At 64.4% G+C, this 55049-nt stretch carries 64 protein-coding genes and 1 pseudogene (1 of these 65 running past the window's edge); 35 read left to right on the top strand and 30 right to left on the bottom strand.

Annotated features, from left to right (window positions below):
* A protein-coding gene (locus ACW2Q0_RS27275; protein WP_457193770.1) for a maleylpyruvate isomerase family mycothiol-dependent enzyme crosses the window boundary here: on the top strand, window positions 1–271 show its 3' portion. 386 nt of this gene lie to the left of the window's left edge; 271 of the gene's 657 nt are visible here — the last part of the coding sequence; the start codon falls outside the window, past its left edge; its stop codon occupies window positions 269–271.
* A 63-nt stretch (window positions 272–334) separates the two neighbouring features.
* Window positions 335–499: a hypothetical protein gene (locus tag ACW2Q0_RS27270; protein WP_457193769.1), complete on the top strand. Its 165-nt coding sequence runs from the start codon at window positions 335–337 to the stop codon at window positions 497–499.
* Window positions 500–630: 131 nt separating this feature from the next.
* On the opposite strand, the gene ACW2Q0_RS27265 is transcribed toward ACW2Q0_RS27270, so the two are convergent.
* From ACW2Q0_RS27265 to ACW2Q0_RS27240, 6 genes are all read right to left on the bottom strand, one after another.
* On the bottom strand, window positions 631–1245 hold the full coding sequence (locus tag ACW2Q0_RS27265) for a maleylpyruvate isomerase family mycothiol-dependent enzyme (RefSeq protein WP_457193768.1): 615 nt from the start codon (window positions 1243–1245) through the stop codon (window positions 631–633).
* Window positions 1246–1931: 686 nt separating this feature from the next.
* Window positions 1932–2540, bottom strand: a complete 609-nt coding sequence (locus ACW2Q0_RS27260; RefSeq protein WP_457193767.1) for a GTP-binding protein — start codon at window positions 2538–2540, stop codon at window positions 1932–1934.
* Window positions 2521–2895, bottom strand: a complete 375-nt coding sequence (locus tag ACW2Q0_RS27255) for a DUF742 domain-containing protein (protein ID WP_457193766.1) — start codon at window positions 2893–2895, stop codon at window positions 2521–2523. Before ACW2Q0_RS27255 ends, ACW2Q0_RS27260 begins: the two co-directional genes overlap by 20 nt.
* Window positions 2892–3287 carry a roadblock/LC7 domain-containing protein gene (locus tag ACW2Q0_RS27250; protein ID WP_457193765.1) on the bottom strand — a complete coding sequence of 132 codons (396 nt, stop codon included), beginning with the start codon at window positions 3285–3287 and terminating at the stop codon, window positions 2892–2894. The genes ACW2Q0_RS27255 and ACW2Q0_RS27250 overlap by 4 nt, the downstream gene beginning before the upstream one ends.
* A complete protein-coding gene (locus tag ACW2Q0_RS27245) occupies window positions 3265–5739 on the bottom strand; it encodes a nitrate- and nitrite sensing domain-containing protein (RefSeq protein ID WP_457193764.1) in 2475 nt (824 codons plus the stop codon). The genes ACW2Q0_RS27250 and ACW2Q0_RS27245 overlap by 23 nt, the downstream gene beginning before the upstream one ends.
* Window positions 5740–5966: 227 nt before the next feature.
* On the bottom strand, window positions 5967–6335 hold the full coding sequence (locus tag ACW2Q0_RS27240; RefSeq protein WP_457193763.1) for a DoxX family protein: 369 nt from the start codon (window positions 6333–6335) through the stop codon (window positions 5967–5969).
* Between the two features lie 176 nt (window positions 6336–6511).
* Here ACW2Q0_RS27240 and ACW2Q0_RS27235 point away from each other — a divergent pair, with 176 nt between their 5' ends.
* The gene (locus tag ACW2Q0_RS27235) at window positions 6512–8065 is read left to right on the top strand and encodes a succinic semialdehyde dehydrogenase (protein WP_457193762.1); all 1554 of its coding nucleotides are present in this window, start codon (window positions 6512–6514) and stop codon (window positions 8063–8065) included.
* A 154-nt stretch (window positions 8066–8219) separates the two neighbouring features.
* On the opposite strand, the gene ACW2Q0_RS27230 is transcribed toward ACW2Q0_RS27235, so the two are convergent.
* The 3 genes and pseudogenes from ACW2Q0_RS27230 to ACW2Q0_RS27220 all read right to left on the bottom strand — a co-directional run bounded on the left by ACW2Q0_RS27230 (window position 8220) and on the right by ACW2Q0_RS27220 (window position 10334).
* Window positions 8220–8633: a DUF779 domain-containing protein gene (locus ACW2Q0_RS27230; RefSeq protein ID WP_457193788.1), complete on the bottom strand. Its 414-nt coding sequence runs from the start codon at window positions 8631–8633 to the stop codon at window positions 8220–8222.
* Window positions 8624–8875: pseudogene (locus tag ACW2Q0_RS27225) on the bottom strand (aldehyde dehydrogenase family protein); the annotation flags it as partial. The gene ACW2Q0_RS27230 and the pseudogene ACW2Q0_RS27225, both read right to left, overlap by 10 nt.
* Window positions 8876–9113: 238 nt before the next feature.
* Window positions 9114–10334, bottom strand: a complete 1221-nt coding sequence (locus tag ACW2Q0_RS27220; RefSeq protein WP_457193787.1) for a transcriptional regulator — start codon at window positions 10332–10334, stop codon at window positions 9114–9116.
* A gap of 115 nt (window positions 10335–10449) precedes the next feature.
* On the opposite strand from ACW2Q0_RS27220, the gene ACW2Q0_RS27215 reads away from it, so the two are divergent.
* Complete coding sequence (locus ACW2Q0_RS27215; protein ID WP_457193761.1) at window positions 10450–10908, top strand: MmcQ/YjbR family DNA-binding protein; 459 nt, start codon at window positions 10450–10452, stop codon at window positions 10906–10908.
* A gap of 54 nt (window positions 10909–10962) precedes the next feature.
* Here the strand turns inward: ACW2Q0_RS27215 and ACW2Q0_RS27210 are convergent, their stop codons facing one another.
* The 4 genes from ACW2Q0_RS27210 to ACW2Q0_RS27195 all read right to left on the bottom strand — a co-directional run bounded on the left by ACW2Q0_RS27210 (window position 10963) and on the right by ACW2Q0_RS27195 (window position 13158).
* Window positions 10963–11301, bottom strand: coding sequence for a hypothetical protein (locus ACW2Q0_RS27210; RefSeq protein ID WP_457193760.1), 339 nt, complete (start codon window positions 11299–11301; stop codon window positions 10963–10965).
* Window positions 11302–11397: 96 nt separating this feature from the next.
* Complete coding sequence (locus tag ACW2Q0_RS27205) at window positions 11398–12540, bottom strand: alkaline phosphatase family protein (protein WP_457193759.1); 1143 nt, start codon at window positions 12538–12540, stop codon at window positions 11398–11400.
* Between the two features lie 14 nt (window positions 12541–12554).
* Window positions 12555–12866 carry a nuclear transport factor 2 family protein gene (locus ACW2Q0_RS27200; protein ID WP_457193758.1) on the bottom strand — a complete coding sequence of 104 codons (312 nt, stop codon included), beginning with the start codon at window positions 12864–12866 and terminating at the stop codon, window positions 12555–12557.
* A 52-nt stretch (window positions 12867–12918) separates the two neighbouring features.
* Window positions 12919–13158, bottom strand: coding sequence for a hypothetical protein (locus ACW2Q0_RS27195; protein ID WP_457193786.1), 240 nt, complete (start codon window positions 13156–13158; stop codon window positions 12919–12921).
* Window positions 13159–13289: 131 nt separating this feature from the next.
* Here ACW2Q0_RS27195 and ACW2Q0_RS27190 point away from each other — a divergent pair, with 131 nt between their 5' ends.
* Complete coding sequence (locus ACW2Q0_RS27190; RefSeq protein ID WP_457193757.1) at window positions 13290–14174, top strand: TIGR03621 family F420-dependent LLM class oxidoreductase; 885 nt, start codon at window positions 13290–13292, stop codon at window positions 14172–14174.
* A gap of 218 nt (window positions 14175–14392) precedes the next feature.
* Here ACW2Q0_RS27190 and ACW2Q0_RS27185 read toward each other — a convergent pair whose 3' ends face one another.
* Window positions 14393–15190, bottom strand: coding sequence for a PIG-L deacetylase family protein (locus ACW2Q0_RS27185; RefSeq protein ID WP_457193756.1), 798 nt, complete (start codon window positions 15188–15190; stop codon window positions 14393–14395).
* Window positions 15191–15355: 165 nt separating this feature from the next.
* On the opposite strand from ACW2Q0_RS27185, the gene ACW2Q0_RS27180 reads away from it, so the two are divergent.
* Window positions 15356–15961 (top strand): hypothetical protein, encoded by a 606-nt coding sequence (locus ACW2Q0_RS27180; RefSeq protein WP_457193755.1) that lies wholly within the window; start codon window positions 15356–15358, stop codon window positions 15959–15961.
* Window positions 15962–16281: 320 nt separating this feature from the next.
* Entirely contained in the window at window positions 16282–16938 is a 657-nt protein-coding gene (locus ACW2Q0_RS27175; RefSeq protein WP_457193754.1) for a hypothetical protein, read from the top strand.
* Between the two features lie 686 nt (window positions 16939–17624).
* On the opposite strand, the gene ACW2Q0_RS27170 is transcribed toward ACW2Q0_RS27175, so the two are convergent.
* Complete coding sequence (locus ACW2Q0_RS27170; RefSeq protein WP_457193753.1) at window positions 17625–18224, bottom strand: HAD family hydrolase; 600 nt, start codon at window positions 18222–18224, stop codon at window positions 17625–17627.
* Between the two features lie 177 nt (window positions 18225–18401).
* Here ACW2Q0_RS27170 and ACW2Q0_RS27165 point away from each other — a divergent pair, with 177 nt between their 5' ends.
* Window positions 18402–20486, top strand: a complete 2085-nt coding sequence (locus ACW2Q0_RS27165; RefSeq protein WP_457193752.1) for a serine/threonine-protein kinase — start codon at window positions 18402–18404, stop codon at window positions 20484–20486.
* A 124-nt stretch (window positions 20487–20610) separates the two neighbouring features.
* Here the strand turns inward: ACW2Q0_RS27165 and ACW2Q0_RS27160 are convergent, their stop codons facing one another.
* Together ACW2Q0_RS27160 and ACW2Q0_RS27155 are read right to left on the bottom strand one after the other, a co-directional pair.
* Window positions 20611–21651 carry a crotonase/enoyl-CoA hydratase family protein gene (locus ACW2Q0_RS27160; protein WP_457193751.1) on the bottom strand — a complete coding sequence of 347 codons (1041 nt, stop codon included), beginning with the start codon at window positions 21649–21651 and terminating at the stop codon, window positions 20611–20613.
* Window positions 21652–21758: 107 nt separating this feature from the next.
* Complete coding sequence (locus tag ACW2Q0_RS27155; RefSeq protein WP_457193750.1) at window positions 21759–22172, bottom strand: YybH family protein; 414 nt, start codon at window positions 22170–22172, stop codon at window positions 21759–21761.
* Window positions 22173–22639: 467 nt separating this feature from the next.
* Between ACW2Q0_RS27155 and ACW2Q0_RS27150 the strand changes: the two genes are divergently transcribed.
* The 3 genes from ACW2Q0_RS27150 to ACW2Q0_RS27140 all read left to right on the top strand — a co-directional run bounded on the left by ACW2Q0_RS27150 (window position 22640) and on the right by ACW2Q0_RS27140 (window position 25544).
* Complete coding sequence (locus ACW2Q0_RS27150; RefSeq protein WP_457193749.1) at window positions 22640–24157, top strand: flavin-containing monooxygenase; 1518 nt, start codon at window positions 22640–22642, stop codon at window positions 24155–24157.
* A 314-nt stretch (window positions 24158–24471) separates the two neighbouring features.
* A complete protein-coding gene (locus ACW2Q0_RS27145; RefSeq protein ID WP_457193785.1) occupies window positions 24472–24843 on the top strand; it encodes an NYN domain-containing protein in 372 nt (123 codons plus the stop codon).
* 56 nt (window positions 24844–24899) lie between these two features.
* Window positions 24900–25544: a pentapeptide repeat-containing protein gene (locus ACW2Q0_RS27140; RefSeq protein ID WP_457193748.1), complete on the top strand. Its 645-nt coding sequence runs from the start codon at window positions 24900–24902 to the stop codon at window positions 25542–25544.
* On the opposite strand, the gene ACW2Q0_RS27135 is transcribed toward ACW2Q0_RS27140, so the two are convergent.
* Together ACW2Q0_RS27135 and ACW2Q0_RS27130 are read right to left on the bottom strand one after the other, a co-directional pair.
* Complete coding sequence (locus tag ACW2Q0_RS27135) at window positions 25541–26920, bottom strand: bifunctional lysylphosphatidylglycerol flippase/synthetase MprF (protein ID WP_457193747.1); 1380 nt, start codon at window positions 26918–26920, stop codon at window positions 25541–25543. The two genes, ACW2Q0_RS27140 and ACW2Q0_RS27135, sit on opposite strands and share 4 nt — an antisense overlap.
* Before the next feature lie 858 nt (window positions 26921–27778).
* The gene (locus ACW2Q0_RS27130; RefSeq protein ID WP_457193746.1) at window positions 27779–28573 is read right to left on the bottom strand and encodes a helix-turn-helix transcriptional regulator; all 795 of its coding nucleotides are present in this window, start codon (window positions 28571–28573) and stop codon (window positions 27779–27781) included.
* A 160-nt stretch (window positions 28574–28733) separates the two neighbouring features.
* On the opposite strand from ACW2Q0_RS27130, the gene ACW2Q0_RS27125 reads away from it, so the two are divergent.
* From ACW2Q0_RS27125 to ACW2Q0_RS27105, 5 genes are all read left to right on the top strand, one after another.
* A complete protein-coding gene (locus ACW2Q0_RS27125) occupies window positions 28734–29225 on the top strand; it encodes an ester cyclase (protein WP_457193745.1) in 492 nt (163 codons plus the stop codon).
* Complete coding sequence (locus tag ACW2Q0_RS27120) at window positions 29222–30067, top strand: alpha/beta fold hydrolase (protein WP_457193744.1); 846 nt, start codon at window positions 29222–29224, stop codon at window positions 30065–30067. The genes ACW2Q0_RS27125 and ACW2Q0_RS27120 overlap by 4 nt, the downstream gene beginning before the upstream one ends.
* A gap of 193 nt (window positions 30068–30260) precedes the next feature.
* Window positions 30261–31172 (top strand): SMP-30/gluconolactonase/LRE family protein, encoded by a 912-nt coding sequence (locus tag ACW2Q0_RS27115; RefSeq protein WP_457193743.1) that lies wholly within the window; start codon window positions 30261–30263, stop codon window positions 31170–31172.
* A gap of 327 nt (window positions 31173–31499) precedes the next feature.
* Window positions 31500–31775, top strand: a complete 276-nt coding sequence (locus ACW2Q0_RS27110; protein WP_397054089.1) for a hypothetical protein — start codon at window positions 31500–31502, stop codon at window positions 31773–31775.
* Window positions 31775–32104 (top strand): hypothetical protein, encoded by a 330-nt coding sequence (locus ACW2Q0_RS27105; protein WP_457193742.1) that lies wholly within the window; start codon window positions 31775–31777, stop codon window positions 32102–32104. Before ACW2Q0_RS27110 ends, ACW2Q0_RS27105 begins: the two co-directional genes overlap by 1 nt.
* Before the next feature lie 202 nt (window positions 32105–32306).
* Here ACW2Q0_RS27105 and ACW2Q0_RS27100 read toward each other — a convergent pair whose 3' ends face one another.
* Window positions 32307–32771, bottom strand: coding sequence for a DinB family protein (locus ACW2Q0_RS27100; RefSeq protein WP_457193741.1), 465 nt, complete (start codon window positions 32769–32771; stop codon window positions 32307–32309).
* 628 nt (window positions 32772–33399) lie between these two features.
* On the opposite strand from ACW2Q0_RS27100, the gene ACW2Q0_RS27095 reads away from it, so the two are divergent.
* Entirely contained in the window at window positions 33400–33726 is a 327-nt protein-coding gene (locus ACW2Q0_RS27095) for a hypothetical protein (RefSeq protein ID WP_457193740.1), read from the top strand.
* 91 nt (window positions 33727–33817) lie between these two features.
* Here the strand turns inward: ACW2Q0_RS27095 and ACW2Q0_RS27090 are convergent, their stop codons facing one another.
* Complete coding sequence (locus tag ACW2Q0_RS27090) at window positions 33818–34288, bottom strand: DUF6194 family protein (protein WP_457193739.1); 471 nt, start codon at window positions 34286–34288, stop codon at window positions 33818–33820.
* A 62-nt stretch (window positions 34289–34350) separates the two neighbouring features.
* On the opposite strand from ACW2Q0_RS27090, the gene ACW2Q0_RS27085 reads away from it, so the two are divergent.
* On the top strand, window positions 34351–35148 hold the full coding sequence (locus tag ACW2Q0_RS27085) for a MerR family transcriptional regulator (protein ID WP_457193784.1): 798 nt from the start codon (window positions 34351–34353) through the stop codon (window positions 35146–35148).
* Window positions 35149–35164: 16 nt separating this feature from the next.
* Here the strand turns inward: ACW2Q0_RS27085 and ACW2Q0_RS27080 are convergent, their stop codons facing one another.
* Together ACW2Q0_RS27080 and ACW2Q0_RS27075 are read right to left on the bottom strand one after the other, a co-directional pair.
* Window positions 35165–35332, bottom strand: coding sequence for a hypothetical protein (locus ACW2Q0_RS27080; RefSeq protein ID WP_457193738.1), 168 nt, complete (start codon window positions 35330–35332; stop codon window positions 35165–35167).
* Between the two features lies 1 nt (window position 35333).
* Window positions 35334–35477: a hypothetical protein gene (locus ACW2Q0_RS27075; RefSeq protein ID WP_364351374.1), complete on the bottom strand. Its 144-nt coding sequence runs from the start codon at window positions 35475–35477 to the stop codon at window positions 35334–35336.
* Window positions 35478–35787: 310 nt separating this feature from the next.
* Here ACW2Q0_RS27075 and ACW2Q0_RS27070 point away from each other — a divergent pair, with 310 nt between their 5' ends.
* Complete coding sequence (locus tag ACW2Q0_RS27070) at window positions 35788–36678, top strand: helix-turn-helix domain-containing protein (RefSeq protein WP_457193737.1); 891 nt, start codon at window positions 35788–35790, stop codon at window positions 36676–36678.
* Window positions 36675–36881, top strand: a complete 207-nt coding sequence (locus tag ACW2Q0_RS27065; protein ID WP_457193736.1) for a DUF397 domain-containing protein — start codon at window positions 36675–36677, stop codon at window positions 36879–36881. The genes ACW2Q0_RS27070 and ACW2Q0_RS27065 overlap by 4 nt, the downstream gene beginning before the upstream one ends.
* Before the next feature lie 110 nt (window positions 36882–36991).
* Here ACW2Q0_RS27065 and ACW2Q0_RS27060 read toward each other — a convergent pair whose 3' ends face one another.
* Window positions 36992–39799: an aminotransferase class I/II-fold pyridoxal phosphate-dependent enzyme gene (locus ACW2Q0_RS27060; protein ID WP_457193735.1), complete on the bottom strand. Its 2808-nt coding sequence runs from the start codon at window positions 39797–39799 to the stop codon at window positions 36992–36994.
* A gap of 130 nt (window positions 39800–39929) precedes the next feature.
* Window positions 39930–41438 carry an FAD-dependent oxidoreductase gene (locus ACW2Q0_RS27055; protein WP_457193734.1) on the bottom strand — a complete coding sequence of 503 codons (1509 nt, stop codon included), beginning with the start codon at window positions 41436–41438 and terminating at the stop codon, window positions 39930–39932.
* Between the two features lie 158 nt (window positions 41439–41596).
* Here ACW2Q0_RS27055 and mbp1 point away from each other — a divergent pair, with 158 nt between their 5' ends.
* The 12 genes from mbp1 to thpD all read left to right on the top strand — a co-directional run bounded on the left by mbp1 (window position 41597) and on the right by thpD (window position 50107).
* Window positions 41597–41842, top strand: coding sequence for a microaggregate-binding protein 1 (mbp1, locus tag ACW2Q0_RS27050; protein WP_457193733.1), 246 nt, complete (start codon window positions 41597–41599; stop codon window positions 41840–41842).
* Window positions 41843–42151: 309 nt separating this feature from the next.
* Window positions 42152–42664, top strand: coding sequence for a DUF6328 family protein (locus ACW2Q0_RS27045; RefSeq protein ID WP_457193732.1), 513 nt, complete (start codon window positions 42152–42154; stop codon window positions 42662–42664).
* A 220-nt stretch (window positions 42665–42884) separates the two neighbouring features.
* A complete protein-coding gene (locus ACW2Q0_RS27040; RefSeq protein ID WP_457193731.1) occupies window positions 42885–43283 on the top strand; it encodes an STAS domain-containing protein in 399 nt (132 codons plus the stop codon).
* A gap of 71 nt (window positions 43284–43354) precedes the next feature.
* Window positions 43355–44035 (top strand): PAS and ANTAR domain-containing protein, encoded by a 681-nt coding sequence (locus ACW2Q0_RS27035; protein WP_457193730.1) that lies wholly within the window; start codon window positions 43355–43357, stop codon window positions 44033–44035.
* A 109-nt stretch (window positions 44036–44144) separates the two neighbouring features.
* Window positions 44145–44585 carry an anti-sigma factor gene (locus ACW2Q0_RS27030; protein WP_457193729.1) on the top strand — a complete coding sequence of 147 codons (441 nt, stop codon included), beginning with the start codon at window positions 44145–44147 and terminating at the stop codon, window positions 44583–44585.
* Window positions 44575–45360 (top strand): RNA polymerase sigma factor SigF, encoded by a 786-nt coding sequence (locus ACW2Q0_RS27025; protein WP_457193728.1) that lies wholly within the window; start codon window positions 44575–44577, stop codon window positions 45358–45360. Before ACW2Q0_RS27030 ends, ACW2Q0_RS27025 begins: the two co-directional genes overlap by 11 nt.
* Before the next feature lie 124 nt (window positions 45361–45484).
* Window positions 45485–45883, top strand: a complete 399-nt coding sequence (locus ACW2Q0_RS27020; RefSeq protein ID WP_457193727.1) for a hypothetical protein — start codon at window positions 45485–45487, stop codon at window positions 45881–45883.
* A gap of 231 nt (window positions 45884–46114) precedes the next feature.
* Window positions 46115–46825, top strand: a complete 711-nt coding sequence (locus tag ACW2Q0_RS27015; RefSeq protein ID WP_457193726.1) for a response regulator — start codon at window positions 46115–46117, stop codon at window positions 46823–46825.
* Between the two features lie 149 nt (window positions 46826–46974).
* A complete protein-coding gene (gene ectA, locus ACW2Q0_RS27010; protein ID WP_457193725.1) occupies window positions 46975–47559 on the top strand; it encodes a diaminobutyrate acetyltransferase in 585 nt (194 codons plus the stop codon).
* On the top strand, window positions 47556–48824 hold the full coding sequence (ectB, locus tag ACW2Q0_RS27005) for a diaminobutyrate--2-oxoglutarate transaminase (protein WP_457193724.1): 1269 nt from the start codon (window positions 47556–47558) through the stop codon (window positions 48822–48824). Before ectA ends, ectB begins: the two co-directional genes overlap by 4 nt.
* Window position 48825: 1 nt before the next feature.
* A complete protein-coding gene (locus ACW2Q0_RS27000) occupies window positions 48826–49224 on the top strand; it encodes an ectoine synthase (RefSeq protein ID WP_457193723.1) in 399 nt (132 codons plus the stop codon).
* 7 nt (window positions 49225–49231) lie between these two features.
* On the top strand, window positions 49232–50107 hold the full coding sequence (thpD, locus tag ACW2Q0_RS26995) for an ectoine hydroxylase (RefSeq protein WP_457193722.1): 876 nt from the start codon (window positions 49232–49234) through the stop codon (window positions 50105–50107).
* Between the two features lie 87 nt (window positions 50108–50194).
* Here thpD and ACW2Q0_RS26990 read toward each other — a convergent pair whose 3' ends face one another.
* Entirely contained in the window at window positions 50195–50590 is a 396-nt protein-coding gene (locus ACW2Q0_RS26990; protein ID WP_457193721.1) for a hypothetical protein, read from the bottom strand.
* Between the two features lie 106 nt (window positions 50591–50696).
* Here ACW2Q0_RS26990 and ACW2Q0_RS26985 point away from each other — a divergent pair, with 106 nt between their 5' ends.
* On the top strand, window positions 50697–51152 hold the full coding sequence (locus ACW2Q0_RS26985) for a MarR family transcriptional regulator (RefSeq protein ID WP_457193720.1): 456 nt from the start codon (window positions 50697–50699) through the stop codon (window positions 51150–51152).
* Between the two features lie 60 nt (window positions 51153–51212).
* Here ACW2Q0_RS26985 and ACW2Q0_RS26980 read toward each other — a convergent pair whose 3' ends face one another.
* Window positions 51213–52448 carry a hypothetical protein gene (locus tag ACW2Q0_RS26980; protein ID WP_457193719.1) on the bottom strand — a complete coding sequence of 412 codons (1236 nt, stop codon included), beginning with the start codon at window positions 52446–52448 and terminating at the stop codon, window positions 51213–51215.
* Between the two features lie 213 nt (window positions 52449–52661).
* Window positions 52662–53141, bottom strand: coding sequence for a hypothetical protein (locus ACW2Q0_RS26975; RefSeq protein ID WP_457193718.1), 480 nt, complete (start codon window positions 53139–53141; stop codon window positions 52662–52664).
* 317 nt (window positions 53142–53458) lie between these two features.
* On the opposite strand from ACW2Q0_RS26975, the gene ACW2Q0_RS26970 reads away from it, so the two are divergent.
* Window positions 53459–53737 carry an ArsR/SmtB family transcription factor gene (locus tag ACW2Q0_RS26970; protein ID WP_457193717.1) on the top strand — a complete coding sequence of 93 codons (279 nt, stop codon included), beginning with the start codon at window positions 53459–53461 and terminating at the stop codon, window positions 53735–53737.
* Window positions 53737–54126: a VOC family protein gene (locus tag ACW2Q0_RS26965; protein WP_457193783.1), complete on the top strand. Its 390-nt coding sequence runs from the start codon at window positions 53737–53739 to the stop codon at window positions 54124–54126. The genes ACW2Q0_RS26970 and ACW2Q0_RS26965 overlap by 1 nt, the downstream gene beginning before the upstream one ends.
* A gap of 3 nt (window positions 54127–54129) precedes the next feature.
* Here ACW2Q0_RS26965 and ACW2Q0_RS26960 read toward each other — a convergent pair whose 3' ends face one another.
* Both ACW2Q0_RS26960 and ACW2Q0_RS26955 read right to left on the bottom strand, forming a co-directional pair.
* Window positions 54130–54360 carry a hypothetical protein gene (locus tag ACW2Q0_RS26960; RefSeq protein WP_457193716.1) on the bottom strand — a complete coding sequence of 77 codons (231 nt, stop codon included), beginning with the start codon at window positions 54358–54360 and terminating at the stop codon, window positions 54130–54132.
* 57 nt (window positions 54361–54417) lie between these two features.
* Window positions 54418–54957: a GtrA family protein gene (locus ACW2Q0_RS26955; RefSeq protein ID WP_457193715.1), complete on the bottom strand. Its 540-nt coding sequence runs from the start codon at window positions 54955–54957 to the stop codon at window positions 54418–54420.
* Window positions 54958–55049 lie beyond the last annotated feature (92 nt).

Raw genomic sequence — 55049 nt, 5'->3', positions numbered from 1 at the left:
CGTTCCGTTGGGCATTGCCCGCGAGATGCCCAACGACGCTGCGCGATTGGCCCTCGAACGTGTCTGGACAACCGGTATGTTCGGTTCCCGCAGGAAGTTGGCTGCCTATCGCCTCGTGGCCACCGATGTGGGGTGGGCCGCTGGCGACGGGCTGGTCATCGAAGGGCCTGCCGCTGCGTTGTTGTTGCTTGCCACCGGTCGTCACGCGGCGCGAGATCTTCTCGCCGGCAACGGTGTTGCACGACTGATCGCAGACCAGGATCGACGATAGGCGGACCTTGTCCGTCGCGCCTATCGGCGCCAGGTCCGAGAGCAGATCAACGAACGCATCGCCGTGCTCACGCGGTCTGCAGGCCTGACTCAGCGGGAATCGTCGGGCCTTGTGCAACGCGCCGGACTGGATCCGGTGGTGCTCGAGCAGATCCAGGAGTGCGTGGAGTGGATGCGGGAAGCTGAAGACCAGGTGGACAAGACTATCGTCGGGTTCTGGATGGGCTGACCAGATACAACCGGCGGTCCGAACCAGACCCGAGCACGGCTGCGCCGCACTCGCTCGCCGCATGAAAGCACCGTTCGGTGGTCGACTTTTGGCTGGTTTCCCCAGCTCGAGCGAGATTACTACCGGAACCCCTACACCACCGAAAACGATGGCGACAACACCGCCCGGCCGGTCAGCGCCGTCAGCACAGGTTCGCCCTCGCCAACGCGCACTGCGATGCGGGCGGCGAGCACCGCCGCATCTTCGAGCACATAGTCAGGCATGGTGTGCGGGATGCCGGTAGCACTGGCGATATCCAGGCCATGGACGACGAGTTCGAAGGTCCTGGTCGTCAGATAAGTGTTCAACCGCATTCCCAGGCCACTGATCACGGTGATCAGCTGGTCCTCGGAATCGGTGACTGCTTCGCTAGCCGCGGCCACCAAGGCATCCACCGCATCGGCGGGCTTCTCCCCGAGTTCGGCGCCCGCGGCCCGGCCCCGCTCGAGGATTGCGGCGGCGTTGGCACCTTGTGCTGCTTTGGCTCGGGCGTAGTACTCGTGCGCGCTTGCGACATCCTCGACCGTCGCCGGCTGCTGGATGTACTGGGTTACCGTCACCAGAGCACGCGCGGTGTGGCCGACCAGCGACCGCAGGTCCCATTCCCCCAAACCTGGCCCATCCCAGCGGCTCTCGGGAATCGACCGGACCAGCGTCGCGAAACTGTCAGCGGCGGCTACAAATACCTGCACAGGATTTTCGGACATACCGCCGGACACTACCGACCTACCTCACTCTCCCAAAAATTGCCCCTATCCTGCATATTTCGCCCCGAAACCCACGTAGTAGGCGCGGCCCGTGGTTGCGCGCATTCGGATTTGGATCATCGCGATGGTGGTGCGGCGCGGAATTGAGTTCTCTGTCGCCGTAGCGGGACAGTCGGTGACGAGTCGAATCGGCACTGGCGATCTCGACCGGTGGCCGTGGCGTTCTCGGCCAGCTGTGTGTCGTAGCGTCGGTCACCGCGGGAGAGTTACCGTACTCGAGCCGTCGCGACAGGTGCCACGAGTGCCACGTCCACCACTGTCTCGCCGGTGGCGACCAGCCATTGCGCCAGGTGGTGGCCGAGCCCGTCAGCGTTTTCCACCGCCCAGGTCCGTTCGGGCCATTGACGCGCCCAATCCAGCAGCTTGCGGTAGCCGGCATGGGTAGCGGCGATGGGATCGATCCCTGGTCGGAGTTAGTGGCCGGATCCAGCGCGGTGTGCGCAGCCGACGACGGTGCGCCATGCTCGAACGTCGCCCGAACACTCGCACTGGTCGAACTCGAGACCGACCACTTCGTCTACGCCAACGACTCCGACGGCGCGCCAAGGCCATCAGCCCATTCCTCGTCGAAGGTCGACGGCATCATCGGCCATCGGATCAGCGCCCGGCTGGAATACCGGTCGCGATCAGGTGGCGACCGGAGCCGGTCCGGCCCGTTCGATGAGGTGCTGCAGCAGATTCAGCAACACATCCTTACAGGAGGCGCGCTCACGGGCATCGCACACCATGACCGGGATGTGATCGTCCAGATCGAGCGCGTCGCGGACCTCGTCGATCGTGTAGACCGGCGCACCATCGAAGCAGTTCACCGCGACCAGGAATGCCAGCCCGCGACGTTCGAAGAAGTCCACGGCGGCAAAGCAATCGCTGAGCCGGCGGGTATCGGCGATCACGACCGCGCCGAGTGCGCCGCGGGAGAGTTCGTCCCAAAGGAACCAGAACCGGTCCTGGCCCGGTGTGCCGAACAGGTAGAGCACCAGGTCGCGGTCGATGGTGATGCGGCCGAAGTCCAGCGCGACCGTTGTCGTGGTCTTCTGTTCGACGCCGGACAGGTCGTCTACGCCGGCGCTGACCTCGGTGATCAACTCCTCGGTGCGCAGTGGCGCGACCTCGCTGATCGCCGACACCATGGTCGTCTTGCCGACGCCGAAACCACCGGCGATGAGAATTTTGACCGAGGCCGCCAGCTGCGGTGTCACACCGGGCCGGGTCGGATCAAAGCTTTCGGATGCCATCCAGTACCGCTCGCAATATGTTGAGATCGCCGGGACCCGCGTCCGGCTGCACCGGCGCCCGGAAGATCAAGTGGCCCTCGCCGATCAGATCGCCGACGAGAATCTTGGTCACCGCCAAGGGAAGTTGCAGAAAGGCCGCCACTTCGGCGACCGATTGCGGTGCGCGGCACAGCCGCACGATATCCGCGTATTCCGGATCGATCCGCCGCAGGGTGGGCGGCGGATCGGCCGTGATGACCACGGTGAGCATGTCCAGGTCATGGCCTGCCCCCATCACCCGCCCGCGGGTGACCGCATAAGGCCGGACCAGGGGACCTGCCTCCTCGTCGAACCATTGCCCACCGCCGTGCGTCATGGCAAGCGGGCTGAGGTGGATAGATAGGTTCCGACGCGTTGGACGGTGACATTCATTTCGTAGGCCACCATCCCGAGATTGGCCGATTCGGCCGCCTGTAGTGCCAGGCAGGCGTTGTCGCCTGCGGAGGTCACGAACAGCACCGCACGATCGAGTTCGATCACCGCCTGGCGGACCCCGCCGCCGTCGAAGCGGCTGCCGGCACTGCGGGCCAGACCGTAGAGTGTGGAGGACATTGCGGCGAAATGTTCGGCGTCCTCGCGGGTCATCGCGTTGGAGCGGCCGAGGAGCAGGCCGTCGGTGGACAAAACCACCGCATAGCGCACGCCGGCCAGCCGATCCACGAGATCGTCGAGCAGCCAGTTGAGATCACCGGGGCTGGAAGAAGTCACCGTCGCCTTCCTGTTCATCCGAGTGTTTACCACTCGGTCCCTGTAAGGTGCCGAATTGTTCGGCGGCCGCCACCTCGGGCAGCACGGCATCGGGGACGGCGTGGCGGCCCTGCCGGGTCCCTTTCTCGATGGCGGACATCAGATCTCGGGCCTGCTCCGCCGAGCGCTCCCGTTCCGGCGGCCGCTCCGCTTCGGGCTCGGCCGAGGTCGGCTGCACCAATTGCGGTGCGATGCTGGCCTGCCGGTTCCGCCGTGGCAGCGCCGGCCTGGCGTCCACCGGGGTGGGCTGCGGCGCCTCGAACGTGGGACGCGGCGCCTCGAACGGGGGACGTAGCGCCGGTGCCTCGACGATGGGCGGTGCCAGCGGCTCCGCGGTGAGCACCGCGGACTCGGTTTCGGCGCCACGGTAGGGGGAGGAGTCGAGGAAGGGGACCGGATGCCGTCGCCGGCGTGCCGATTCCAGCGGCTCGGAACCAGATGTCAGGGCGGCTTGTTCATCGGCGAGCAGGGCCGACGGGATGAGCACGATGGCGCGGACGCCACCGTAGTCGGACTCCGAGAGCCGGACCGAGACCCCGTGTCGGTGGGCCAGCTGCGCGACCACGAACAGTCCGAGCCGGGAATCCGAAGACAATGCCGCGACACCGAAATTCGGTGGGTTGTTCAGTATCTCGTTGAGCCGGTCGATCTCGGACTTGGTCATGCCCATGCCCTGATCGCTGATCTCGGTGACCACGCCCTTGCCGACCACATTGCCGCTCACCTCGACCCGCGACTGCGGTGGCGAGAACGAGGTCGCATTGTCGACCAGTTCGGCGAGCAGATGGATGAGGTCGGCCACCACCGTGCCGAGCACGTGGGTTTCGGGCAGCCGGGACACGCGGACCCTGGCGTAGTCCAGGGTTTCGCCGACCGCGCTGCGTACCAGATCGATCAGCGGCACCGGATTGCGCCACTGACGGCCCGGCTGACCGCCACCGAGAATGATCAGGTTCTCGGCATTGCGGCGTTCGCGGGTGGCGAGGTGATCGAGCCGGAACAGGGTGTCCAGCAGGGCTGGATCCTCTTGGCGCTCTTCGGCTTTATCGAGAATCTCGAGCTGTCGGTGCGCCACGACCTGGCTGCGGTGCGCGATATTCAGGAAGACCGCCTTCACACCTTCACGAGTGCGCGCCTCGGTCACCGCGCCCGCGACGGCCGCGGCATGCGCGTGTTGGAAGGCCTTGGCCACCTGGCCGATTTCGTCGTGACCGTAATCCAGTTCCGCGGATTCGGCCTCCGGATCGATGAGCTCGCCCTCGCCGAGTCGGCGCATCAGCTCGGGCAGCCGTTCATCGGCCAGCGCGAGGGTCTCCCCGCGAAGTCGCTCGAGTCGGCGAATGACCCGGTTGGCCAGCACGATCGCGATCACGAACGCCAGCAGGCTGACCGCGACGACACCGCCTCCTGCCCACGCGGATCGCGCGGTGGCATCGGCGGTTGTGTCCTCGGCCAACTTCTGCGAGTACATGTTCTGGGCGGTCCACACATCGAGCAGACCGCGGTTCACCTCGGCGGCCGCGCTGTGCCACTCCTGGGTACTCAACGGCAGGGCGGGTGGTGTCGCCTGTTTGGTGGTGCTGCTCGACGAGCTGGACGAACTCGACGCGCTTGGGGAGCTGTTCGCCGTCGTAGTGCGTTGGGTCAGTACGTTTTCCATGGCGGTCAGCTGCTGCCAGGCCCGGCTCGCCATCAGCGTGTGCAGGCTCTCCTGCTGCTTCGGGTCCAGTTCGCCTGCCAGATTGGCGGCCTCTGTGTGGTAGAAGCCGATCTGACGCAGGTACTCCTCGAGCGGAATGGGGGTCGACCCGTTCGTATTGACGATCATGGCCCCGAGCGCGGTGCTGCGCGACATCGCCTCGGCCACCAGGAAGATCCGCATGCCATCGGCGATATGGACGCCGATCTCGGCGTTCGGCGCGGTCTGTTCGGCGATCTCGGTGCCGTAGGAGATGATATCGAGCAGCCGGTTGTAGAAGTTGTAGGCGTCCGGGACTGGCAATGTACCGGCATCGGTGAGCGTGCGTACCTGGTTCATCGACGTCGACAGCGTGAGGAAGTTCGCGGCGTTATCACTGATCTTCGAATCGTCCACCGCCCGCAGTCCGGCGGAGGCCTCGTTGAGGCCCTTGAGCGCGCCGTCGAGGCGCATTCGGGCCACACCTAGCGCGGGAGTGGCGGCTTCGTCGCCGGTCAGTGCGGCGAGGGTAAGCTGACGTTCGCTCTGGACCGCCTCCAGCAATTCGCGAGTAGCGGGGATGCCCCGCTGATTCTGGGACGCCCAGTCCTCGGCCTTATTTCCCTCGACAACCAGATATCCCGCCGCACCCACGCCGACCACGAGCAGAGTCAGGCTCGGCACGAGCGCGATCGCCAGAATCCGCGTTCGGACTCCGAGTCTCGCTCTGAACATCACCCAAACCTAAACCAGCTGTGATTAATTCGTTGCCGATGTCTCGCTGAGCGGGACCGAATTTGACAATGCCATGGGTATCCGCCTAGCGCATACGGGTGCTGTCCCTTGCCACCCCGGATTGCCCGAGTTATGCGGCGCTTTTGGCGCATTCGGAATGCATCCGGGGAAGGTGCGGCGCCTGAACCGAATTCGGTGTCGAGCGCGGTGTGGACCCGCCACCGCTATCACAGGCTGGCGAAGCGGCCGATGGCGACCAGGACCGCAATGATCAGGATCGTCGTGGTGGTCGCGATATTGCGGGGCTCGCGCAGGCGTATGTGCGAGCTGATCGCGCCGATCATCACCACGGCGAATCCGACCGCCGCCAGCGGCGTGAGTACCGGCGCGATACCGGTCCACCACGGCACGATAATGCCGACGGCACCGAGAAGTTCGGCGTAGGCGGTCATCCGAACGATCGTCTTCGGATATACCGCGACACCGGTCTGGCCCATCGCGACCAACTTCTCCTTGGACTGGGTGGATTTCGCGATCCCGGATACGGTGAATATGACGGCCAGCACGATCTGCCCGATCCAGAGTGCGATATTCATGGTTCCTCCCTCGATTGGGTTCAGGTATCCATGAGAGAAATCGGGTTATGCGAACATGACAGTATCAGCCGAATAGGCGCCATCATGCGCCAACGCCGGGGCAGTGGCCGCTGTGCCCGGTCGCGCTCGGCGTATGTTGTGCGTATCCCGGGGTTACTCACAAGTAGGAGGCACCGATGCCCGCGCCGAATGCCGAAGTCTTCGACCGCCTGAGTGCGATCGCCGCGATCGCCGATCCGGACGCCCGCGCGCACAAAACGATCGCCGAGACCTTCACCGGCAACCCGCTCGGCAGCGTGCCGGTCGGCACCGCCGATGACGTAACGGCCGTATTCGACAAGGCCGAGGTGGCACAGGCCCGATGGGCCGCGTGCTCGGTGAACGACCGTGCCGCGGTACTCGAGCGATACCGCGAATTGGTCATCGACAAGCGTGAATTCCTCATGGACGTGATCCAGGCCGAAACCGGTAAGGCGCGCTGGGCCGCCCAAGAAGAGATCATGGGCCTGATATTCGCCGCCCGCTATTTCGCCAGGGTCGCGCCCGAGTTGCTCGACGCACACCGCGTGCCCGGCGCCTTCCCGGTGCTCAATCGGGCGACCGTGCGCCACCAGCCCAAGGGCGTCGTCGGGGTGATCGCGCCGTGGAACTATCCGATGCTGCTCTCGATCGGCGATTCGATCCCGGCGCTGCTCGCGGGCAATGCGGTGGTGGTCAAACCCGATAGCCAGACCCCGTACTCCGCACTGGCCGGCGCGGAACTGCTGTACGAGGCCGGATTGCCGCGTGAGTTGCTCGCGGTCGTTCCCGGACCGGGCACCGTGGTCGGCACCGCCATCGTCGACAATTGCGACTACCTGATGTTCACCGGCTCCTCCGCGACCGGGCGCACCCTGGCCGAACAGTGCGGGCGCAGGCTTATCGGCTTCTCCGCCGAACTCGGCGGCAAGAACCCGATGATCGTCACCCGCGGCGCGAAACTGGACAAGGCCGCCAAGGCCGCGGTGCGCGCCTGTTTCTCCAACGCTGGTCAGCTGTGTATCTCGATCGAACGGCTGTATGTGGAGAAGGCGGTCGCCGCGGAGTTCACCGAGAAATTCGTCGCAGCCGTCCAAGCCGCGAAAATCAGTGCGGCCTATGACTATTCGGCCGATATCGGCAGCCTGATCTCCGAGGCACAGTTGGAGACCGTTTCCAAACATGTCGCCGACGCCACCTCCAAGGGTGCTCAGGTGCTCACGGGCGGTAAGGCGCGCCCGGATCTGGGACCGCTGTTCTTCGAACCCACCGTGCTCGCCGGTGTCACCGGTGAGATGGAATGCTGCCGCAACGAAACCTTCGGTCCGCTGGTCTCGATCTACCCGGTCGACAGTGTCGAGGCGGCGATCGACATGGCCAATGACACCGAATACGGTCTGAACGCGAGTGTTTGGGCGCAGAGCAAGGACGCGGGGGAGCGCATCGCCGAGCGTCTGCACGCGGGCACCGTCTGCGTGGACGAGGGCTATGCCCCGGCCTGGGGCACCACCGCCGCGCCGATGGGCGGTATGGGCATCTCCGGTGTCGGGCGCAGGCATGGCCCGGACGGACTGCTGAAGTTCACCGAACCGCAGAGCATTGTGGTCACGCGATTCATGAACCTCGATGCGCCGCCGGTGATTTCGCAAGGCAAATGGCAGCGGCTGCTGATGACACTGGCCCGCAGCGTCCGTTTCCTGCCGGGCCGGTAGAGGCCGGACCCCGCCGTCCCGGTCTGCAACGGGACGGCGGGGCTTCGTGGTGTCGGCCCAGGGCTGCGGACCCCCCGGGCCGATCACCCGCTTATCGCCCGCGGACGCACCGACGCGGGCGTGAATCCAGTTCTGGTGACTACCTGTTCGGCAGTCAACTCATCCGATCGGCTCCCGTCCGCGGTGGTGGTCCCGCCGCCGACACCGCTGCCTCCTCATCGGTCAGCAATCGCGATCGGACGATGAATCGCACGCCCTCGGTCGCCTCCAGCGAGAATCCGCTGCCGCGCCCGCTCACCACGTCCACGGTGAGGTGGGTGTGTTTCCACAGTTCGAATTGATCCCCGCTGATCCAGAATTCGGTATGCCACGGCAGCCGACCCAGCAGCATATCCGCGCGGCCGATCCGGAACTCACGCACTGCGAAGCACATCGGTGAACTGCCGTCGCCGCAGCCGTCGGATTGGTGGAACAGCACCGGTCCGTGCTGTTCTATCAACCGGCGCAACACTTCTCGCGCCCGTTCGGTGATGTCGACGCGGGCTACTCTGCCTTGCCTCAGAAGAATCCGGGTTTTGTCGGTGAATGACTGACCAGCAGATTCTTGGTCTGCTGGTAGTGCTCGAGCATCATTTTGTGGTTTTCCCGGCCGATGCCGGACTTCTTGTACCCGCCGAAGGCGCCGTGTGCGGGATATGCGTGGAAACAGTTGGTCCATACTCGCCCTGCCTTGATTGCTCGGCCCATTTGTCGGTGGCGCGGTGGGCGGCTGCGAGCGCCATATCCATCTCGGCCGCGGAGGAGCGCGCCACCGAGCAGAAAGTTTCGCCGTCGACCGGTGCGGGGTTCTCACAATCGCCGCCCTCGATGGGAGCCGCCCAGTCACCACCGATGAAATTGTCGTAGCGACTTGGGTGGGTGACGATGCCGGTGGCGGACCCCGGTTCGGCGTAGATCATGGGTGGGCGCTCCTCACGAATCTTTCCTGCCGGGCCACTATGTGCCGAGAAGGTTGGTGCGAGGTTGGTGCCCGTGTGACAGGGGTGACTCAGGAGCGCAGTGCGGTGTACAGCCGGGCGACGACCACGGCCCGGCGGATATCGTCGGCGGACAGCAATCGCAGCGCGTGTTCGTGCACCTCGATATCCCCAGGTGAGCGCTCGCCGAAGGCGACGGCGTGATCGGCGCGGTCGCTGGCCAGTACCGCGGTGCGTACACCGACATCGAGATGGTTGCGCCACTGCCGCACACCGGGAGTGTCCGAACCGGGCAGCAGCGGGCCGCGGTAGAGCCAGACCGCCGAGGTGGTGTCGCCCGCCTGGATGGCGGCGAGCAGATCGACCGCATCGCAGGAGACCGGACCGGTGAGCATGTACCGGCGGTTGCTGATCTCACCGCCGGTGGCGCGCCGCAGATGTGAGACATCGGCCTTGAGCGTGCTGGAGGACACCGGACGGTCACCGTAGACCGCGGCCTGCAGTTGTTCGGGGGTGAACCCGCCGGGTTCCAGCGCGAGCAGGGCCAGGATTTCGAGCTGCCGCGGGGGCAGTGGCATCGGCCTGCCGTCGCGGACCAGCCGTGCGCCACCGAGACATTCGAGCCGGACACCCCGAACCGGTGTCGGCGCGGCCGCCCGCAACATCGTTTCGACCGCGGTGACCAGCGCGCGGACCGTAGTCATCACCATCGGATGCGAGCGGTCCCAGGAACTGGACAGATCGAGCACACCGAGCTGGCGGCCGTCGGGTGCGTGGATCGGCGCGGAATAGCAGACCCAGCCGTGTAGTGCGGCGACCAGATGTTCGGCGGAGAATACGGTGCTCGGACGGTCGCTGTGCAGGGCGAGCGCCAATCCGTTGGTGCCCATATGGCTTTCGTCCCAGCAGCCGCCGGGCGCGAAGTTCAGCGCCTCGGCCTGGCGCCGCAGCGCGCGATCACCGCAGGACCAGAGGACGGTGCCGGCGGCATCGGTGACGACCGCGAGATACCCCGAGTCCTCGGAAATGCTGCGCAGATCACCGGCCAGTTCGGTAATCGGTTGGCGTAGTGGGGATTCTGTCCAGCGATCGCGGACATCGTCCAGGCCAGGCGCCGCGGTACAACTGGGATCGACGGTTGTCAGCGAGCGCTGCCAGGACTGGATGACCTCACTGCGTAGTGAGGTCGAGCCCGCGGGTATGCGGAGGGTGTCGCTGGGAGCCATCGCCCAACGGGCCCATTCTTTTTCCAGTGCGGCCCGTCGTCGGGTAAGGGTGCGCAACTGTGCCACCTCGTAAACCCCATCGTTAGAGTGTGAGCTCACATTCGCTATCTCATGATGGCGTACGCATACAGCTCAGTCGAGAGTCCAGCGGCAAACCGACCATTCTCCGTGGAACATTCGAATGCGGTATGCGATCGAGGTCTACGCTGCTGATATGGCCAAGGTTTCGCGACGAGCCAAGGTGTCCGACGTGCACGAACTGGCCTCCGGCATGCCGTTCGTCAACCGGGTGGACGGACCGCACGGCAATGCGGTTTACCAGGTCGGCGGCAAATCCTTCGTCTTCTTCCGCAACCCGCGCCCCGACGCATTCGACCCGGACACCGGTGAGCGTTATGCGGATGTAATCGTGATCTGGGTGCCCTCGGAATCGGACAAATTGGCGCTGGTGCAAGATCCGAATGCACCATTCTTCACTACCCCGCATTTCGACGGGCACCTGTCGGTTCTGGTGCGCGGCAGCCGCATCGGCGAACTCAGCAAGCAGGAGTTGGCCGAGGTTGTCCAGGACGCCTGGCTCAGCCGGGCCTCGCGCAAACGGGCGGCGGACTGGCTGGCCGGGCACAACGCGTCGAACTGAGCCGAAAACCGCGGTGCGCCCGCCACTTTCGGCGGGTGCACCGATCTGTTCGGACTACTTGTTGAGGAAAATACCTGCGATATCGGCCTTTTTGATCGCAGTGTCCTGATTGACCTGGGCACCGCACAGCAGGTCCACTTGAATCATCGTGGCATCGACCGCCGTGCCCGCGGGCTCGTGATCATTGTTGGTCTGCTGCTTGATGAACTTGGTGATCGTCGTGCGCTTGGTGTCCTGATCCTGTTTGACGTAGTCGCGGCAGGCGGTGTCGCCGCCCTGGTTGAGTGCACGCTCGACATCGCTGCAACCGGCCAGCAGTGCTGCGACCGCCGCGACCCCGAGTCCGGTCCACAAGAGTCTGTGCGCGCCCGTCGCCCGAGCACCACCCCTCATCGAATCGCTTCGCGGTGCGCCACCCATAGATCCTCCTGGCAGTTCGGCGGGCGGCCCCGCCCGCGACGACGCGGTACAGCCTAGGGCACGGCACGGTTACGGTCGGAACATGCGCAGTGGCACATTCATCTCCGCCGAGGTGAGCGAACCATGGTGGCCGATCAGTATGGATTCCAGCGGTTCGGCGCCGGTGCGTACGACGCCGCGCAGACCACGGGCCGCGACCACGAGATCGCCGATACGCTCGGCGATATGCGGTGCCACGGTGGGGCCGAACCAGCCGCGATCGATTGCCTCGGCCCGGGGAACGACATCGAAGTCGGCGCCTAGGAATTCCCGCCAGATCGCCCCCACATCGGCGGTCGCGCCGTCGACGGTGAAGACGTGGCGAGCCCGCGGCTCGCCGCCGAGCAGGCGTACGCCCTCGCGCAGTACCTCGGTCTTGTCGTAATCGATGCGGTCGGTGAGCTCCACCATGCCGTGGTCGGCGGTCACGATGAGCGCGGCATCGGATGGTAGATGTTCGGCGATGGTCGCGGCCAGCCGATCGACGTGCGCGAGCTCCAAAAGCCAAGCATCGGAGGAGGGGCCGCGCACGTGACCGGTTGTGTCGAGGTTTCCGTGGTAGGCGTAGACCAACGAGCGTGAGCCCGCGCGCAATGCCGTGGCGACGCCGTCGACGAAATCGCCGACCGAAACGTCGGGGTGGAATTCGCAGCCCCGCAGCACGGCCCTGGTCAGCCCGGACCCCGCTTGCAGGCGCGGTGCGACCTGCGTCACGGCGATTCCGCTGGCCGCGGCTCGCTCGAAAACCGTGGCGGTGGGCTGGAATTGCTCCGGCACCAGATCGTGCAGCAGATCGATCTTCGGTCCCGCGCCATGTAGCCGCCAGGCCAGCGCGTTCACCAATCGGTCGTAGCCGGGTACGTGCATGAGGTATCCGGTGAACCCGTGTTCACCGGGCGGCACACCGACGCCGAGTGAGCTCAAACTGACGGTGGTCGTACTCGGGAAGCCCGCTGTCAGCGTGCGCTGCGCCAGCGCCGACAGGAATGGCGCGGCATCGGAATTCGCGGCGAGTGAGTCCGCGCCGAGACCGTCGATCAGCAGCACACATATCCGGTCGGCGACGAACTCGAGGCCGAGTCGATCGACCTCGCCGGGCACGCGGAACCCGGCGAGAAGGGAGGGGAACAGGTCAGCCAGCGAGCCCGTGCCGTAATTGGGTGTAGTGAACACGAACTCGAGGTTACTCAGGCCTGGCCGGTCTCGAATCGACTGATTTTGCCGTCGCGCACAGTGAAGCGCCAGGCGGTGCGCATCGAACCCCAGCGAGTATTCGTGTAGTCGGCAACCAGTTCGATGCCGTTGTCGCCGACGGATTCGACTTGCATGCGCCCATTGCTGCCGAAGATTTCGGAGTCGGTCCACTGGGCGAGATTGCGCTCCACACCGTCGTCGGACATGGTCGCATCGTCGGTGAAGACTGCATAGAAGCGGTCCTGATCACTGTCGTTGAGCGCGGCCACGAATTCCTGGACCGTGGGATCGAGCGATTGTGTCATCGGAACATCCCTCTCGAAGAGTGCGGGTGCATCGGACAGCAAACATTCGGCTTCACTCTAGTGCCGGATGCGCTCGCCCGGGTATCACGCGCCGTGTCCGACCAGTGCGGTGAAGGTGCACAGTATGTCTTCGACCAGCGTCGGTGCGGTGGTGCCGAGTTGGATGCTTCAGCTTTTCGAGCTGACCGTCCAGCCACAGCGAGGCCATACCGTGCGCCAGACTCCACCACATGACGGCCAGGGTGTCGGACTTATCAGCAGGCAGCAATCCGGCAGCGACAGCGTCGGCGATGGTGTTGGCAAGGACATCGAAGGCAGCATCGCCCGCCGCAATGGCGACCTTGATCCGGATGGCTTTTGATGTGACTCGCTCGCGCTGTTGACCGGCGGTTCGGCGCTCACGCTGGTAGACAGGACAGGGTGATGGCTGCGCGAGGCAAGTTCCGGTTCGGTGTCACCCTGTTCGCTCCCGCTTCGCGGGCGGAGTGGATACGAAAGTGTCGCAGGGCCGAGGCGCTCGGGTACGACGTGGTCGGTGTGGCCGATCACCTCGGGTTGCCCGCGCCTTTTCCGGCAATGATTCTCGCGGCCGAGGCGACCGAACGGGTCCGGCTGACCACGCTGGTTTTGAATACGCCGTTCTACAACGCGACACTCTTGGCGCGGGAGGCGGCTACGGCCGATCAACTCACCGATGGGCGGGTGGAGTTGGGCCTCGGAGCCGGATATGTCCGAGAAGAATTCGAAACAGCCGGAATCACTTTCGAGAGTGCCGGCACAAGGATCGACCAGATGGTGGCGACCGCCGCGACCCTGCGGCGGTTATTCGCCGATCCGGAGTATCAGCCGCGTCCCGCGCAACCTGCGGGACCGCCGCTGGTCATTGCTGGTTGGGGCGATCGGTTGCTGCGAGTCGCGGCCGAATATGCCGATATCGTCGCGCTGTCCGGTGCCGCCCCGGCATACAACGGTGGACCACTGCAGTTCGCCGGGGTCGCCGCCACCGATGCGCGGATGGCGTACCTGCGGGAGTTGCTCGGGGCACGGGCCGAGAATGTTGAGCTGAATATCCTGCTGCAGCGGGTAATTTCACCGGAGGAACGGTCGGCCGCACTGGAATTGTACGCGCCGCACCTACCCACCGATGTCGCCGACCGGCCGGAGGATTTGCCCGCATTGCTGATCGGAACGCCGAAGGAAATGGCGCGGCAGTTGGAAGAGCGCCGGGAACGGTTCGGATTCAGCTACGTTACGGTGCTCGAGAACAGCATGGAGCCGATGGGCGCTGTCATCGAACTGCTGCGCTGAGCGCAGGGTGCTCCACGGCAGATGACACCCACCCGGTGGAGAGCCCTCGTGTCCTGTGGCGGCGATTCGTCCGTGAGACAGGTGCCCGACCCGCGATGAGGAAAGCATCGGCCGCCGACCCACACGATATGATCACGACATCGAACAGCCGTACTGAAAGAACCAGCGGAACGAGCGAGATTCACTGTTGCAGAACGAGATTCGCTGCTGTTGTCGAGCTAATCGGTCGCCGCGGTCGGGACTGCGAACACGTCATCCAGCGGACCGCAGGTGGCGGGTCGAAGCCCTTCCTCGGTGAACCATTCCCATCGAAACAATTGCGCCCGGATCGGTCCGGGAATGCGAAGCAGCGCGCGCCCGATCGTGGCGAATCGGCCCCGCCCGGCAAGTACCGACCGGTGCTCGGCCAGCGCTGTCATGCGCTGTGTCGCGAACGATCCGACGTCGATACGGTGAGTGATATCCGCACGAGCGGTGTAGCCGCTGCGGATCGCGTCGGCGTCATAGCCCAGCCACCGTGCCGGAGTCGTGAGCCGCAGCAGCAACTCCCGCGGCATCGTCGCATCCAGCACCCGTGCGACCCCCGCCGATTTCGCGGCCCTGGCGGCGACCTCGTGAACACGAACGTGATCGCGGTGACCATATCCGCCGTTGCGGTCATAGCTCAACAGAACCTGCGGGTGCTCTTCTGCCAGAATCGACGCCAGCCGCTCAGCAGCCTCGTCGACGCCGGCTCGCACGAACCGTGCCCGTCCCGGTGGATCCGGGTACAGGATCGGCCCGTGTCCGCTGTCGGCATAGCCGAGGTGTTCCACCCTTGCCACACCGAGAACATCCGCGCTGGCCTGCAACTCCCGCAGCCGCGGTGCGACGGCACCCTCGAACGAATCCATGTGCCCGTCACAGGCGACCACGATGACCGTCCTGTGCCCCGCATGAGCCAACTTCGCCAGAGTGCCACCGGTGAGCATGATCTCGTCGTCCGGGTGGGCATGGAACGCTACGACTGTCGCCACCACGCCAGTATGCCCACAGAACGTCCGATATTCGGCATGAGCTGGCGGGCCCGCAGCTGGTTCCGAATGCCTGAGCCCGACAGGCAGGTTCGGAGGTTGTCGGTGTTCAGGTGCCGCGAGAGATCGGTTGAGGCAGACGTCTGTGGCGTTGTGTTGGATGGCACTGTGAACGAACTGCTGCGCCGCCTGCCTGACATTCCGATCCTCCGTAACCGCTGTCGGGCGATGGCAATGCTCGATGCCGCTCTCAGCCCGGAATGGGAGGCGCGCTACTACTCGTTCAACAGCCGCTGGGGCGATGCCGAAGAGATGGCTTCGATGCGTGACGGCTCCGGTGATGACTGGTTCATCGTCTTCTCCGCAGTCGGTGTCTATGGCCGCGGGTTCGATCATGAAACGCCCAACGCTCCGCGGGTACTCGATGCTGTGCCCGCAGTCTTCGGTCCCTACGTCACAGAGCCTGCGTTCGCCGATCATGATGGTTCGCCCCTTGCCACGGTGTGCTTCTGGCGTGAACCTCGCGACTGCGACTGGGGCGTGTCTGCCGCCGACCGTGGTGGCCACGGGCTGTTCGAGCTGCTGGTCGACGGCACGCCCGAGGGCTACCGGGAATGGGCCCGGGATTACTACGAGGTCGAGGTGAGCCTGGCGGCTGTCGAACATGTGTACGCGCTGCTGCCATTGACGCCAACAGTGGTGACGGGGCTCAATCCCGATGTCGACCTCATCGATCTGGAACCGGACATGATCGAAATCGGCTACCCACGTTGAGTATTCGATACCGACCAGCCGTGGTCGTCGGCCCGATACCGTATTCGCCATCGAGCGAATAGTGCTGGCAGACGGGCTGAGGCTTCTCCCAGCGCGGTACGCGGCAAATAGTTCGTTCGGCTGACGGTGATCGAGTCCGCATAAGCATGCGCATCTCCACAGACTCGCCCGCGCGGCCTTGCCGCCATGTCGGTACCGAACAGTACTGTTCGCGCTGACGATGGATAGGGGAGCGCTGGGATGCCGAACATGGCGACTGACACCCTGTCGCGCGGGAGCGAACAGCGCTTGAATGGAAGTATTCCCATAGGGAGGTTCCGATGACCCTTTATGCTCGTGACCTGCTCGACGGGATCCAGGCCGAGCTGGCCCCGCGCGACGACGACAACCGCATGGTTGCGCTCATTGCGGCGGGCAAGGCGCCGCGCGCGGTCTTCGCGGCGATCGCCGCCGAGGAACAGCGCATCACCAGCAGCGACTGGCGCAGCTTCCACGCCATGGCGGTACGGGCGGATGAACCGCGCGTCAGAGCGTTCCTCGACGGGCTCCCACCAGGCGAGCGGCAGGCGCGCGAAATGTTGGATGCGCTCATGGCGGCGACCGGACCCGACCAAGGTATGGAATTGCCCAGAGCGGGCTGTCAGGCCTACCCGGCCTATGTCGCGTGGTTGGCGCTCAACGCCGAGCCCTCCGCCGCCGCGGCGGGTATCTACGCCAATGTCGCCGCCTTCGGCCGCTACTGCCGAGCCGTCGCCGACGGCATGCGCACCCACTACGAGTTCGACGACCCGGCCTGCGCATTCTTCGACTTCTTCGCCGCCGACACCCCCGAATACGAAGAGCGTGCCCTCGCCGCAATCCAGGCCGGCCTCGACACCGAACGACTGAATCCGAACGACGCCCACCTGTACGCCAGACTCTTCCAGAACTACGAACTCATGTTCTGGAACACCCTCGCCGACGAGTTCTCCGGATAGCGCCGCGACCGGCCGCTCATGCCGCGAATCGCTCGCACACAGCTTCGGAGCCGATCCAATGGCTACTTCGCAGAAGGACCCTGGTTCTGAGATTCTCCGGCCTGGCACTGCGGCGTCGGACCCGAAGGAGGAGGTTGAGCCATGGCAACCGGACCGGACAGCATCACGAGGCTGCCGAATGCCACGGCAAGCGCGGTTCCGAAGAACTGATTCGACTTGGCGCGCATGGTTGCTCCGTCAGTCGGCGCTATCTCCGGTGCGCCATGTCCATCGGCCAGAGCCGCTCGGGAGTCGATGAAACCGACATGGCACTTTCGAAACACGTTTCAGGCGCCTCCGTGCCCCCGCTCGTGGCAGGCCCACTGGCCGTTGTCCCCGCAGTCGCAATCGTAGGGGCCCTGGACCTGAAAATCTCCGGCCTGACATACCGGCGCCGGATCCGAGGTCGGAGGTTGAGCCAGGGCGACCGGACCGGACACCACCATGAGGCTGCCGAACACGGCGGTAAGCGTGGCTGCAAAGAATTGATTCGACGTGGCGCGCATGGTTGCTCCTTCAGTTGACGGCTATCTCCCAGCGCTATCTCCTCTGGCCTGTTGCCATAGGTCGGTTCACGCTGTCGATTGCGCGAACCACGTCGATCTTCCCATACCGATCGGTCTCGATTACCGCCTTCAGAAGGACCGTTAGCGCGCGGCCAGCCAGTCCGGGAATTCGGTCAGCTCGCCGAGGACGAAATCAGCTCCCGCAGTACGCAATTGGTCGGCATCGCAGGGTCCGGTCGTGACACCGAGCGCGTACACGTCGGCGGCCCGTGCCCCACGCATATCGCCCTCGTGATCGCCGACGAACAGGTCCGCGCCGTGCGCACGCAATGCCGCGGCCTTGCCGTCCGACCAGAGATCGCCGACCACCTCGTCGATACGCCACCCGAGTTCCGCGACGTGCAGTCGGGCCAGCGGTTCGTGCTTACCGGTCACGATGAGCACCCGTCCGCCGCGCGCGCGGACGGCGGCCAACGCGGCATCTGCGCCGGGCATGGCCGCAACGAAGGGCACGATCGACGGATAGATCTCGCGGTAGCGGGTCACGAGTGCTGCAATGAGCTCCTCGGGCACACCGGCGTCGGACAGCAGCATCGCCAGCGGGGGACCGAGCCGGTCGGCCAATTCGGCCGCGCGCAACGGCAGGTCGAACTCCGTGGCCAATTGCTCGATCGCCTTGCGCACACCTGGCCGGGAGTCGATCAGCGTCATATCGAGGTCGAAACCGACGGTCCAGGTCATCCCATGACTCTATCGGCGGTGCCCGATCGGCCGCGCGACGGCACCCGCGGTTAACCGAACCGGGCGCGGCGAAGATCAATCAGGAGGAACATTTCCGCAGGCGGTGCGGAAATCCGGTCGCCGAACATACAGTTGACCGACGAGCGAAGGGCCCCGGTCTGCATCGCGGAGGACGAGATGACGAGCCAGCGCCAGCCACTGACCGTGGGCTCGATATTCGGGCACTACCGGTTGGATCGGCTGATCGGGCGTGGCGGCATGGGCGAGGTCTACGAGGCCTACGACATGCGCAAGCGCCGCAGCGTGGCGATCAAGGTGCTCCTGGAACGGCTCGCACTGGACGAGGGATACCGCGAGCGGTTCCAGCGCGAGGCCGATGCCGCCGCACGACTGCGGGAACCGCATGTCATCCCGATTCACGATTACGGCGAGATCGACGGCCACCTCTACATCGATATGCGATTGGTCGACGGTGCCAGCCTGCCTTCGGTATTGCGGAACAACGGGCCGATGGCACCGCCGCAGGCGGTGGCGGTGATCCGCCAGATCGCGTCGGCCTTGGATGCCGCACACGCCGAAGGGCTGGTCCACCGCGACGTCAAACCGGACAATATTCTGCTCACGCCGGAAGGTTTCGCCTATCTTGTCGACTTCGGTATCGCGCATTCGGATGCCGATCAGGGGTTGACCACCCACGGTGCGGTGATCGGGTCGTTCAGCTATATGGCGCCGGAGCGGTTTCGGGCCGAGCACACCACGCCCGCGGTCGATGTCTATTCCCTGGCGTGCGTGCTCTACGTATGCCTGACCGGCGCACGGCCGTACCGGGGTACCACCGACGCCGAGATCATCAGCGCGCATCTGTTCGAGCCGGTCCCGCGACCGAGCACACTCCGGCCGAATGTGACGACCGCGCTGGATGCCGTCATCCAGCACGGTATGGCCAAAAACGTGCGCGAACGTTACCAAACCGCAGGAGACCTCGCGCATGCGGCGGAGGCGGCGCTGACGAGTGCGGGCACGGTTACCGAGGGGCACACGACGGTGTCCGCGACCGCTGCGCGAATCTCGAAAGGTGAAGCAGGACAAGTCGATACCGCCACTCATGCCGACCTGTCATCCGTCGCCGCGAAACCGGATGCCGAGCGATCCGATGTCGAGCAACCCGAGGCCGAGGAACCACAGGCAGAAGTGTCCGAACCGGGCCGCCGACGCCGTGTGCTGACCGCACTCGTCTTGGCACTCGCCGCCGTGATCGCCGCCGGGGCCGGTTTCGGCGCTTGGACCTTGCTCAGCGATCGCAAAGGCAATCCGGTCGCCGACGCCACAGCGTTGCGCGACGCCGATATCGATCTGCTGAAGGTCGTCGCCCAGACCGGCCGCAAACGATCCACCTGCCGGCATGAGCAGCCCGATACCACCACCACTGTCGCGGTCATCTTCTGCCCGGACAACCCCGCGGCCAGTGAGTCGGCGGCCCGATACATGCGTTTCCGCAATATCGACGCATTGCGCGACTACTACGGCCTGCTGGTCCGCACCTTCCATGCCACGAACTGCCCGGGCGACGCCGCCGGGGTGGACGGACCGGCGATGTACGAAGGCAAGGAGATCGGCCGCAAAGCGTGCGTCGCCAACCGCGCCGAGTCACCCGACGCGCCGAAACCCTCCCTGCTTGTGACCGATGAGGCCCAGCTGGCACTGGCCTTCTTCATCTGGCCCGCACCGAGCGATGAGCCGCTGCGCGACTACCTGGCGAAGTTCAGCGGCAGCCAGTTCCTGACCAACGAAGCCGCCCGTGACCCCGACTATTTCACGCCCGCGGACCGAGTCATGCTCGGGCGTCTCGGCAACGCCTTCGGTCCGCGGAACTGTCGGCACGTGGCGCCACCCGGCGGCCAGGTGAATGCCGCCATCGGGTGCAGCACGCCGCCCGACTATCCGTCGGCCCTATTCTTCGGATTCCCGGACAGCCAGTCGGCCAATGCGCTGTACCGGGCCGATGTCGGAGTGCTCGGCGGGCACAGTTGCGGTGGTGGTGGGGGCACCGACGAGGCGTGGCGCAACGGAAGCGCAGAGGTCGGCCGATTCTTCTGCTTCCTGGACAACGATCCGGATTCGGGCATCCGCACCTGCCTGCTGGCCGTACACAACGCCTCCCACCTGATCGCCCAGTTCTGCTCACTGGTACCGGAAAACCCGCTCCCCGGACCGAAAACCGAAGCCCAACTGCTGGACTGGTTCAACAAGCACGTCAGCTAGACGGCATGCCGAAGGTGAATTCGGTATCGCCGATGCGGATCGGCACACCATCGGTGAGCGCCATCGATGACCGAACCCCACGGACGAACACGCCGTTGGACGACAACAGATCCCGCTGAGCGCGCTACTGCTCGGCGCGGAACTGGGCGCGCTTGTAATCACCGTATGGTTCGTCGCGTTCGCGTACGGCCTCGCGGAAACCTACGGTGGCTGAACGCAGTTGGAAGGCGTAGCCCTCGCGTGTATGCCGCGAGATCCCGTCGAATACCGTGCTGATCATCGCGGAATTCGCTACGCCCTGCGAATGCAGCGCCGAATTGAGCGCCAGTTTGGCCATCATCAACTGGTTGATCGGCATGCGCGCGATGCGCGCCACCAATGCCTCGGTGCGCTCGTCGAGTTCGTCGGCCGGACATGATTCGACCGCGAGCCCCCATTCTTCGGCCTGCTTTCCGCTGATGCAGTCACCGGTGAACAGCAGCCGCTTGGCGCGCTGATCGCCGAGGCGATGTGCCCACATGCCCGCCGCCGGAATACCCCAAACCCGGGTGGGCGGGTAGCCGATTTTGGTGTCGTCGGCGCAGATGATCTGGTCGGAGTAGAGGGCGATATCGGTGCCGCCGGCGATGGCGAAGCCGTGCAATTTCGCGACGGTCGGTTTATCGGCGTTCATGAGGCAGGCGAAACCGCGGTTGAACCGGCTCATCATGGCGTAGTCGATCATCGGATCCCAAGTGCCCCAGGGATTGTGATTGACCGCCTGCACCACTGGATCGGCCACAGTGCCGGTGGTGTCGGTCGAACCGTCGACACCGTGGCTGCCCTGTTCAGCGAACATATCGAGGTCGTAGCCGCCGCAGAAACCTTTGCCGCGCCCGGAAACCAGGATGACGTGCACCCGTGGATCCAGATCGGCCCGCTCGACCGCGTGCGCGAGATCGACCGGAGTGTCCGGGGTGATCGTATTGCCGTTCTCCGGGCGGTTGAAAGTAATGCGCGCGATACGCCCATCGCGTTCATAGGTGAGCGTGCGGTACTCGCGTTCGCCGGCGGGCTCGGGCCGATCCCGCCACGGTGAATCGGGTACCGCCGTCCAGTCCTCGTACCAGGCTGCGGGGCGGGTGCCCGCATGGTTCGAAAAGCGTTCGCTATCAGGCTGATTCACGTGGAACTCCCGGTGCACTCGATGCGCTGTTCGCGCAACGGTGCCACCACACCACCGGTGGTCGATGCATCGTTGCGCTCGATGCCACCGTAGCGAGCCAGATGAACTCAGCGCTCGAGTGCCGGACTGTCGTCGGGGAAGGAGTGGTGTTCATGCACCACCGACCAGCGTCCGTACTGTTTGCGCAGGCCGAAGGTGATGCGCAGGCGCTTGGCCGGATCGCGGGTGAAGTCCTCCGCGGTGCCGCACAGCAGCAGCGCGTGCGCGAAAGCCACGTCTGTACCGGCGTCCACCTCCAGCGAAACGATGTCGAATGTTGCACCGGATGCCTGCCATTCGAAGAAACCGGGCCAGATATCCCGATAGGCGTCGATGCCGCGCACACCTTCATTCGGCGGGGACACATCGAACATCACGATATCGTCGGCGTGATCGGTGAGTACACCGGCCAGATCGCCGGTATGTACCGCCGCCGCCCACCGCTCGATCAGGATCCGGATCTGCTTCTCGTCATCGGACATATCGGGTCGTCGTCCTCTCCGGCCCGGCGGCGAAGGGTGTGCGCCGTGGCTCTTCCCCAGAGAGCGTGCCGAATTCGCCACGGAGACGCAATAACTCGGAATGCATTCGTGCAAGATCCCAATGGTGAATTTCGTGCCGGTTACCGATCGGCAGAAACCGTTGATTCCGTTATGCCTCGCCCCGGCGAGGACGAGCCAAAGCCGTGAGTGACCAGCAGGCATCCACGGCGCGAATGCCGGGCGTGCGGTTGCGCATCGAGTGCACGGTTGCAACTCGCGCAATCAGGGAACTCGTGCAATCACCGGGCAAGTAGCACTCGAACGATCCTCATGTGATGGTGGCGGCAGATGTCGAGAGCGATCCGGCAGCGGCGCATTCTCGCCTAGACGTTACTGAAGATAACAGTTAATCTGTGGAAGACGCTCAGGCAAGGGTGCCCGGGTGGTTTGACGGAACGGATACCCCAATGACGCGGCATGTCGACGTACTGATCATCGGCGCGGGCCTGTCCGGGATCGGGATGGCGTGCCATCTCACGCTCGAGCAGACCGGACGCAGCTATGCGATCCTGGAACGCCGTACCGCCATCGGCGGGACCTGGGATCTGTTCCGGTACCCGGGCATCCGCTCCGACTCCGACATGTTGACCTTCGGGTTCGGCTTCCGTCCGTGGATCGGCACCAAGGTGCTCGCCGATGGGCCGCACATTCGCCAGTACATCGAGGAAACCGCAGCGGAATACGGCGTCACCGAGCACATTCGTTTCGGGCGCAAGATGACCAAGGCCAGCTGGTCGAGTGACACCGAACTGTGGACCGTCGAGGCGCGCGACGAGCAGACCGGCGAGACCGAGATCTACACCAGCAACTTCCTCGTCGGCTGCACCGGCTATTACGACTACGACAACGGATACCGCCCGCGGTTCCCGGGTGAGGCGGAATTCCAGGGGCAGATCGTGCACCCGCAGCACTGGCCGCAGAGACTGGATTACCGCGGTAAACGCGTCGTGGTGATCGGCAGCGGCGCGACCGCGATCACGCTGGTTCCGGCGATGGCCGATGACACCGCGCACATCACCATGCTGCAGCGCTCACCCACCTACATCGCCGCACTGCCCGCCGACGACCCGGTCGCGGTCGGGATGAAGTACGCGCGGGTGCCGGAAAAAATCGCCTATCGGGCGGGCCGGGCGCGCAATATCGCGTTGCAGCGGGCCAGCTTCCGGCTCTCCCGCACCAATCCCGAGCTGTCGAAGAAGCTGCTGCTGGCCGCGGTGCGGATGCAGCTCGGCAAGCAGTTCGATATGCGGCACTTCACGCCGTCGTACAACCCATGGGACCAGCGGCTGTGCATTGTTCCGAACGGCGACCTGTTCAAAGCGCTACGCAGCGGTAAGGCTTCGATCGTCACCGATCACATCGATCGCTTCACCGAAACGGGCATCCGGCTCGCGTCCGGGGCGGAACTACCCGCCGATATCGTTATCAGCGCAACCGGTCTGTCCGTGCAGATTCTCGGCGGTGCGACACTCGAGGTGGACGGGGAGCCGGTGTCGACCCGCGAGCATGTGGTCTACAAGGGCACCCTGCTCGACGGCATTCCCAACGCGATGCTCGTTCTCGGCTACACGAATGCGTCGTGGACGCTGAAGGCAGATCTGGCCGCCGAATACTTCTGCCGCGTCCTCAACCATATGAAGGCCAACGGCTACACCAAGGTGGTCGCGATCGCCGAAGACGCCGACCGCTCCGACCAGTCGGTGATGGGCAGCGCACTGACCTCCGGCTATATCCAACGCGGCGACGGCGTCATGCCCCGTCAGGGCGCCCGCGGACCCTGGCAGGTCATCAACAACTACTTCCGCGACCGCGTGCTACTGCGCAAGGCACCGGTGGAAGACGGCGTACTCACCTTCGACGGCGCAACAGATGCCACCCGAGCTGGCCGTAAGCCGAAAGGTCAGGCGCGCAAGCGGATTGCCTAGTAGCACTCGTTAGTGCGGACTGCACCAATGGCCCGACCAACTCCCGATATTCGGAATTGTGGGATGTTCACGTCATCGGGTGAGCAAGCGTCCGGAAACATGCGTTTTCGACTCGCGATGGTCCGATTGGCGGTAGATCATGCTGCGCTATGAACGCCTGCTCGCCCTGAGTCGACAATTCGATCACTGCTCTCGACCATGCGGTGCCCGCGTGGCTTATCTGCTTCCCGCGCAGCAGACAATGAGCCGCGGGCAACAGCGCTATCTGCACACCGGCGCCGCCCGAATCACCATCGACGAGTAGAAAGGCAATGATGCTGATTGTCGTGGATGCCGCGAATGTCGTTGGCTCGCGCCCTGATGGCTGGTGGCGTGATCGTACGGGTGCGGCTCGGCGATTGCTCATGCGGCTGAGCACGCTGGAGCGGCACCTCACACAGCCCGCCGAGGTGGTCGTTGTCCTCGAGGGCGCTGCCAAGGCCGCGGCCTCGGATGATTTCGAAGGGGTGCGCGTTGTGCTGGCGGATGGTTCGGGAGACGATGCGATCGTCGACGTCGTGGCCGCGGCCATCGAAGAGGACCGGATCGCCGTCGTAACGGCTGATCGCGCACTCCGTACCCGAATCGAAGCCCTCGGCGCCGAATCGGTGGGCCCACGTTGGCTCCTGGACCGCATCGACCCCTGACCTGTCGGATCCGACTGGTAGACAGGGACAGCCGTCACCGAACCCGGAGGTCAACCGTGCCCAACGAACTCGCGGATCTGCCCTACGCGCGTTATCTCACACCGCTGGCGAGCGATCTCGAACCCGAGGGCGACTACGACTGCGTACACATCACCGGCGCCGATATCGATGACATCGAGGCAGGCAACTCCCGGTTTGCCGAAACCGTGTTCACCTCGCTCGCGATCAACCGTGGCAGCCTGCGTTTCTCCCGCTTCACCGATGTCTGGCAACGCGGCGTGCGCTGGGTCGGTACCGACCTGTCCGATACCTCCTGGCAGGATGTCGAATTGATTGACGGCGCACTGTCCGGCGTCGATGCGGGCGGTGCCAACTTGCGCCGTGTGCGCTTCGAGGGCTGCAAATTCGACTCGGTGAACTTCCGCAAGGCCAAACTGCGCGAGGTGCAATTCGTCGATTGCGTACTACGACATGCCGACTTCGGTGACGCCGAGCTGACCAAGATCACCTTCCCCGGCACTACCGTGGAGGGGTTGCTCGTCAACCGCGCCCGATTGCAGCAAGTCGATCTGCGCGGCGCCGCGCACCTGAATGTCGCCGAGGGCCTCGATGCATTGCGCGGGGCAACCATCACGTCGCTGCAACTGCTGGATCTGGCACCCGAATTCGCCAGGGCGATCGGTCTTACCGTCCGCGACTAGTACTGCTTGCGGTGCGGCACGAATTCCAAGGTGAGCAGCGCCGCAGCGGCCAGCAGCACCTCGCGCCATCGGATCAATACGAACCGCTGATCGGACATCGCTTGGAACTTGCGCAGGAATCGGTAGAGCGATTCCAGCCGGATCAGCGGATCTCCCAGGTGCGCGAGGACATAGACCAGCTTCCCGGTCCGCGATCGTTTCTTCTCGGCGAACAGCTCTGGGAACGGGGCGAATGCCAGTGCGATCCGTTCGATGCCCTGCGTGCGAGCGTGGTCGACGAGATCGATGATCATCCGCTCGTCGAGTCCATTCGGGGCGTCCTTGCGCCGCCACGGTACATCCAGGCTCAGCTCGCGGCCGCGGTCGGAGGCCCCGTAGCGCTGGAAGCCCGCCACGCGCCCGTCGGCGTCTCTGGCCAGTACCAGCAGCATGCCCGGATTCCGCCCGTCCAGCAGATGGTCGAGGATCATCGAGAAGCCCCGATTCTGCCGACCGGTATGCCACTGGTCGACTATGGACAGCAGTTCGGCCCGCAACGGTTCGGTCAGATCGGTCTCGGCGATGATCTCGGTGGTAACCCCGAAATTCCGGGTGCGGCTCACGGCCTGGCGCAGATTGCGGAAGGAGCGACCGACCATGGCGAATGCCCCGACATCGATGACCACATCGCGGCCGACCGGAATCGCGCGTAACCCTCGATGCTCGGTCGCCCGATGCCGCCATATCTGCGTCAATTCCGGACTGGCACCGAGTACTGCGATCCGCCAGCCGTGATCGGCCGCGAATTCGGAGAAGTCCGTGAGCAGTGCCGGGAAGTCGGCGCAATCGCCGATCGGATCACCGGCGACCACCGCGATCCCGAATCGGGCCCGATAGCCGATCGCGGCGGTCGAGTTCGCGTTGAAGTAGTAGGACTTCGACGAGTGCAGTGCGAAGGCCGCGAGTGGATCGCGATGGGTCCGGCCGATGAGTTCGGCGACCCGATACAACTGCTCGGGCTGGGGCCGACTCGACTGTGGCAGCATCAGGATGAATCCGGTTGCGGCCAGGAAGACGAATCCGAGGCCCGGGTGCGAGCCGCGATAGGCGGCATTGGCGGCCGCGAGCACGAAAACCGCGATGGTGAAATGTGGCAAGGTGATCGGGCGGCGCAGATGCAATCCGCGCACCACGAAGAGCCCGGCGATCGACACGGCAACGAACCAGCCATGGCCCTCACCGGGGGCAGCGCGACCGGCTTCGTAGACCAGCGCGACACTCATCAGCAACAGTGCAATGCAGATCACCGGACGGATGGCCGGTGTGGTGGTGATCGAGGCATCGCGGTACCCGGCGAACGTGGAATTCCGCGCCGTCGTCTCGCGTCCCTCGGTCACGCCTGCCCCCTCACCGGGCCGACGGGTCCGAACAGGTTCCCCATGTGGTCCTCCGATGATCCTGTATACGCAACACTATTGGGAACATGGGATGAGTGCTCGAACATTCCTGGCGCACCAAGATCATTGGAGTTCGCCAGTGTTCGCCCGGCAACCGTGCCGGGCTGAAGCTGGTGCGTCGGCCTCGATCGGACCGGGGTGAGCGCGCCGTTGGCTGCTCCAATCGAGTATGCCACCGTGGTGAATACGGACAAGGGCATTTCCATGGCCATAATCCCGACCATCGGCGCCATGACCTCAGCCCCCTTGCTTGTATGCTTCATGGCTTGTACATCGCCTCGGCGCCGATCCGTGTGAACGACAGCTGCGCTCCAGAGGGTCGACATGAGCACGATTCATGGTCGACAGCTACCGCTCAGCGAGCCGGGTATCAATCGCATCTCGACATCTATCGACCAGTGCCCGAATATTGCGTCTGAGACGGAGATCAAGATCTATAGACAGTAGTGTTCGTAATTTTCTATCGTCTTGTTTCATGACAAAATTCCACGGCAAGAGCTGCCCTGATCACCGTGTCCGTCGTACATCGGCCGGGGCCGATCTTGGGTTTCGGCTGAGCGTCATAGGCACGAAATTGTCGAACAGAGCCCCGCTCACCACTCTGTGCGTCGGGCTGATCGGAATCAGCGAGACTGGACCGGCGGGCCGCCTGTCATCTCGGTGCCGGTCGTGATCCTGCGCGCGGCCGCAATCGTGGTCGTGGGCAGCGTGTTCGGCGTTCGCGCCAGTGACGGTTGGTTCTCAAAAACATTGCGCAGCAGACCAAACCGACACGCCCACTCATTCTGAACTGAGTTCTCAGGCGACCGGGAGCTGGTTGGGGATCCGCTGCCAGGCAGCGATCTCATCGGTGTGGTTCTTTCCGTGCCAGACCACCGCGAGCTCGGTGCGCGACAGTACGCCGCATTTGGCCAAAACCCGGCTCACGTGCTTCTTGACGGTCCATTCGCCGATCTGGAGGTGGCGGGCGATGGCGCGGTTCGACCAGCCGTCGGCCACCAGGCGTGCGACTTCATGTTCACGGACTGTGAGGGGACCGGTGTCGACCCGGGCCGCTTGCCGTAGGTGGGTGCGTAGCAGGTAGGTGATGTGGGGGCGGAGTTCGGTGAGCAGGGCGCGGTCGCGCTCGTCGAAAGCGCGCTCTCCCGTGGCGATGACGCCGAGGAAACCATGGACAGGCAGGCCGGTGTCGAACCACACCATGACCTTGTCGGTGATTCCATTGCCGCTCAGGAACTCCTCCGCGTACGCGTCCTGCGCGGGGGCGAGGGCGGCTTCGAGCAGGTCCGGCAGGCACGCCATACCGTGCAGGCGGAGTAAGCCGCGTGCGTGGTCTGCCGCGAACACATCGTCGCGGCCATAGCCGGCCAGGTAACGATCGATCAGCGGCCCAGGCAGCCCCACGGCCACTGGATTACGCAGATCGAGCTGTGCTGCGGGGTGTCGGCCCAGGAAGAACGTCAACCGGTCGTAGCCGAGGTGTTCGGCGATGGCACGTAGGACCACGGCGCGGAAGTCGGCGTCCGAGCCGTCAGCTTCGGCGCAGGTCCGTAGCACGCCCAGCACCCCGCGATAGTCTTGTGCGCTCAGCATGAGATCCACCTCGAACCCGTCGCTCGAGCTCACATCGTATGCCCGCCAAGCCCGTCGAGGCGGGGGTTCGGTGTTCCACCTTCTGGGCATTGTCGCAATTCGGGTCGTGCTTCAGGCTGATCTGTGCCAGCACTGGCTCGGAGTGAGGAAGGTTTCGACAATGACGTTGACCGACGACGCGCGCATCAAGCTGCAGCGCGATACTGTTGCCCAGCACTTTGCCGGAGAGAACGAACACGACTGGGACAAGGTGTACGACACGTTCATCCAGGATGAGCGCGCATGGTACGACGTTATGCCGTTCGCCGCCCGGTACTCGGGGTTTTCCGGTGTGCAGGAGTTCTACGCCGCCTTCGAGGCAGCGGTGCCGGACTTCAAGCTGACGGTCACCCATGAGTACGACGTGCCGGGTTGTTCCATCCGTGAGGTCACCTTGACCGGCACTCACCAGGGTGACTTCCTGGGAATCGCCCCGCAAGGACTGCCGGTCTCGTTCGAGCTCGCCGCCTTCTATCTGTTCGGCGACGGTGACGAGGCTGGCAAGCTGTTGGCCGAGCGCGTGTATTTCGACACCGAGACCGTGCTTCGGCAGATGCGCGGGGAGGACGGGCCGGTCGGGGTGGGGCTCGTCGAGGAAGGGCAGCAACAATGACGCTGTCCGCCGGACTCGCGGTTCGTGAGCACAGCGTGACCGGGCGGGACGGCTGCCGGCTGCACGTCACCGATCGCGGCCCCGAGCGCGACACCGCGGTCGTCTTCCTACACGGCCTGTCGATGAACAGCCTGGTCTGGGAGCGTCAGGTCGCGGCCCTCGCCGGATCACATCGAACGGTGGCTGTTGATCTGCGCGGGCACGGGCGATCCGACGCACCCCGCGACGACAGCTACAGCGACCCTGACACCTGGGCGCTCGACCTGCAGGCCGTGCTGACCCACTTGGGATTGCGCAGCGCGGTCCTGGTCGCGTGGTCATATGCCGGCATGGTCGTCGCGGACTACCTGCACCGCTTCGGTAGCGACAAGATCGCCAGCGTCTTTCTGGTCGCGCCATTGCGCAAGATCGGTACAGCGGAGGCGGTCGACCTGCTGGGCGAAAGGTTCCTCGGTCTTGTCCCGGGCCTGCTGTCCACTCAGGTCGATGATTCGCTGACGGCGGGAAAGGAGTTCCTGCGCCTGTGCCGCAACGACACCTGGCCCGGCGCCGAAGCCGACCAGAGTCTGGGTGCTGTGCTGTCCGTGCGTCCGGATGTACGGGCGGCGATGCTGGCGCGTGAGCAGGACAACGACGCGGTGTGGCAGGGCTTCGGCAAGCCGATCGCGATCGGCTACGGCACCGCTGACGCCATTATTCGTCCAGCGTCGCACTCGCAGGTGGCGGATCTGGCGCCTGGCGCCCGGGTGCAGGTTTACGAGGCCGCCGGGCATAGTCCGTTCCTCGAACAGCCGGACCGGTTCAACGCCGATCTGCGTGCCTTCGTCGAGGGGTCGCCGTAGCGGCGGAAAATACACCGGAAATGCTTGCATCGGCAGGGACGGCGGCCGTTCCCGGTGCTGTCCGACCAGTTGGACTGGCTCGGACAGCACCGCCGCCAACAGTTCGGCCGCCGCTGCGCACCTGCGCTGTCGCGGGGGGACCGGCCAGATTTTGGGGTCAGCGTCGTGGCTTGAAGCGTCGTAGGCTGCCGGGATGGGGATATCGCGTACGCGTATTGGGGCGTTGTGCTTCGCGGTGGTGGCCGCGGCCGGAGTTGCTTCCGCTGCTCCAGCGTTTTCTTCACCGTTGACGGGTTGCGGCGGGTGGCAAGTCGACACGGTTGTTTCGGGTCTGGAGCAGTTGGAGAACCTCGAGCCCGATGGGCGGGGCGGCTTCTACATGTCGGGAGACACGAAGGTCTATCACGTCGACGGTTCCGGGCAGGTGCGGACCGTGCTGGAGAACCTGGCCGCTCCGGGCGGTTTGCAGCTCGATGGAACAACCCTTTATGTCCTCACCCGCACCGACGGCAAACTGTGGCAGCTGGATACCGATTCCGGTGAGCTTTCGCCGTTGGCCGACCTTCCTGGGAACGGGCTCCTGCGGTTGCCCGACGGGGATTTCCTGACCACATGGGTGGGCACCGAGGGCGGCCCGTCGATGGGTGTGTCGCGCTACGCCCGCGAAACCGGTGAAGTCGTCGCGAATTGGTCGCCGGTGCCGCGAGGGGAAGGGCTGGCGCTGAGTCCGGATCACCAGGTGGTGTACACCGATGATCTGTTCACCGGACAGGTTTATCGGATTCCGCTGGATGCACCTGATCGGTGGACCGTGGTGACGACGGTGCCCGGGCTCTTGGCCGGACCCGACGATATGACCGCGAGCGCGGACGGTGACCTCTACGTCGCCGCCCACCTCGCCGGTGTGATCCACCGCGTCGACCCCGAAACGGGAGCAAGCTGCGCCCTCACGGCCGCACTACCCGCCGGTTGGCCGGGGCCCAGCTCTGTGCGCGTCGCGTACGACGGCGACCGGCCAGCGGTGTATGTCACGTCCTTCGATGGCACGCTTCGCCGGTTGCGGCCCCCGGCCGATGTGGACCTGGCTCCGGTTCAGAACTTCTGAGCTGCGTGCCACTCCAGGGCGTCTCATCAACGATTGGGGTGCTCGATCAGAACATCGACACTTCCACCGCGTCGGACTCGGTGGGATAGGCCTCGTAGCCCGGGCCGTTCGTCACGTCGTGGTTCTTGCCCAACTCGACTGGATCTCCCCATCTCTTTCGTGCCAGCCGGTCCCGCAGCAGCGAACACTACCGGGGACTGCCCACTCCACCATTCACCGCGTCAATATGCGACTTGCAGTTATGACTAGCAGTGTCTTCACAATCGGACGTCAAGTGACGTGCATACGGGACCAATCGGTCGGTTACTATGCGCGTAGTATGTGGTCATGGGGTTCGAGTGGCCGGATTGGGCGTTCGCACACCTGATCGGCATCGGACCCCGTGAGGTACGCCAAGTCCTCGAAGGCGCACGGCGCTGGCCGCGGATCGCCGATGACGGGCACGTGACGGTGTTGTCGGTCTGGGGTCGCACAGGTACCGGGCGGCCGCTGATCGTGGCGACGCGCCAACAGGACCAGTGGACCTGGCTGATTATCGGCGCCAGGGAAATGCGCGCCGACGAACTGAAAATGTTCGAGGAGTGGGAACAGGAGAACCGGTGATGAGCGACAAGGATTTCCCGTCCACCCCGGACGAAGTGGTGGCGTTCATGGATCGGCTGACCTTCAGCGACCAACCGGTCCCGCCGGAAAAGGCGCCGCCGCCACTGGCCCCCGGTGACGACATAGTGGTAACCAGCTCGATCCGCATGCCGCTGGAGCTGCACACCCGAGTCAAACAGCTCGCCGATAGCCGTGGCATCGGCATGTCGACGCTGATCCGGGAGTGGATGGAGGCGGCCATCGCCGAACTCGATGGCGACCAGCTCATCTCGCGCGCCGATGCCGTGCGCGCGCTATCGCGACTGCATCCCATCCATCGCGCGAGCTGAGCTCGCCAGCGGGGCATATGCGGTCATGCCGCGGGTCGCGCTGCCCCCGGACCGGCCAGCGCGAGGCGCTGGCGGCCGGAACCTGGTGCGGTGCAGAACATCCGCAAATCCGAGGCAGTCCCATTTGAGCGGTGCGGCCGTGCTACGCGAAGCATCGACTGTGTTGCCTTTCCGTCTACACGCTATGTCATAGATCGCTCGGCTAGGGCTGTTCTGGAACGTCGGTGTTGGGCAGGGCGGGAGGTTTGATCTGCTCGCACAGGATGTCGCCATGGCCCGCGTGACGGGCGAAGTCCTCGATCGCGAGCAGGTAGATGAATCGCAGGTTGACGTCGCCGAGGCGGGGGTGTGTCCGGATGTCGTCGAGGTCGAATTCGGCGGCGATCGCGCGGGAACGTTCGTTGACGCGCTCGAATTCGGCGATCACATCGTCGAGGGTCTCGTTGTCGTCGACGACAAAGCTGGCGTCGCCGGGGGTCGTGCCACCGTCGATTTCATTCTTGGGCAGGCCTGCCAGGATGTGCTGGAACCAGATCCGTTCGGCGGTTGCGGCGTGCTTGAGCAGGCCGATCGGGGTGGTCATTGAGGAGACAAGACGGCGGCGGGCGTCTGCTTCGGACAGACCGCGCACTGTGTTGACTAATTCGGCTCGGTTGCGGTCGAGCATGCTCTCGAGCAACTGGCGTTCGGTGCCGGTGGTGGTTCGTGGTGGCGACCATGTCATTGTCGGCTCGATTCTGCTGGGTTCGGGTTGGATCTGTCTGTCGTAGTTGTGTTTTCGGTCTTTCGGCGCCTCCGTCAGCATGGGCCGATGACCTTCTGCCGGGGAGGTGGCAAGTGGGTAACGGTCGGAGTTGAGGATGCGGCGGTGCGGAGTCGCTGGATTTCGTCGTGCTGGGCGGCGATTCTGGCCAGGGCCCGGGTCCGGAAGTCAGTGAGTTCGTCGATCGGTCTCGGCGAACCGCTCGCTGAAGCGCGACTGTCGGTCTTTAACCGCAAGATCTGTGCGTCGCGGGGTCCGGGATGTCACCGGTCTGTTGCATCGCGCGCAGGCGTTGCTCGAATTCTATCCGAAGGTGTGCGTAGGGTCGACCGGTCGGCGTTCGGGGTGGCACTATATGTCGACTTCACGGCGACACCGCAGAACCTCGCCACGTACCGTCACGACTGGTGCAACCCGGAATGACCACGCCCGCGCGGTGATTGCGGGCGGACACAGCGCATCGATGCTGTGACGCGGCGGCGGCGGTCCCAGACAACCGGAACTATTCGGGGTTCCGGACTGGTGAGATCGCGTGTTCAACTATCGCGGGTTCGTGAGGTTCGTCCGGGGAGGTAATGGTCGGGGGCAGTGCGGCGATCTGCTTAGCGAACGCAATCCATCAGGGAGGGGCATGGTCGTGGGAACGGCAGCGTTGAAGGATCATCTCGGTAGCCTGCGCTGGCAGATCGCTCGTTTGATCGCTGCGGTCGTGCTGGCTCTGGCGGCGTTCATGGTTTTCCTGTTCACGTCGAATCCGGCTTCAGAGCGCGATGCGCCAGCGGTGCCGTTGCCCGCGATCACCTCACCGTTGCTGCCGACGACATCGAGCGAGCCAACACAACCCGCGCCTCGGGACTGACCAATTCGGTGCTTAAGCCTGCAGATTCACCTATCTCGGGTTGTCGCAGGCTTTCAACCTAAGGTGGAGGCGGTCGTCCGGAGGGTGCTGCTCATTGCGACTCGGCGCGCCATCGGCCGCGCGCACGGACGCGGTCGTGGGCCGTGCGCAGCAGTTCCAGGATCGACTGCTCCGTTTCTGGGCCAGGGTTCACCACGGCCAGCCATGCGGCGCTGCCGTAGACCGGATGCGCGAACACGGTGTCGACCGCGCTCGGATCTTCGGTTTGGTCACCGGTGTCGCGGGGTTCGTGGCCCGTCCACCGGACAAAGCTCTCCCTATCGACACCAATGTTCAGGCGGAAGGCTCCGGGGCGGTCCAGGCGGGAACGATCGTCACCGGGGTAGTCCTTGGTCACAATCGTCGCGAACGGCTGGCTCTTGGTCGGCACCTTGCCGTCCGGCGCGTAGTAGAAAAACGTGTCCCCCCACGCGATCTCGGGTGAACCGTCGCCCGGCCCCGGTCGAAGCGTCAGCACCCCGCCCAGGGATTCGATGAAGGCGATTATCTCGTCGACGTTCATGTATTCGAGCATTACATTGAAGTGCTTATGTCGACTTTGCTCCGATATGTGGAGGCTAAATGGTGAAAAGTCGCAACTCCGCAGGAAAACGCACCATCGACGTCGCGCGCGCAGTCGGATACTCCGTTCAGCAAGTGCGCAAACTCGAGCTCGACGGCGTGCTGCCGGTGGCTGTTCGGACCTCGGCCGGATACCGGGTTTACGACCAGCGCCACGTGCATGCTGCCCGCGCTTACCGAAGCCTGGCCGCAGGCGCAGGCCCGATCGAAGCCAGGAAAATCATGCGCGCAGCGAACGCACACCCGATCTCGCGCTTGCTTGCCCATCTCGACGCAGCGCACGCCACGCTCGACAGGGAACGCCGAGACCTCGAGTTCGCCAAGGCGGCCGCCCGGGCGATCGTCGAAGAACCCTGCGTCGACGTGCGAGCGTCGGACCAGATGACCATCTCCGAGTTGGCAGATGCGCTCGGCATACGTCTGTCGACACTGCGACACTGGGATGCGGTGGGACTGGTCGTGCCCGAACGTGACCTCCCACGGGAAGCCCGCAGATACACCCCCAGCCACGTACGTGACGCGCGGATTGTCCACCAACTCCGCCTGGCCGGCTACCGCATCACCCAGCTCCAGACGCTGATGCCGCAACTGCGAGGTTCCAAACGCTGGGACGACGTCGTGGTCGGCCTGGACGCCCGAGAGGCCAGCATCGAAGCTCGATCCAGGGCGCTGCTGGAAGGCGCCGTCGCACTCAACGTACTGATCTCACAGCAGACACCCCCGGAAAGTTCGCCGCCGACGGGGAGCCAACTCGGCGTGCAGACGACCTCGATCAGCTGTGCAGACAACTCCGGACATTGACGGTTTCGGTAGATCCTCAGTGTCCATCAATGCGATTCGCCCATTCGCGGACCGCGTCCGCGAACCGTTCGACCACGTCGGCTGGTGCACCGCCGTGGATGGCCGTGGGACCGATGAACGGAACACGTTGCGGCAGTGCTGGATTGGCCGGTGATGGGTGGCGGTCCGGCTTTTCGGCGGCCATCTCAGAAACCCAGGTGCGGGACATCGGCCGGGACGAACCGACCGGCCTCGATGAGCCGCTTCTTCGCCTGCGCCTTGACCGGGCAGATCGACGCCTGGCAGTCCAAGTGGCTCTGCATGATTACATGCGCGTATTCGATTGTCATCACGGGCAATTCGCTGTGGTTCGTTACCGGCAGGCCGTGCATGCGGATACTCCGAACGTGGGGTGTGGGTGTTTGGAATGCCCGGTGGCCGAGGCCGAAACCGCCTGTGATACAAAGGGATTCGCTTAGGCGGCGGGTACCTCCCGGCTACCGGGGTGATGCAAGTACACACCCGGCCCCCGGAAAACGGCATCCCCAATCGCCCGCTTCCGTCGTATTATCGCCAAACTTTCTCCGCGGATACCGCCACGTGAGCGACACCTGCTGACGGCTTCCAAAAGTCCGGTCAATACATAGTGAGGCTAACGATATGAGCGTTACCGGCAGTACCCTCGCGCGTCGTGCTCTCGGCCGTGAACTGCGCCGATTGCGGACGGTCAAGGGCATGTACCAAGCCGAGGCGGCCAGACTGGCCGAAACCTCCCCGCAATCGATCGGCCGCATCGAGGAGGGGCGATCGACCCGGATCACCAGTTTTCAGATCAACGCCCTGTGCGATGCCTACGCGGCCACCGACGACGAAAGGCGAATCCTGTTGGGCCTGGTGCAGGAGGTGCGGGCCGCGCCGGAACGCGGTGGGGGTTGGTGGCGTTCATATGCTGATCAGATCACCGGGGACTTCGACCATTACCTGGCTCTGGAAGAGGCCGCCTGTAAATTGACGGCGTGGAAGTTGGCCGTACTTCCGGGTTTGCTCCAGACCTCGGATTACCGCCGTGCGATAGCCTGGATCGAGGCTCCCGAGCTGCCTTCTGAGCTGATAGAGAAGCGCATCGAATGGGCAATGCGCAGGCAGAGACGCTTGGAAAATCCCGGGTTCGCTGTCGAGGTATTGCTGTCAGAAGCTGTACTGCGCGAGGAGATGGGCGGTCCAGCAGTGATGAGTGAACAGCTGCGACATCTAGCCGAAGTCGGTGCCTTGCCAAACGTTTCGATACGCGTCGTCCCGTTCAATGCCCGCAACCATCTCGGCGTGCTCGTCGGATCGTGCTCGCTCATGGAGTTTCCGCCCTTGCCGCAGTCCAAGCTCACAGAGCCGCCGATCGTCTATGTGGAGGAATACACGGGCGACCTGTACCTGGAACGTGAAGCGGAGGTCGAAACTTATCGGACTGCGCTCACCGAGATCGGACGTGTAGCGTTGGATGAGAGCAAATCCAGGCAAAAGATCCTGGCTGTGGCGAAGGAGCACCGAGCGTGAGCGTCGATCTGTCCGGGGCGAAGTGGTACAAGAGCAGCCGCAGCAGCTCGACGAAAGACTGCGTGGAGGTTGCTCACCTTGACGGGGGCATGGTCGGGGTGCGGGACTCGAAGAACCCCACTGGCCCGGCTCTCATGTTCGGTCCCGCCGAGTGGGATGCGTTCACGGCGGGTGTGCAGGGCGGGGAGTTCGAACACTCCTGAACGTGTGATCTGAATTCTTGAGAACCCCAGGTGCTTTCGGCTTGTTATCTGGGGTTCTTCTGATTCGGCGTTCCTCCAGGATTGCCGCTGTGATGGATGCTTTGCGCGCACTATCGCGACTGCAGCTGATCCAGCGCGCGAACCGACTGCGGAGCTACCTGCCGCGCATCGCCGGATGCCGTGGCAATTGCGCGCCGAGCCGCGGCCAGCCGGGCGAGCGCGGCTTCGGTGAAGACCGACAACCCGAGGTCGGGGTTGTATCCGTGAATTTCCTTTACGTCGAGTTCGGCCAGGAAATACAGGATCTCCGACGAGATCACCTGACCCGGGACCAGCACCGGGAAGCCGGGCGGGTAGGGGACGACGAAGGTGGTGGACACGAGCGTCTTACCCTTGGCGAGCCGTCGCCCGGCTTCGCCGAGCAGGACGTGTTCGCGGTCGGCGTCCTCATACCCGGCATAAAAGGCCGATCGCATGTCGCCGAACGAGCGGGCGCCGTCGGGACGGAACACGCTGTCGAACTCGCTGAAATCGGGTAGCGCGGGCAGATCCTTGGTGATCTCGTCGACGCGGCGCTGTTGTAGAGCGCGATCGGCCTTGCCGGCTGCGCCCTGGCTGCGCTCGAAGTCGGTCGCCACCCGACGCAGCACGTCGAGCAGGTAGTGCACGCTCGACCAGGTCACGCCGATCGTGAAGATCAACAGCACACTGTTGATCGAGGTCTTGTTGATCTGGATACCGAACCGGTCCATCAGGATCTTCTCGCGGAACTCGAACCCGTTCATACCGGTCTTGCCGATGAACAGGGTGACCCGAGTCGGGTCGAGTACGAACTGATCGGACCGCCACGCCTCGTTCCACTCCGCCAAGCCACCCTGCCTGACCTGTCGGTACGAGCTGACTTCGGAGGACCGGAATTCGTCGGGCACCAGGTCGTCCTCGTCGAGGATGCGGAACCACTTGCCGATCAGCCGGTCTTTGCGGACACGGTGCCGGAAGACCAGCGCCATATCGTAGACGTGCCGGACCAGCTGGAAGCCCTCGATGTCGACCTGCCGACGCGCCAAGTCCAACGACGCCAGCAGTTGCTGGTTCGGCGACGTCGAGGTGTGGGTCAAAAACGCCTCACCGAATGCCTCTCGGGTGAGAGCTTTGAAATCCTGGTCGTGGATATGGATCATCGACGCCTGCCGCAGCGCCGAGAGCGACTTGTGCGTGGAATGCGTCGCGTATACACGTATCCGCGCGCGCTCGGGGTCGGGGAGCAGCCGGTGGTTGCTCCACTCGGCGCGGTCGACTCCCTGCATCGACGCATGCCACGTGCGGTATTTCTCGGCGTACTCGGGCGAGGACAAGCTCGATTCGAGTTGCCCGGCGGCAACCATCGCGGTCCGCTGCCGAGCCCACGGCACCGCGGTAGCGAACGCGTACCACGCCTCGTCCCACAGGAAGCAAATGTCCGGCTTTATTGCCAGGACCTCCTCCATCACCCGCCTGGGGTTGTAGACGATGCCATCGAAAGTGCAGTTGGTGAGCAGCAGCATGCGCACTCGGTCCAGTCGTCCCGCCGCCTCCAGGTCCAGCAGCGCCTTCTTGATGGTGTACAGGGATACGGCTCCGTAGATCGCGAAAGACTCGAGCGGGTACGCATCCAAATACATCGGATACGCCCCTGCGAGCACCAGGCCGTAGTGGTGCGACTTATGGCAATTGCGGTCGATCAGAACGATGTCGCCCGGCCGGGTCAGGGCCTGCACGACAATCTTGTTCGCGGTGGACGTTCCGTTGGTGACGAAGTATGTCTGATCGGCACACCACGTCTTCGCGGCTTTGTCCATCGCCACCCGGATCGTGCCGTGTGGATCCAGCAGCGAGTCCAGCCCGCCGGAGGTGGACGACGTCTCGGCCATGAAGATGTTGCGGCCGTAGAATTCGCCCATATCGTGCAGCGATTTAGAGTTGAAGATGCTGGCGCCACGCGCGACGGGAAGGGCGTGGAACTGCCCGACCGGCGCGGCCGCATAGGCACGCAGGGCGTCGAAAAACGGCGTGGCGAACCGGCTCCGGAAGCCGGCGAGCACCGTGCTGTACAGGTCGGTGACATCGTTGAGCCGATAGAACGTGCGGTCGTAGACGTTCGGCTGGTCCTCGGTCTCCGCGGCGATCGACTCGTCGGTGAGTAGATACAGGTCGATATGAGGCCGCAACTCCCGTATCCACTCGCCACATTCGACCCAGTTCTGGGTGCGGTCGGTCACGGCCACCTTGTCGTTCGCACCGAGCAACGTGGTCATCAACGGCACCCGGTCCCGTGAACGAAGCGGCAGGTCGTGCCGGATGATCGCCGCCTGGATCTCGCCGTTCAACGCGACGGCGGTGATAGCGTCCTCGATGCTGGACACGACGAGCAGCTCGAACTGCACATCGTCGGACGGGTTGCGAAGCGCCCGCAGGCTCTGCGCCAGACTGTCCGGGGCCTCGGGCGGGGAATCGTCGCCGAGCAACACCGTGAAGAACGGTTGCTGTTTGGCCCGCGCCACGAGTTCCTGATCGGCCAACGGCGCGGAAGTGTCGAACACAGCTGTACCGTCGCCGTACTCGGACAGCAGGCGCACGGCCAGCGACACCTCGTCGGTGAGCCGCACCGTGGCAAGGTCGGCGAGATAGCCGCGAAACGCCGCCAGCCTCGCCGCACCTGGGTACAGCCAGTACCGTTCGAAGGCGCCGAGACGATCGAGGAGGCGCCGCACCGCGGCGGCTTCGCGGGTGGTGTCCAGCCCGGCACGGTTGACATCGGCGAGCCGACGGCACGCGTCGTCGAGCAGATTCCACGTGTCGATTCGCGAGTACGACGGGTTCGCTACCGCCGCCAGCGCGGAAACAGAAAGCCCTCTCGGGCGTTGGCCGTCTCGGTGCATGTCGTCAGTCTTCGCCCCTCGATCGGTGGGCGAGGCGATCTGTCGCTACGGCAGATCACCCTGGAACATTCATCCTGCAAATATTGTGCACCGCCGCCTAGCAAATTCCTAGCTGCGCTGTGACAGGCGGTCAGCCCTGCGGTATGGGGCCGAAGATCGGTGTCAACGAGTCGGTGGCCGGGCCCTCGAGCAAGGTGCCGTCGGCGGCGAATCGGGAGCCGTGCAGCGGACAGTCCCACGATTGCTCCGCGTCGTTCCAGGACACGATGCCGCCCAAATGCGGGCAGACCGCGGAGACCTCGGTGGTGGTGCGGTCGACGGTACATACGGCGGTCGGTCGCAGACCGTGACGTTCGACGCGGCCGTGGCCCTCGGCGGGCACGTCACCGATGCCGGTGCCGAGCATCCGCAGCCAGCCGAGGGAAAGCTGTTGGGCCACCGAGGTATTGGCGAATACCGCGGCGGGTAGCGACTTCAGTTCGCTCGGGCGCCAACTGGCGAAGGTATCCGCCCACCGCGGTGGTTTGCCGTTGATCCGCCCGGCGAGCGCGAAGGCCGCGGCAATGCTGTTCGTCAAGCCCCATTTGGCGTAGCCGGTGGCCAGCAGGATGTGGTTCTGTCCCGGTAGCAGCGGGCCGACGTACGGCAATTCGTCGACCGGGTGATAGTCCTGCGCGGCCCAACTCTGCAGCGGCTCGGCCGCGGGGAAGTAGCGTCGCGTCCAGGTGATCAAATCTTCGACCCGACGGCTCGCCGTATTCGTGCGGCCGACCACGTGTCCGTTGCCGCCGACCAGCAGCACTTCGGTGCCATCGGTTCCCGGCGTATACCGCAGCGAGCGCGTGGGTTCACCCGCGCTGATGAACATTTCGTGCGGAATATGCTCGGTGACTCGGAAGGCACTCAGATAGGAGCGCTCTGCGGTGAGCCGGGCGAAGAAGCCGCCGCGGTCGAGTATCGGTGTGCCGGTGGCCAGGATAGCCGTACGGGCCACGATGTCGCCGTGTTCGGTTTCGATGACCAACTGGTCGTGCTTGCCGCTGTGCACACCCTTGGCCCGGCTGGATTCGAAGATCGGCGCGCCACGGGCTTCGATATCGGCGGCCAAGCTTGCCAGCAATGCCATCGGGTCGAGTTGGGCCTGGTCATCGAGCCGGACCGCACCGTGCGTCGGGAACGGCACATCCAACTCCTCGACGAGAGTCGTGGCCAGCCCGGCGGCGCGTGTCGCCTCGTATTCCCGGCGCACAGCGGATATTTCGCTCTTCTTCTGAGCGTAGGTGAGTGCCGGGACGCGTTGGATCGGCACCGAATGCTCCGCGCAGTAGTGCAATAGCCATTGCTGCCCTTCACGATTGGCCTCGACATAGTCGGTCACCGCCGAACGGCCGTGCCGAGCGCGAATGCGTTGCGCTCGAATTCCTTGCAGCAGACTGACCTTCGCGTTACTGGCACCGGTGGTACCCTCCCCGACGCGCTTACTCTCCAGCACCGCGACGTCGACCCCGCTCTGGGCCAGCAAAAGGGCGGTCACCAGACCGGTGATCCCGGCGCCGATCACGACGGTGTCGAACTGTAACCCCGGCGTGAGCCGCAGTCGCGCGGGAACTTCGGCATCGTTCAACCACAGGGATCTCATGCTTCGGCGATAACCGCTACCACACCGCCGAAACATCCCGATGGTCGGCGATGATCTCCGGGATCCATGATGAAAATGTGCGAGTTCCGATTCAGCGGGCAGATCCTGGGTAAGCGGCGAATGTCCACCTGAAAACCGATATTTCGGAGGTAGATATCGTGGCCGAGCACAAGAGTGGTCCCCGTGAAGGGCTCGAAGGCGTCGCCGAGGGCGCCAAGGGCAAGGTCAAGGAGGCCGCTGGCGCAGTCTTCGGAAACGACGACCTGCGGGATGAAGGCAAGGCCCAGCAGGACAAGGCGGAATCACAGCGCACAGCGGCCACCAAGGAAGCGGCTGCCGAGAAGGCGCGTGCCGAAGCCGACGTCCAGGAACAACGCCAGCGCGCACACCAACAGGGCAAGTGATTATAGATAGTCGCTGCATGCGACGGTAAATGGGTTGCCGGAGGCTATATCCGGCAACCCATTACTTTCGGCAGCGCTATTACTTCGGCACCAAGATTCCGGTCAAGTCCGCTGTGCGGATAGGGGTGTCCGGATTGGCCTGTGCCCGGCACATCAATTCGATACCAGCGATCGAGGCATCGACGGTCTGGTCATTTGTCGCCGGCGCTGCGATCAGCGGTCGCGGGGTGTATGCCCGCGCGGTGCGGGTACGCCGCCGATACGGATCGCGATATCCAGGAGCAGCCATGGTGACGATATCGAAAGGCGATGAGCCCACCCGTGACCGGCGATGATCAGGAGTGGGACCGCCACGTCAGGGGGGAGACCGAAACCGAACGGCTGGACCGCAATTGGACCAGTCTGTTGCAGGAACTGCGGGTCGTGCAGACCGGTGTGCAGTTCTTGATCAGCGCGCTGCTCATCCTCCCCTTCCAGGCCGGATTCACCACGTTGTCGCAGCCGATGCGACTGCTGTATCTGGGCACCGTATCCGCGGCGATGGGTGCGACGGTGTTCCTGGTCGCGCCGGTGTCGTGGCATCGGATCCTGTTTCGGCGACATCGGCTGGGCAATGTGGTGTCTGCGGCGCACCGCAGCGCGATGGCCGGGATCGCGCTGCTCGGCCTCGCGCTGACGGGTGCGACGATCCTCGTGATGGCCGCTGTCGCGGGACCCATGGCCGGTGCGGTGGCAGGTGCGGTGGTCGCGATGTTGTTCGCGCTGGCGTGGGTGGTCGCGCCGTGGCGCTGGCGCCATGCTGGCAACGGCTCTAATAGTTGATCCGGACATAGGCGCCGTGCCAGACTTGAAGCGGTTGAGAATACAGCCGAACCCGGGTTCGACGCGGCGAACACCACGCGGGACTCGGCCAGCGGGAGCGCGCAGAGCGACACGCGACAGTGTGGCGACCGACGTAGCTTTATGACACCACTCCAACCGTCGCCCTCCTGCCGATCCGATCCTGCCGCACAGGACCGGCATCCCCTCTGGGAGGTTTGACATGTCAGCCGTTCTTCAGCACCGATCAAACGGTCGGCACCCCGCCGGCGAACGACCACGCAACCGGTTCTGGTCACAGCGGGTCGACCGCCGTAAACAGTGCGTGGTGGTGCGGGCCGAGGGTGAACTCGACGCGGCCGCACTCCCGGAATTCCGTGCGATGCTCGAACGCGCCCTCGCCTCGCAGTGCCATGCGGTCGTCCTCGATCTGCGCGCCACCAGATTCCTGAGCATCCGGGTCGCGGCCACCATCGGCGCGATCAAGCAGCAGGTCGCCCACGACAGTCCCGATCTGCGGATCGTCGCGGGTCGCCGGGAGGTCGACCGGGTGCTGGCCGTTACCGGCGTACGCGCCGTGTGCGGTGATTTCCCATCGATGCGTGCCGCCCTGGACACGTGATGGGGCCTTAAGTCCCTGCTCGAGCCGATTTCCGAGTATCGGGCACGACCACAATCCATACTTGCGCTGTGATGGAGAGCGGATCGATCCGGCCCGATGACGCGCGCGCGTTGGATCGGGTCATCGGTGCGGGGAAACCACAGAATGTCGGGACGTTCCGATTCTGGTTCGCGGATCAGCGGTGGGAGTGGTCGGACGAGGTCGCGCTACTGCACGGCTACGAGCCGGGGACCGTGGTGCCGACCACCGAACTCCTACTCGAGCACAAACATCCCGAGGACCGCGCGCAGGTGGCCGACACCCTGGCCAGATCCGTCGAGAATGCGCAACCGTTCTCCAGCCGTCACCGGATCGTCGATACCGCGGGCCAGGTGCACCACGTCATCGTCGTCGCGGATCAGATGAGCGATGAGACGGATACGGTGATCGGTACCAGCGGGTATTACGTCGATGTCACCGACGTGCTCGATGAGCGGCAGCAGGAGACCCTCGACGACACGCTGCCCGAACTGTACGCGGCACGGGCGGTGATCGAGCAGGCGAAGGGCGCGCTGATGCTGGTCTACAACATCAACGCCGAACAGGCGTTTCGAGTGCTGAGCTGGCGCTCGCAGGAGACGAATGTCAAATTGCGGGAACTGGCCGCTCAGTTGATCACCGATCTCGGCACCCTGACCGATTCGATCACGGAACTGCGCACGCGATTCGACCATCTGCTGTTGACTGCGCATGAACGGATCGAGGCCGACTGAGTCGAATCCGCACCGGTCGCGATGTTTCGATGGTGACCGGCCGGGTAAGTCGCGAATGGCCCCCGACTCGAAGGCAGGTTCGGCGTCGGCTCGGAGGAAAGAGGTGGTGATGGGCATGGGGGAGTGGAGTTCCCGGTCCGCGGCGGAGAAGACGACGACAATCGGGGTGCGCATACCCGCCGAGTTGGAGCAGTTGACCATGCTGCGCGCGCTCGCTGAAACGGTCGCGCTCATCGCGGATTTCGCGATCGACGAAGTCGTCGATATCCGCCTGGCATTGGATGAGGTGGCCACATCGCTGATCCTGGAGGCGACGCCGGGTTCCACCCTGGACTGCGATTTCACCTACAACGACAACGAGATGTTCGTGCGCGTCGCATCGGTCGCGGTATCGGAGAAGGTGGTGGGCCAGGCAGGATTCGGCTGGCATATCGTGCGCACGCTGACCCAGTCGATCGCGGCGGCACAGGAGCCGTTCGACGGCGCGGCCTCCGGCTATCCGACCGTCGTGGACTTCAGCTGGGTGCGAGGTAGTGGTGATGGCGGCTGATTCGAGAGCACACCGCGACAGCTACGACAATATCGAACCGCTTTTCGAAAAGATCGCCGCCATCGACCTGGCCGATCACCGTCGAGATCAGTTACGCGAGGACCTGATCGGCCGGTGTTTGCCGCTGGCCGAACATATCGCGCGCAAATTCTCCGGGCGCGGGGAGAACTTCGATGATTTGCTACAGGTGGCCCGATTGGGTCTGGTGCAGGCCGTCGACCGCTTCGATGTGACGCGCGGTTCGTCGTTTCTGTCCTTCGCGGTGCCGACCATCATGGGCGAGGTGCGCAGACACTTCCGGGACAACACCTGGGCGGTGCGGGTGCCGCGGCGCACCAAGGAGATCCAGCTCAATATCGGTCCCACCATCGAGGCGTTGTCGCAGCGGCTGGGCCGGTTGCCCAAGGCCCGCGAGATCGCCGCGGAACTGGATGTGGATTTGGTTGAGGTCACCCAGGCGCTGATCGCGGGCAATGCCTATCAGTCGAGTTCGATCGACGCGGTCGTCGGTGATGACATCGAGAACGCACCGCAACCGCTGCTCGACAGCCTGGGGGCCGACGAACCCAGCTACCAGTACGTGGAGGACTATCTGGCGGTCCGGCCGCTGATCGAGGAACTGCCCGAGCGCGAACGCGAGGTGCTGGTCATGCGGTTCTTCGAGTCCAAGACCCAGTCCCAGATCGCCGAACAGCTCGGGGTCTCGCAGATGCACGTCTCCCGCATACTGTCCAGAACGCTCGGCAGGTTGCGTGAGGCCGCGCTACGCGACTGATCGACGGGGAATTCATTGTCGCGCAATGTGTTTCGTTGCGATCGGATCCACTGTTTGCTCAGCTTCGCACGCGGGTACGCAAAAAGGAACCGGACTATTGACGCCGACACGCAAGGAGGTCGTCATGAACGATCAGCGACGACCGGGCACCCGAGATCTGTCTGCCGGACCCGGAGCTTCGAGGTCGCTGAAGAAACCGCCGGAAGCACTTGTTCGCGGCGAAGGCCCGCAGCAGCCGGGCCGCATTCTCGTCACCCGCAATCATGAAGTGATCCGGCGGTGGGCGGAACAGCGCGGTGCGCGCCCGGCCACCATGCCCGGCAGTGAATACGACGGTCGTCTCGGCGTCCTGCGATTCGATTTCCCGGGATACGGCGGTGCGGTGCTGCGCGCGGTGGGCTGGGACGAATGGTTCGCCACCTTCGACGCGCGGCAGCTGACATTCCGCTATCAGGAGCGCCGGGCCGATGGCGGTCCGAGTAACTTCAACCGGCTGGAGCAGTCCCATCGGGACGAATGGTGACGCAGGCAGAAATGTGTCACATATCACGTGCAATTTGCATAATTCGGGTCTTCATATACAGGGTGGAGTAGCCGGACGCTAACCGACTGCCCGTGATCTGCCGTTTACCGATTGGTCGATCCGGGTATTCGAGTAGTTGGCAAAGGTGCTCGAAGGCGGACTTTCGCGTCGGTTCTGGGTACGCGAGTCTCCGCGTCGCGTCGCGTCCGCGTGGCTGCAAGGGATGAGGGCTTGACCGCAAACCTGATGATCGTTGACGACGACGAAGTGGTACGTGGCGCATTGCGCACGGCCATGGAAGACGAGGGTTACGACGTTGCCGAGGCGCACGAGGCCGAGGACGCGCTGACCTATCTGCGCAGCAATGGCGCCCCCGACGTGATGATCGTCGAGCTGATGCTCGGGGATATGGATGGCTTCGACTGCATCAGGGAGATCCGCCGCGAGCACGACGTGCCGATCATCGTGGTCAGCTCGCGCGATGACACCCATGATGTGGTGGCCGCGCTGGAGGCCGGGGCCGACGACTACGTCACCAAGCCGTTCGAGATCAAGGAGATCTCCGCGCGCATGCGGGCGCTGCGCCGCCGCGCTCGCCTGACCATGGAGCGCGAAGCACCGCGCGAGGCCGTGCTCGACGCGCACCCCGACGGACCGCTGGTACTGGATCGTGACGGTGGCGCGGTGCGGCGCGGCGAAGCCGAAATCCGGCTCACCATCACCGAATTCAAATTGCTCTGCGAACTCGCCGAATCGCCGGGGCGTGTGCTCAGCCGCACCGTCCTGCTCGAAAGAGTATGGGACGACGGCTTTTTCGGCGATGAGCGCATCGTAGACGTCCATATGCGGCGCCTGCGCACCAAAATCGAGCTCGACGCCTCCGATCCGCGCATCGTGGTCACCGTGCGCGGTCTCGGCTACCGACTGGATCTGCAGCGCTGAGCCTGTGACGCAGCACGCAGTGGCACCGAAGTATGACGCTGCCTGCGGTTGTGATCTTTTCGTAATACAACCGCAAAGAGTTCGACAGGTTCACCTCAAAGTTGCTTCGTAAGCCTGGATAAGTACTGCAGACCCGACCAGGGAGACTTATGTCACTGCACACCTTGTCCACCACGACGATCGAACCGTCGGTCACCGAATACCCTTCGGCCGTACCGATTTCCGGGCCGCACCCGCAGCCGGTGCTGCGACCGCCGAGAGTCGGCGACGCGGCCCAGATCTGGCGTATCGCGAAGAATTCGCAGGTCCTCGACATCAATTCCAGCTACGCCTACCTGCTGTGGTGTCGTGATTTCGCGAGCACCTCGGTGGTTGCCGAAGTCGGTGGCCGAGTCGTCGGATTCGTGATCGGCTACCTGCGTCCGCAGGCGCCGCAGACGGTTTTCGTGTGGCAGGTCGCGGTCGAGCACGAACAGCGGGGCCATGGCCTCGGCGCCGCACTGTTGGACGCACTGCTCGACACCGCAGCCGGCGCCGGTGTTTCGACATTGGAGACCACGATCTCACCGGAAAATTCGGCCTCGATCGCGATGTTCGCCTCCGTGGCGCGTCGCCGATCGGCGCAGATGACCAAGCAACCCCTATTCGATTCCGATCTCTTCCCCGACAGCCACGCTGCCGAGGACCTCTATTTGATCGCCCCTACGGCCCGAAAACAGGAGGATCGCCGTTGATTACCGCCGAAACAACCATTTTCGAGGAGCTCGAATCCAATGTTCGCGGCTATTGCCGCGCCTGGCCGACGGTGTTTACCACCGCGTCCGGCAGCTGGTTGCGCGCCGAGGACGGGAAGGAGTACCTCGATTTCTTCGCCGGAGCGGGGGCGTTGAACTACGGTCACAACAATCCGGTGCTCAAACAGCCGTTGCTGGACTACATCGCCGGTGATGGGATCACGCACGGCCTCGATATGTCGACCGTGGCCAAGCGCCGACTACTGGAAACCTTGCGCGACACCGTGTTCGCGCCGCGCGGCATGGAATACAAGGTCCAGTTCCCCGGCCCGACCGGCGCCAATGCCGTTGAAGCCGCACTGAAGCTGGCCCGCAAGGTCACCGGTCGCGAGACGATCATCAGCTTCACCAACGCGTTCCACGGCATGTCACTGGGTGCGCTGTCGGTGACCGGCAACGCCGCCAAGCGGGCCGGTGCCGGTGTGCCGCTGGTACACGCCGCGCATATGCCCTATGACGGCTACTTCGACAACACCACCGCCGATTTCCAGTGGATGGAGCGCGTGCTCGATGACACCTCGTCCGGTTTCGACCGGCCCGCGGCGGTGATCGTGGAGACGGTGCAGGGTGAGGGCGGTGTGAATATCGCACGCCCGGAATGGCTGCGGCATCTGTCCGAATTGTGCACCGCGCGCGGCATTCTGCTGATCGTCGACGATGTGCAGATGGGCTGCGGCCGGACCGGGCCGTTCTTCTCCTTCGAGATCGCCGATATCACCCCCGATATCGTGACGCTCTCGAAGTCGATCGGCGGCTACGGTCTGCCGATGGCGCTGGTGCTGTTCAAGCCGGAGCTCGACGTCTGGACCCCGGGCGAGCACAACGGCACCTTCCGCGGTAACAATCCGGCTTTCATCACCGCGCAGGCGGCGCTCGAGCACTTCTGGTCCGACGGCACCCTGCAGGCCTCTACCGAGGCGAAAGGGCAGCGGATCGGCGCGGCCCTGACCCAGGCCGCCGAGTACTTCCCCGGCATCTCGACGCGGGGCCGCGGACTGGTGCACGGCGTGGCCTTCGATGATCCCTCGCAAGCCGGCAAGGTCTGCCAGGTGGCTTTCGAGCGCGGGCTGCTGGTGGAGACCTCCGGTTCGCTGGACGAAGTGGTGAAGTTGCTGCCGCCATTGACGGTCACCGACGAGGAGGTCGAGCATGGTTTGCGGGTGCTGACCGGCGCGATCGGCACCGTCTGCGGACAGGAGCGTTGAGATGATCGTGCGCAGTACCGCGGAGATCACCGGCACCGAACGCGATGTGGCGGGTCAGGGTTGGCGCAGCAAGCGCATCGTGCTCGGCGGCGACGGCGTCGGATTCTCCTTCCACGAGACCACCATCGAGGCCGGAACCGTGCACGAGTTCCACTACCGCTATCACGTGGAGGCGGTGTGGCTCATGGAAGGTGAAGGGACACTGACCGACCTGGACCACGACGTCAGCTACGAGCTGGCACCCGGCTCGATGTACCTGCTCGACGGGCACGAGCGCCACCGCCTGCAGGTGCGCACCGATATGCGGATGATGTGCGTGTTCAACCCGCCGGTCACCGGGCAGGAGGTCCACGACAGCGACGGCGTCTACCCGCTTGTCGCGGCTCAGGTAAGCGGATAGGAGGCGAATGACGTTGGTGCAGACCGACGATCGCTACCCGACTCGGCTCGTCACAGCGGGCGAGCACCAGGACCGCACCGATCCCACGGTGTGGGGCCCGGTCGATTCCGAGGAGCTGGCCTGCTTCGATGCCAATGGTTTCGGGATCGTCGAGGAGCTGCTGACACCCGCCGAGGTCGCGGAGTTCAGTGCCGAAATCGACCGCCTCGCCAGAGATCCGGCGCTGCTGGGTGACGACCGGGTGATCGTGGAGAGGGCCTCGAACCGGGTGCGTTCGGTCTTCGAGGTGCATCGACTCAGCCGTGCGATCGCCGAGCTAGTGCGCGAATCCCGGGTGGCCGGATTGGCCAGGCAGGTGCTCGGCTCGGACGTCTACATCCATCAGAGCCGGGTGAACTACATGCCCGGCTTCCGCGGCACCGGCTTCTACTGGCATTCGGATTTCGAGACATGGCATGCCGAGGACGGTATGCCCGCACCGCGTGCGGTCAGCCTGTCCATCGCCCTGACCAACAACTACCCGATCAACGGCAGCCTCATGGTGATGCCGGGCTCGCACCGCACGTTCGTGCCGTGCACCGGCAGCACTCCGGCCGAGCACTATCGAGAGTCGTTGCAGGAGCAGGAGATCGGCGTGCCGACGCACGCCGATATCGGCGCGCTGGCCAACCGCTACGGCATCACCCAGTTCACCGGCAGCGCCGGATCGGCCCTGCTGTTCGATTCGAACATCATGCACGGTTCGTCGAACAACATCACGCCGTTCCCGCGGTCGAATATCTTCCTGGTGTTCAACAGTGTGGAGAACACGCTGGTGGAGCCGTTTGCCGCCCCGGCCCCGAGACCGACGTATATCGCGAGCCGGGACTTTATGCCGGTGTAATCCGTTACGATGCAACCGGTCTCGGGCCACCACACCCGAGACCGGTTGCGCCTTAGCGCAACCCGCGGCAACCGCGCAATCGCGAATTCAGCCGGATGCGGCCGCTCTGCGCAGGGCGTCGAGGCTGGTCTCGGGTGAGGTGTTGAAGCAGAACCGGATTCCCGGTGCCGCGTCGACGATGACGTTGACAAGGCGCTCGAACAGCAGGGTGTGCTCGGGGAAGGCCCGCACCGCACCGCCCACCATGACGAGGTCGAACGACTGGTTCGCCAGCAGATCGCGGATTTCGGTTTCAGCCTCCGCGGGTGACGCGCGGACCATGCACGGCGTGAGATCGAATTCGCTGTTCTGTAGGGCGGCGTTGGCGGCGTCGATCCTGGCTGTGAGTTGTGACTCGTCCAGATCGGGGAAACGACTGTAGTCCATGGCTTGTGGATGCAATCCGATGGTCAGTGCCCGGAGGCGTGCGGCTGGTTCGGTCACTCGTCTGTTCCTCCATGAAGGGGTGCGACCGCTCATCCGCATGGGATGATTGGTTCTGTTCACCTCAATATAACTTTGAGACCAAAGGTATTTTAGGGAGAAAGGTATGTCAACGGAGGACGGTCTATCCCTGGACGACAGTGTTCGAGCCATGGTGCTGCTCATGCCCCGGCTGGTCGGCCGCGCGAAACGCCTGCCGGTTCCCGAAGCTCTGCGATCATTCGATTTGGCACCGCGCCATCTGTCGTTGTTGACATACGTGCTGTTCGACGGGCCGCTCACAGTGAACGAGCTGGCGAGGCGACTGGAGGTGGCGCCCACCACCGTGAGCTTGATGATCGGCGACCTCAGTCGCCGGGGAGTACTGGACCGCCGGACTGACGACAACGACCGGCGGCGAGCCCTTGTCGCTATCGCCGACTCGCATCGAACGGCGGTCGCGTCCTGGCTCGGCGGCGCGGATCGGGGTTGGCGCGCCGCGCTGGGCCCGCTGACCGCTGAGCAACGTGCCTTGGTCATAACAACACTTCGCGCCTATGAGGAAGCCGTCTCTTCCAGCTGAAGTTGCTCGAGCTCCACCACATTCCATACGACGCCGAATCCGGCTGTCGCTCAGCCGAATTCACCGATTGACGTGTTCGTCGGTCTGTTCCTCGCCTGCGCGGGCACGCCAGACTCTGGCCTCATCGTGATTGCCCTGACGTTCCAGGAGTTCGGCGAGTCCGGTCATGGCGCGTGATTCCCGGCGCTCGGCCGCGGTGCGCCACCAACGCTCGGCATCGCCGAATTCGCCCCGATTGAACAGGATGACACCGAGGTCATAGGCTGCACCGGCGTGCCCGGCCTCGGCGGCCTGCGTCCACAGACCGCACGCCTGTTCCTCCTCGCCGCGTCCGAACATGGCGACGCCGAGTTCGTAGAGGGCGGCGCGATAGCCGCGTTCGCCATCGTTGGTGCGCTGCTGCGATGGCGATCGTGGTTGTGCGGGTTCCGGTGGTTCCGGGAGCTCGGTGTGATCGGAATCCGCTGCCCGTTCGGTTACCGGCACCGGCTGTTCGAATGTAGGCGACGGCTCCGTCAACCGGGTATGCACGGGTTGCAACGGTGTGGTCTGCTCGGCCGTCGGGAGTTCCGGGCGGGCGAATGCCGTTTGCAGATGTTCCGGGAACCGGGCGACGTCGAGGTCAGAGGGTGTCGGCTGTGGCTCGGGGAGTGGACGCTGCGCTGGAGTCACGGAGACGGCTCGCTGCGGCTGAGTCGGTGGCGTCGGCTCCGTGGATCTTTCCTGTCGCGGTTGTGCCGGCGGTGGCGGTTGGGGCGCGGCAGCCGGAGACGAGGCGGGGACAGTGGGCGAACTCGCGGTCTCGACCTCGACCACGAGGTTGGCGAAATTCGGCGGGCCCTCACCGACGCTGCACCACAGGATGATCCGGCCGGTCGGTGGTTGTTCGATGAGAATGCCGTAGTTGCCGGACCAGGATTTCTGTGCGCCGAATCCGTCGACCCAGACCGGTGTCAGTGAGAACAGAGCGCCCGGATTGGTCGCAACCACCTCGAAGGTGATGCCGGCGGCGAGGGCATCGCTCCACACGTCGACACCGGCCAGGCGTCTGCCATCGATGCCGAGATGCCCGTCGACCACAGACAGCCCGATGCCGTGTCCGCGCAGACCCGCGGGCGGCGCCGCGGACAGCAGCTTCAGAGTGACCAGGATCGACGCGGGTCCGACCTGTTCGGTGTACATCGGATAGATCAGGCTGCCGTTCCAGCTGATCGGGTCCGCGGATTGGTAGCGGGCGGCCAGCGGTAGGGTTTCCGGCGAATTCTGGGCATACCAGTGCGAATACGGCTGGTTCATATCGCGCCCCGACCTTTCACCGATGTTCCTCGCCCCTGTTTCTGCGGTCCGGCCGGTAACACCGTACGCGCCTCGAATCCGGTGGACGTCTCAGTCCTGAGGGAACCACACGCGATCCAGGGAACGCATTCGCGCCCTGGCTGGGGATGCGACCGAGTAAGCCGCCGACCGGCGAACAGCCGCTGCGCGAATCAACGAGTATCGCTGGCTATTTCAGTCCAAAGGTGACCAATCGATGTCGTCGAGGCGGCTCCACTCGTCGCACGCCCAGTCCCAGATGAGTTGGGCGACAGTCGCGCCGTCGGTCACCGTGGCACCGAGGCGTCGGCCGTGGACCGGGTGGTGAATTTCGAGGGAGTAGTCGGTCGCGGAGTTCCGGTAGGTCTGGATGAAACTGTTTGCATCGTTTGGCTTTTCGGCGATCAGGTATGGGGTGGTGGCCAGGAGGTGGAGTTGGCGGACCCAGTCGAAAATCTCGCGCTGGCTGAGTGAGGAATATTTGCGTTCGCCGCCGATATCGATGGAGGCGTGGCGGCGAATTTCGGGACTGGTCAAGGTGTTGGATCGCGCATCGTAGATTTCATACGCGAAACCCGCGATGAGGGCTTCGATGAGTTCGCGTATCCGCGGGGCGGCGTGATCCATGGCGGAGCCGCGAGTCCTGCGGCGATCCACGCTGTCGGCCGCGGTCACCCGCACAGAATCTCCTGCCGCCTCGATCCGCAGCCTGGCATGTCGGGCCGCGGCCGGAATCCGGCTGTTCCAGCCGTGAAGTCCGGCGATGACGGTCTGGTAGAGGTGGTCATCGGCGGGTTGCCCGCGTCTGGATCGGAAATACGGAAGTACGTCCCCCGGCGATGCCGCCGCGCCCGCGGGTAGCACCACGAACTCATAACTCATCAACCCAATTTAGCTCGGCCCCCGACACATTCGCGCGCCCAGTTTTCTGTCAGAACTTTGGTCACAACCCTCCCTTGATAGGCAAGTGGTTACTTGCCTATAGTGGGCGTGTGAGCGGCGATGTGTTCAAGGCACTGGCCGATCCCACGCGTCGGGCGATCCTCGACGAACTAGCCGATCGCGACGGTCAGACATTGTTCGAGCTCTGCGCGCGGCTCACCATGGGCCACCAGCTCACCTCCAGCAGGCAGGCGATATCGCAGCATCTGGATGTGCTGACGGCCGCCGGTCTGGTGACCACGCGCCGGGACGGCCGGTACAAGTTCCACCATCTGAATCGAGAACCACTGCGGCGGCTCACCGACCGCTGGCTCAAGGAGGACCGATGATCCGCATCAATATCACCAGTGTCCTGGTCGACGATCAGGACAAGGCCTTGCACTTCTACACCGAGGTGCTCGGCTTCATGAAGAAGACCGAAGTTCCACTCGGCGAGGCGCGTTGGCTGACGGTCGTCTCGCCACGGGAACCGGACGGCGTCGAACTGCTGTTGGAGCCCGATGGGCATCCGGCCGTCCGGCCCTTCAAGCAGGCGCTGGTCGAGGACGGGATTCCGTTCACGTCGTTCGCGGTGGACGATCTGTACGCCGAGTACGAGCGGTTGCGCGGACTCGGCGTGCGATTCACGCAGGAACCGCTCGATCAGGGCCCGGTGGTTACCGCCGTGCTCGATGACACCTGCGGCAATCTGATTCAGATCGCCCAGCTGAAAGGCTGAGGCTCAAACCGTTCGGCGGACGTGCAGTAGCGCATCGGCGAGGAGATCGAGCTGGCGGTCGGCCTGCAGTGAGCCGATGCGCAGCACGAGATGCCGCGCACCCGCATCGAGGTACCGTCCGAGCCAGTGGACGCACTCCTCGGCGGCCCGCGCGAACCGGACCAATCCGGGCGCATCGTGTTCGCCGGTCATCGAGGTTTCGCGGCTGGGAAGCAGCAGACCGATCTGTGTCATACCGGCGATCTGCGGCCCCGTCGCCGGGGCGGGGCAATTACCTCGGAGGTAAGCGAGCTACCGTGGTTCGAGCTCCGATTGGACGAGATCGTCCGGGAAGGCATACCGCCGAAACGCCCAGTACCGGAACGCCATGGCAAGCAGCACGCCCAGAATCTGACCGGTGATGAAGTTCGAGACCGCCTGGGTGACCGGACTGACATGCGGCACCCGGATATCGAGCACATACAGCGCGACCGCCTGCGGCAACAGCGTGACACCGATACCGAGCGCACTGATGGCGAAGAACAGCGCCGCCTCGTGATGTCGTTCCCGACCGCCTCTGGTTCGGAACGACCACTCCCGATTGAGCACATAGGACACGATCGTCGCGATCAACACGCCGAGCACGCGTGCGGTGAGCGGTTTCTCCCCGAGCACCGTCAACTTCAGCGCATACACGATTCCGGTGTCGATGAACCAGGTGATCCCACCCACCACCGCGAACTTCAACAGTTCACGCCGCTGAATCAGATGCGACCGGTACGGTTCCGGGATCCGGTCGAGCGCAAGCTGGACGAAGGACACACCCCGCACTATATCCAGCAAATCCGTCACCTCACGTTTCCAACCGGCGATGCCGCCCCAACTCGAGCATGCCCGCGCCCGTCGCGCTAGGTAAGCCACCCTCGGTGTTCGTGGGCACGGCC

The organism is Nocardia citri (assembly GCF_054065835.1).
The sequence above is the reverse complement of the archived record's forward strand: the minus strand, read 5'-3'. Positions and strand labels throughout refer to the sequence as shown.

Coding starts and splice junctions, on each gene's coding strand:
- ACW2Q0_RS27265 (WP_457193768.1), bottom strand. CDS start 1,245: ATGTCCGAAAATCCTGTGCAGGTATTTGTAGCCGCCGCTGACAGTTTC.
- ACW2Q0_RS27260 (WP_457193767.1), bottom strand. CDS start 2,540: ATGGCATCCGAAAGCTTTGATCCGACCCGGCCCGGTGTGACACCGCAG.
- ACW2Q0_RS27255 (WP_457193766.1), bottom strand. CDS start 2,895: ATGACGCACGGCGGTGGGCAATGGTTCGACGAGGAGGCAGGTCCCCTG.
- ACW2Q0_RS27245 (WP_457193764.1), bottom strand. CDS start 5,739: ATGTTCAGAGCGAGACTCGGAGTCCGAACGCGGATTCTGGCGATCGCG.
- ACW2Q0_RS27240 (WP_457193763.1), bottom strand. CDS start 6,335: ATGAATATCGCACTCTGGATCGGGCAGATCGTGCTGGCCGTCATATTC.
- ACW2Q0_RS27235 (WP_457193762.1), top strand. CDS start 6,512: ATGCCCGCGCCGAATGCCGAAGTCTTCGACCGCCTGAGTGCGATCGCC.
- ACW2Q0_RS27215 (WP_457193761.1), top strand. CDS start 10,450: ATGCGGTATGCGATCGAGGTCTACGCTGCTGATATGGCCAAGGTTTCG.
- ACW2Q0_RS27210 (WP_457193760.1), bottom strand. CDS start 11,301: ATGAGGGGTGGTGCTCGGGCGACGGGCGCGCACAGACTCTTGTGGACC.
- ACW2Q0_RS27200 (WP_457193758.1), bottom strand. CDS start 12,866: ATGACACAATCGCTCGATCCCACGGTCCAGGAATTCGTGGCCGCGCTC.
- ACW2Q0_RS27190 (WP_457193757.1), top strand. CDS start 13,290: ATGGCTGCGCGAGGCAAGTTCCGGTTCGGTGTCACCCTGTTCGCTCCC.
- ACW2Q0_RS27175 (WP_457193754.1), top strand. CDS start 16,282: ATGACCCTTTATGCTCGTGACCTGCTCGACGGGATCCAGGCCGAGCTG.
- ACW2Q0_RS27170 (WP_457193753.1), bottom strand. CDS start 18,224: ATGACCTGGACCGTCGGTTTCGACCTCGATATGACGCTGATCGACTCC.
- ACW2Q0_RS27165 (WP_457193752.1), top strand. CDS start 18,402: ATGACGAGCCAGCGCCAGCCACTGACCGTGGGCTCGATATTCGGGCAC.
- ACW2Q0_RS27155 (WP_457193750.1), bottom strand. CDS start 22,172: ATGTCCGATGACGAGAAGCAGATCCGGATCCTGATCGAGCGGTGGGCG.
- ACW2Q0_RS27150 (WP_457193749.1), top strand. CDS start 22,640: ATGACGCGGCATGTCGACGTACTGATCATCGGCGCGGGCCTGTCCGGG.
- ACW2Q0_RS27145 (WP_457193785.1), top strand. CDS start 24,472: ATGCTGATTGTCGTGGATGCCGCGAATGTCGTTGGCTCGCGCCCTGAT.
- ACW2Q0_RS27130 (WP_457193746.1), bottom strand. CDS start 28,573: ATGCTGAGCGCACAAGACTATCGCGGGGTGCTGGGCGTGCTACGGACC.
- ACW2Q0_RS27125 (WP_457193745.1), top strand. CDS start 28,734: ATGACGTTGACCGACGACGCGCGCATCAAGCTGCAGCGCGATACTGTT.
- ACW2Q0_RS27120 (WP_457193744.1), top strand. CDS start 29,222: ATGACGCTGTCCGCCGGACTCGCGGTTCGTGAGCACAGCGTGACCGGG.
- ACW2Q0_RS27115 (WP_457193743.1), top strand. CDS start 30,261: ATGGGGATATCGCGTACGCGTATTGGGGCGTTGTGCTTCGCGGTGGTG.
- ACW2Q0_RS27110 (WP_397054089.1), top strand. CDS start 31,500: ATGGGGTTCGAGTGGCCGGATTGGGCGTTCGCACACCTGATCGGCATC.
- ACW2Q0_RS27105 (WP_457193742.1), top strand. CDS start 31,775: ATGAGCGACAAGGATTTCCCGTCCACCCCGGACGAAGTGGTGGCGTTC.
- ACW2Q0_RS27100 (WP_457193741.1), bottom strand. CDS start 32,771: ATGCTCGACCGCAACCGAGCCGAATTAGTCAACACAGTGCGCGGTCTG.
- ACW2Q0_RS27090 (WP_457193739.1), bottom strand. CDS start 34,288: ATGAACGTCGACGAGATAATCGCCTTCATCGAATCCCTGGGCGGGGTG.
- ACW2Q0_RS27080 (WP_457193738.1), bottom strand. CDS start 35,332: ATGGCCGCCGAAAAGCCGGACCGCCACCCATCACCGGCCAATCCAGCA.
- ACW2Q0_RS27075 (WP_364351374.1), bottom strand. CDS start 35,477: ATGACAATCGAATACGCGCATGTAATCATGCAGAGCCACTTGGACTGC.
- ACW2Q0_RS27070 (WP_457193737.1), top strand. CDS start 35,788: ATGAGCGTTACCGGCAGTACCCTCGCGCGTCGTGCTCTCGGCCGTGAA.
- ACW2Q0_RS27060 (WP_457193735.1), bottom strand. CDS start 39,799: ATGCACCGAGACGGCCAACGCCCGAGAGGGCTTTCTGTTTCCGCGCTG.
- ACW2Q0_RS27055 (WP_457193734.1), bottom strand. CDS start 41,438: ATGAGATCCCTGTGGTTGAACGATGCCGAAGTTCCCGCGCGACTGCGG.
- ACW2Q0_RS27045 (WP_457193732.1), top strand. CDS start 42,152: ATGAGCCCACCCGTGACCGGCGATGATCAGGAGTGGGACCGCCACGTC.
- ACW2Q0_RS27040 (WP_457193731.1), top strand. CDS start 42,885: ATGTCAGCCGTTCTTCAGCACCGATCAAACGGTCGGCACCCCGCCGGC.
- ACW2Q0_RS27035 (WP_457193730.1), top strand. CDS start 43,355: ATGGAGAGCGGATCGATCCGGCCCGATGACGCGCGCGCGTTGGATCGG.
- ACW2Q0_RS27030 (WP_457193729.1), top strand. CDS start 44,145: ATGGGCATGGGGGAGTGGAGTTCCCGGTCCGCGGCGGAGAAGACGACG.
- ACW2Q0_RS27025 (WP_457193728.1), top strand. CDS start 44,575: ATGGCGGCTGATTCGAGAGCACACCGCGACAGCTACGACAATATCGAA.
- ACW2Q0_RS27020 (WP_457193727.1), top strand. CDS start 45,485: ATGAACGATCAGCGACGACCGGGCACCCGAGATCTGTCTGCCGGACCC.
- ectA (WP_457193725.1), top strand. CDS start 46,975: ATGTCACTGCACACCTTGTCCACCACGACGATCGAACCGTCGGTCACC.
- ACW2Q0_RS27000 (WP_457193723.1), top strand. CDS start 48,826: ATGATCGTGCGCAGTACCGCGGAGATCACCGGCACCGAACGCGATGTG.
- thpD (WP_457193722.1), top strand. CDS start 49,232: ATGACGTTGGTGCAGACCGACGATCGCTACCCGACTCGGCTCGTCACA.
- ACW2Q0_RS26985 (WP_457193720.1), top strand. CDS start 50,697: ATGTCAACGGAGGACGGTCTATCCCTGGACGACAGTGTTCGAGCCATG.
- ACW2Q0_RS26980 (WP_457193719.1), bottom strand. CDS start 52,448: ATGAACCAGCCGTATTCGCACTGGTATGCCCAGAATTCGCCGGAAACC.
- ACW2Q0_RS26960 (WP_457193716.1), bottom strand. CDS start 54,360: ATGACACAGATCGGTCTGCTGCTTCCCAGCCGCGAAACCTCGATGACC.